52 protein-coding genes and 1 tRNA gene (2 of these 53 cut by a window edge) are annotated in these 57,138 nt (G+C 59.9%); 27 read left to right on the forward strand and 26 right to left on the reverse strand.

The window, feature by feature from the left end; translation table 11 throughout:
- From radA to PY793_RS00570, 4 genes are all read left to right on the forward strand, one after another.
- A protein-coding gene (gene radA, locus PY793_RS00555; RefSeq protein WP_275176193.1) for a DNA repair protein RadA crosses the window boundary here: on the forward strand, positions 1–945 show its 3' portion. Its footprint begins 447 nt before the window's first position; the window shows 945 of its 1,392 coding nt (coding positions 448–1,392); its start codon lies off the left edge, out of view; the stop codon is at positions 943–945.
- A gap of 56 nt (positions 946–1,001) precedes the next feature.
- Positions 1,002–1,075 (forward strand) — tRNA-Gly (locus PY793_RS00560).
- A 569-nt stretch (positions 1,076–1,644) separates the two neighbouring features.
- On the forward strand, positions 1,645–3,132 hold the full coding sequence (locus tag PY793_RS00565) for a hypothetical protein (RefSeq protein ID WP_342803902.1): 1,488 nt from the start codon (positions 1,645–1,647) through the stop codon (positions 3,130–3,132).
- Positions 3,133–3,201: 69 nt separating this feature from the next.
- A complete protein-coding gene (locus PY793_RS00570) occupies positions 3,202–4,572 on the forward strand; it encodes an amino acid permease (RefSeq protein WP_275176195.1) in 1,371 nt (456 codons plus the stop codon).
- 99 nt (positions 4,573–4,671) lie between these two features.
- Here the strand turns inward: PY793_RS00570 and PY793_RS00575 are convergent, their stop codons facing one another.
- The 3 genes from PY793_RS00575 to PY793_RS00585 form a co-directional block, all read right to left on the reverse strand.
- Positions 4,672–5,355 (reverse strand): YoaK family protein, encoded by a 684-nt coding sequence (locus PY793_RS00575; protein ID WP_275176196.1) that lies wholly within the window; start codon positions 5,353–5,355, stop codon positions 4,672–4,674.
- Between the two features lie 209 nt (positions 5,356–5,564).
- On the reverse strand, positions 5,565–9,311 hold the full coding sequence (putA, locus tag PY793_RS00580; protein ID WP_408744650.1) for a bifunctional proline dehydrogenase/L-glutamate gamma-semialdehyde dehydrogenase PutA: 3,747 nt from the start codon (positions 9,309–9,311) through the stop codon (positions 5,565–5,567).
- An 82-nt stretch (positions 9,312–9,393) separates the two neighbouring features.
- Complete coding sequence (locus tag PY793_RS00585; protein ID WP_275176198.1) at positions 9,394–10,098, reverse strand: GntR family transcriptional regulator; 705 nt, start codon at positions 10,096–10,098, stop codon at positions 9,394–9,396.
- Between the two features lie 564 nt (positions 10,099–10,662).
- On the opposite strand from PY793_RS00585, the gene PY793_RS00590 reads away from it, so the two are divergent.
- Together PY793_RS00590 and acs are read left to right on the forward strand one after the other, a co-directional pair.
- On the forward strand, positions 10,663–11,103 hold the full coding sequence (locus PY793_RS00590) for a DUF2501 domain-containing protein (protein ID WP_275176199.1): 441 nt from the start codon (positions 10,663–10,665) through the stop codon (positions 11,101–11,103).
- Positions 11,104–11,312: 209 nt separating this feature from the next.
- On the forward strand, positions 11,313–13,256 hold the full coding sequence (acs, locus tag PY793_RS00595; RefSeq protein WP_408744635.1) for an acetate--CoA ligase: 1,944 nt from the start codon (positions 11,313–11,315) through the stop codon (positions 13,254–13,256).
- 33 nt (positions 13,257–13,289) lie between these two features.
- Here acs and PY793_RS00600 read toward each other — a convergent pair whose 3' ends face one another.
- Positions 13,290–13,553, reverse strand: coding sequence for a DUF1653 domain-containing protein (locus PY793_RS00600; RefSeq protein WP_275176200.1), 264 nt, complete (start codon positions 13,551–13,553; stop codon positions 13,290–13,292).
- 136 nt (positions 13,554–13,689) lie between these two features.
- Between PY793_RS00600 and PY793_RS00605 the strand changes: the two genes are divergently transcribed.
- Together PY793_RS00605 and PY793_RS00610 are read left to right on the forward strand one after the other, a co-directional pair.
- Positions 13,690–14,193 (forward strand): hypothetical protein, encoded by a 504-nt coding sequence (locus tag PY793_RS00605; protein WP_275176664.1) that lies wholly within the window; start codon positions 13,690–13,692, stop codon positions 14,191–14,193.
- Positions 14,194–14,196: 3 nt separating this feature from the next.
- A complete protein-coding gene (locus tag PY793_RS00610) occupies positions 14,197–14,490 on the forward strand; it encodes a hypothetical protein (protein WP_275176201.1) in 294 nt (97 codons plus the stop codon).
- 38 nt (positions 14,491–14,528) lie between these two features.
- On the opposite strand, the gene PY793_RS00615 is transcribed toward PY793_RS00610, so the two are convergent.
- Complete coding sequence (locus tag PY793_RS00615) at positions 14,529–15,491, reverse strand: SAM-dependent methyltransferase (protein WP_275176202.1); 963 nt, start codon at positions 15,489–15,491, stop codon at positions 14,529–14,531.
- Positions 15,488–15,856 (reverse strand): DUF423 domain-containing protein, encoded by a 369-nt coding sequence (locus PY793_RS00620; protein WP_275176203.1) that lies wholly within the window; start codon positions 15,854–15,856, stop codon positions 15,488–15,490. Before PY793_RS00620 ends, PY793_RS00615 begins: the two co-directional genes overlap by 4 nt.
- A 157-nt stretch (positions 15,857–16,013) precedes the next feature.
- On the opposite strand from PY793_RS00620, the gene PY793_RS00625 reads away from it, so the two are divergent.
- The 3 genes from PY793_RS00625 to PY793_RS00635 all read left to right on the forward strand — a co-directional run bounded on the left by PY793_RS00625 (position 16,014) and on the right by PY793_RS00635 (position 18,006).
- Entirely contained in the window at positions 16,014–16,592 is a 579-nt protein-coding gene (locus PY793_RS00625) for a cob(I)yrinic acid a,c-diamide adenosyltransferase (protein ID WP_275176204.1), read from the forward strand.
- Positions 16,593–16,844: 252 nt separating this feature from the next.
- Complete coding sequence (locus PY793_RS00630; RefSeq protein WP_275176205.1) at positions 16,845–17,504, forward strand: hypothetical protein; 660 nt, start codon at positions 16,845–16,847, stop codon at positions 17,502–17,504.
- Between the two features lie 31 nt (positions 17,505–17,535).
- Positions 17,536–18,006 (forward strand): hypothetical protein, encoded by a 471-nt coding sequence (locus tag PY793_RS00635; protein WP_275176206.1) that lies wholly within the window; start codon positions 17,536–17,538, stop codon positions 18,004–18,006.
- A 58-nt stretch (positions 18,007–18,064) separates the two neighbouring features.
- Here PY793_RS00635 and PY793_RS00640 read toward each other — a convergent pair whose 3' ends face one another.
- From PY793_RS00640 to cysQ, 4 genes are all read right to left on the reverse strand, one after another.
- Positions 18,065–19,504, reverse strand: a complete 1,440-nt coding sequence (locus PY793_RS00640; RefSeq protein ID WP_275176207.1) for an FAD-binding oxidoreductase — start codon at positions 19,502–19,504, stop codon at positions 18,065–18,067.
- 62 nt (positions 19,505–19,566) lie between these two features.
- Positions 19,567–20,133: a hypothetical protein gene (locus tag PY793_RS00645; RefSeq protein ID WP_275176208.1), complete on the reverse strand. Its 567-nt coding sequence runs from the start codon at positions 20,131–20,133 to the stop codon at positions 19,567–19,569.
- Positions 20,130–21,131 (reverse strand): L-threonylcarbamoyladenylate synthase, encoded by a 1,002-nt coding sequence (locus PY793_RS00650; RefSeq protein ID WP_275176209.1) that lies wholly within the window; start codon positions 21,129–21,131, stop codon positions 20,130–20,132. Before PY793_RS00650 ends, PY793_RS00645 begins: the two co-directional genes overlap by 4 nt.
- A 107-nt stretch (positions 21,132–21,238) precedes the next feature.
- Positions 21,239–22,009, reverse strand: a complete 771-nt coding sequence (cysQ, locus tag PY793_RS00655) for a 3'(2'),5'-bisphosphate nucleotidase CysQ (RefSeq protein ID WP_275176210.1) — start codon at positions 22,007–22,009, stop codon at positions 21,239–21,241.
- 158 nt (positions 22,010–22,167) lie between these two features.
- Between cysQ and PY793_RS00660 the strand changes: the two genes are divergently transcribed.
- Positions 22,168–23,640: a leucyl aminopeptidase gene (locus PY793_RS00660; RefSeq protein WP_275176211.1), complete on the forward strand. Its 1,473-nt coding sequence runs from the start codon at positions 22,168–22,170 to the stop codon at positions 23,638–23,640.
- A 45-nt stretch (positions 23,641–23,685) separates the two neighbouring features.
- Here the strand turns inward: PY793_RS00660 and PY793_RS00665 are convergent, their stop codons facing one another.
- Entirely contained in the window at positions 23,686–24,132 is a 447-nt protein-coding gene (locus PY793_RS00665; RefSeq protein WP_275176212.1) for a DNA polymerase III subunit chi, read from the reverse strand.
- 98 nt (positions 24,133–24,230) lie between these two features.
- On the opposite strand from PY793_RS00665, the gene PY793_RS00670 reads away from it, so the two are divergent.
- Positions 24,231–25,085, forward strand: coding sequence for an aldo/keto reductase (locus tag PY793_RS00670; protein WP_275176213.1), 855 nt, complete (start codon positions 24,231–24,233; stop codon positions 25,083–25,085).
- 43 nt (positions 25,086–25,128) lie between these two features.
- On the opposite strand, the gene PY793_RS00675 is transcribed toward PY793_RS00670, so the two are convergent.
- The 7 genes from PY793_RS00675 to PY793_RS00705 form a co-directional block, all read right to left on the reverse strand.
- On the reverse strand, positions 25,129–26,247 hold the full coding sequence (locus tag PY793_RS00675) for a S1C family serine protease (RefSeq protein ID WP_275176214.1): 1,119 nt from the start codon (positions 26,245–26,247) through the stop codon (positions 25,129–25,131).
- Positions 26,248–26,333: 86 nt separating this feature from the next.
- The gene (gene hrpB, locus PY793_RS00680) at positions 26,334–28,913 is read right to left on the reverse strand and encodes an ATP-dependent helicase HrpB (RefSeq protein WP_275176215.1); all 2,580 of its coding nucleotides are present in this window, start codon (positions 28,911–28,913) and stop codon (positions 26,334–26,336) included.
- Positions 28,914–29,018: 105 nt separating this feature from the next.
- Positions 29,019–29,972: a hypothetical protein gene (locus PY793_RS00685; RefSeq protein WP_275176216.1), complete on the reverse strand. Its 954-nt coding sequence runs from the start codon at positions 29,970–29,972 to the stop codon at positions 29,019–29,021.
- Positions 29,973–30,058: 86 nt separating this feature from the next.
- A complete protein-coding gene (gene hslO / locus PY793_RS00690) occupies positions 30,059–31,027 on the reverse strand; it encodes an Hsp33 family molecular chaperone HslO (protein ID WP_275176217.1) in 969 nt (322 codons plus the stop codon).
- An 88-nt stretch (positions 31,028–31,115) separates the two neighbouring features.
- Positions 31,116–31,433, reverse strand: a complete 318-nt coding sequence (locus tag PY793_RS00695; RefSeq protein WP_275176218.1) for a hypothetical protein — start codon at positions 31,431–31,433, stop codon at positions 31,116–31,118.
- 4 nt (positions 31,434–31,437) lie between these two features.
- Positions 31,438–32,436: an ornithine carbamoyltransferase gene (argF, locus tag PY793_RS00700; RefSeq protein WP_275176219.1), complete on the reverse strand. Its 999-nt coding sequence runs from the start codon at positions 32,434–32,436 to the stop codon at positions 31,438–31,440.
- Positions 32,433–33,647 (reverse strand): aspartate aminotransferase family protein, encoded by a 1,215-nt coding sequence (locus tag PY793_RS00705; RefSeq protein ID WP_275176220.1) that lies wholly within the window; start codon positions 33,645–33,647, stop codon positions 32,433–32,435. The genes argF and PY793_RS00705 overlap by 4 nt, the downstream gene beginning before the upstream one ends.
- Positions 33,648–33,878: 231 nt before the next feature.
- On the opposite strand from PY793_RS00705, the gene PY793_RS00710 reads away from it, so the two are divergent.
- The 12 genes from PY793_RS00710 to PY793_RS00765 all read left to right on the forward strand — a co-directional run bounded on the left by PY793_RS00710 (position 33,879) and on the right by PY793_RS00765 (position 45,959).
- Positions 33,879–34,541: a regulatory protein RecX gene (locus tag PY793_RS00710; protein WP_408744636.1), complete on the forward strand. Its 663-nt coding sequence runs from the start codon at positions 33,879–33,881 to the stop codon at positions 34,539–34,541.
- Entirely contained in the window at positions 34,511–34,996 is a 486-nt protein-coding gene (locus PY793_RS00715; protein ID WP_408744637.1) for a CHAP domain-containing protein, read from the forward strand. Before PY793_RS00710 ends, PY793_RS00715 begins: the two co-directional genes overlap by 31 nt.
- Before the next feature lie 126 nt (positions 34,997–35,122).
- Entirely contained in the window at positions 35,123–35,374 is a 252-nt protein-coding gene (locus PY793_RS00720; RefSeq protein ID WP_086645262.1) for a twin-arginine translocase TatA/TatE family subunit, read from the forward strand.
- A 27-nt stretch (positions 35,375–35,401) separates the two neighbouring features.
- Positions 35,402–36,025 (forward strand): methylthioribulose 1-phosphate dehydratase, encoded by a 624-nt coding sequence (locus tag PY793_RS00725; RefSeq protein ID WP_275176221.1) that lies wholly within the window; start codon positions 35,402–35,404, stop codon positions 36,023–36,025.
- Positions 36,022–36,567, forward strand: a complete 546-nt coding sequence (locus PY793_RS00730; RefSeq protein ID WP_275176222.1) for a 1,2-dihydroxy-3-keto-5-methylthiopentene dioxygenase — start codon at positions 36,022–36,024, stop codon at positions 36,565–36,567. The genes PY793_RS00725 and PY793_RS00730 overlap by 4 nt, the downstream gene beginning before the upstream one ends.
- 16 nt (positions 36,568–36,583) lie before the next feature.
- Complete coding sequence (mtnC, locus tag PY793_RS00735) at positions 36,584–37,294, forward strand: acireductone synthase (protein ID WP_408744638.1); 711 nt, start codon at positions 36,584–36,586, stop codon at positions 37,292–37,294.
- Between the two features lie 7 nt (positions 37,295–37,301).
- Positions 37,302–38,246 carry a bifunctional riboflavin kinase/FAD synthetase gene (locus PY793_RS00740; protein ID WP_275176223.1) on the forward strand — a complete coding sequence of 315 codons (945 nt, stop codon included), beginning with the start codon at positions 37,302–37,304 and terminating at the stop codon, positions 38,244–38,246.
- 156 nt (positions 38,247–38,402) lie between these two features.
- Positions 38,403–41,321 carry an isoleucine--tRNA ligase gene (ileS, locus tag PY793_RS00745; protein ID WP_275176224.1) on the forward strand — a complete coding sequence of 973 codons (2,919 nt, stop codon included), beginning with the start codon at positions 38,403–38,405 and terminating at the stop codon, positions 41,319–41,321.
- Positions 41,318–41,815: a signal peptidase II gene (gene lspA / locus PY793_RS00750; protein WP_275176225.1), complete on the forward strand. Its 498-nt coding sequence runs from the start codon at positions 41,318–41,320 to the stop codon at positions 41,813–41,815. Before ileS ends, lspA begins: the two co-directional genes overlap by 4 nt.
- Positions 41,816–41,871: 56 nt before the next feature.
- Positions 41,872–42,393 (forward strand): DUF3035 domain-containing protein, encoded by a 522-nt coding sequence (locus PY793_RS00755; RefSeq protein ID WP_275176668.1) that lies wholly within the window; start codon positions 41,872–41,874, stop codon positions 42,391–42,393.
- A gap of 15 nt (positions 42,394–42,408) precedes the next feature.
- On the forward strand, positions 42,409–44,322 hold the full coding sequence (mutL, locus tag PY793_RS00760; protein ID WP_275176226.1) for a DNA mismatch repair endonuclease MutL: 1,914 nt from the start codon (positions 42,409–42,411) through the stop codon (positions 44,320–44,322).
- 116 nt (positions 44,323–44,438) lie between these two features.
- Complete coding sequence (locus tag PY793_RS00765; RefSeq protein WP_275176227.1) at positions 44,439–45,959, forward strand: complex I subunit 4 family protein; 1,521 nt, start codon at positions 44,439–44,441, stop codon at positions 45,957–45,959.
- A 19-nt stretch (positions 45,960–45,978) separates the two neighbouring features.
- On the opposite strand, the gene PY793_RS00770 is transcribed toward PY793_RS00765, so the two are convergent.
- The 3 genes from PY793_RS00770 to PY793_RS00780 form a co-directional block, all read right to left on the reverse strand.
- The gene (locus tag PY793_RS00770; protein ID WP_275176228.1) at positions 45,979–46,878 is read right to left on the reverse strand and encodes an EamA family transporter; all 900 of its coding nucleotides are present in this window, start codon (positions 46,876–46,878) and stop codon (positions 45,979–45,981) included.
- A gap of 11 nt (positions 46,879–46,889) precedes the next feature.
- A complete protein-coding gene (gene parE, locus PY793_RS00775; protein WP_275176229.1) occupies positions 46,890–48,914 on the reverse strand; it encodes a DNA topoisomerase IV subunit B in 2,025 nt (674 codons plus the stop codon).
- Between the two features lie 94 nt (positions 48,915–49,008).
- On the reverse strand, positions 49,009–49,527 hold the full coding sequence (locus tag PY793_RS00780; RefSeq protein WP_275176230.1) for a hypothetical protein: 519 nt from the start codon (positions 49,525–49,527) through the stop codon (positions 49,009–49,011).
- Between the two features lie 391 nt (positions 49,528–49,918).
- Here PY793_RS00780 and PY793_RS00785 point away from each other — a divergent pair, with 391 nt between their 5' ends.
- Positions 49,919–50,458 carry an Ig-like domain-containing protein gene (locus tag PY793_RS00785; protein WP_275176231.1) on the forward strand — a complete coding sequence of 180 codons (540 nt, stop codon included), beginning with the start codon at positions 49,919–49,921 and terminating at the stop codon, positions 50,456–50,458.
- Between the two features lie 86 nt (positions 50,459–50,544).
- On the opposite strand, the gene PY793_RS00790 is transcribed toward PY793_RS00785, so the two are convergent.
- Positions 50,545–50,994 carry an RrF2 family transcriptional regulator gene (locus PY793_RS00790; protein WP_275176232.1) on the reverse strand — a complete coding sequence of 150 codons (450 nt, stop codon included), beginning with the start codon at positions 50,992–50,994 and terminating at the stop codon, positions 50,545–50,547.
- Between the two features lie 153 nt (positions 50,995–51,147).
- On the opposite strand from PY793_RS00790, the gene cysK reads away from it, so the two are divergent.
- On the forward strand, positions 51,148–52,134 hold the full coding sequence (cysK, locus tag PY793_RS00795; protein WP_275176233.1) for a cysteine synthase A: 987 nt from the start codon (positions 51,148–51,150) through the stop codon (positions 52,132–52,134).
- A 92-nt stretch (positions 52,135–52,226) separates the two neighbouring features.
- Here cysK and PY793_RS00800 read toward each other — a convergent pair whose 3' ends face one another.
- The 4 genes from PY793_RS00800 to PY793_RS00815 form a co-directional block, all read right to left on the reverse strand.
- On the reverse strand, positions 52,227–53,456 hold the full coding sequence (locus PY793_RS00800; protein WP_275176235.1) for an OmpA family protein: 1,230 nt from the start codon (positions 53,454–53,456) through the stop codon (positions 52,227–52,229).
- 130 nt (positions 53,457–53,586) lie between these two features.
- Positions 53,587–53,934, reverse strand: coding sequence for a DUF1491 family protein (locus PY793_RS00805; RefSeq protein ID WP_275176236.1), 348 nt, complete (start codon positions 53,932–53,934; stop codon positions 53,587–53,589).
- Positions 53,931–55,691, reverse strand: coding sequence for a S41 family peptidase (locus PY793_RS00810; RefSeq protein WP_275176237.1), 1,761 nt, complete (start codon positions 55,689–55,691; stop codon positions 53,931–53,933). The genes PY793_RS00805 and PY793_RS00810 overlap by 4 nt, the downstream gene beginning before the upstream one ends.
- On the reverse strand, positions 55,681–57,138 hold the 3' portion of the coding sequence (locus PY793_RS00815; RefSeq protein WP_275176238.1) for a ribonuclease R. 597 nt of this gene lie beyond the right edge of the window; 1,458 of the gene's 2,055 nt are visible here — the last part of the coding sequence; its start codon lies beyond the right edge, outside the window — the gene reads right to left on this strand; its stop codon occupies positions 55,681–55,683. Before PY793_RS00815 ends, PY793_RS00810 begins: the two co-directional genes overlap by 11 nt.

Here is a 57,138-nt window from a genome sequence, read left to right on the forward strand (position 1 = left end):
GCGGCCTCCATTAACGTTGCGGATATTGTGGCAACGCTTGAGGCAGAGGCGGACGTCAAGGTGGTGGTGATAGATTCCATCCAGACCATGTGGCTGGAATCGGTGGATAGTGCGCCAGGAACGGTCTCGCAGGTACGGTCCTGTGCGTTTGAGCTGATCAGGGCTGCCAAGCGCCGGGGGTTCAGCCTTATTCTGGTTGGGCATGTGACCAAGGAGGGCGCGCTGGCTGGCCCGCGTGTGCTGGAGCACATGGTGGATGCGGTCATGTATTTTGAAGGTGACCGGGGGCACCAGTTCCGTATTCTGCGCGCTGCCAAAAACCGCTACGGCGCTACGGATGAGATTGGCGTATTCGCCATGACAGACCGTGGATTGGAAGAGGTCAGCAACCCTTCTGCCCTGTTTCTGGCCGAGCGACGGGGCAATATTGCCGGTTCTGCCGTATTTGCGGGGCTGGAGGGGTCGCGCCCCGTTCTGCTGGAAGTGCAGGCGCTGCTCTCCCCCAAAGGGGGGGATGGAGCGCCGCGCCGCGCCGTTGTGGGGTGGGATAGCGGACGTTTGGCCATGCTGCTGGCGGTGCTGGAAACACGCTGCGGGCTCAAGCTGTCCGGTATGGATGTTTACCTTAACGTGGCTGGCGGGCTCAGGGTGGTTGAGCCTGCGGCGGATCTGGCTGTGGCGGCGGCTCTGGTTTCTGCCGCCAGTGGTGCGCCCACAAGCCCCGGTGCCGTGTATTTTGGAGAAGTCGGGTTGTCGGGGGAGGTCAGGCAGGTGTCACAGGCGGATGCGCGGCTCAAGGAAGCCGCCAAACTGGGCTTTACGCAGGCTGTTCTGCCACGCCGCATAGCACGGGGGAGCGCGCGCTCCCGCCCGCCGGAGGGGATGGACCTGCTTGAACTGGGCCATATTTCCGATCTGGTTGGCCCGGATGTGGCGGCGGAATAATTCCGCACGGCATTGCAAGTCGTGTTGGAGCGCGCTATAAGCCGCCCACGCGCTATGCGGATGTAGTTCAATGGTAGAACGGCAGCTTCCCAAGCTGCATACGGGGGTTCGATTCCCCTCATCCGCTCCATGCGTGGTTTCTCCTTGGATTTTTAATAAAAAATTATTTCAGCCTGTCCCATATCTGCCGCCGAGCATGTTGGGCCGAAGTGGCTGTGCGTCTGCATTCTATCCGCAATACGCCGGGGCGACGGGCCATGTTTGATGTATCCGTTAAAATATATTGAACCGGGCTGGTTAACAGGGGTTGAATTGATTGCGATGTATATTATTTCGTTTTCGGTATATTAAGGCTGTTTTTCAGTATGGACCGTAAAAGAAACGAAATAAAATTATACCATTACTTGTATCTGTGTGGATGTGATTTCAAGAATACATAAATACGGATAAGACGTATTTTTTCTTATATCATCTTGAATATATTATAGGATGATGCGATCATTATATATAATTGCTTTGCCCGGATTGTGGGTGTGCGGGTTCTGTAGCTTATTTTCAAGGGGAGTGCTTCTTGGCGTGACTGGTCTGCTGCAAACACCCAAAAATCATGCTGGTCTGTTTTGTTACGATTCCGGCCATGCTGCGGGGGCTGGGCTTTCTGGTGCAGTCAGGTTTGGCGTTTGTTCCCTGCTGCTTTGCATGTTGGGTGAGATCACGCCCGCGCAGGCGGAGCAGACGCTTGTCTCGGTCAGTGGCGTGACCATTCAGAGCGGGCTGGATATTGGGGGATCCGCGTTCCATCTCCCCCATACCAATTTTGGCGGTGGTTCCTATGCGCCTCAGGCATCGGGTGGGTACACCCGCCATGCCAACACGACTTACGGCGAACTGTATGGCAAACCCATGCTTAAAGGGGAATGGAAGACCGACTGGGGGTTTGACATCATAGGCAGTGCCTCAGCCATTGGTGCAACCACTCTGGGGGATGGGGATGCCGAGCAGGTTTCGCAAACATCGGGCACCCCCCGCTCGGTCTATCTGGAAGAAGCCTATGCCGGGGTACGGGTGCCGGTTCGTCTGGCGGGGGGGCATCAGGTCTTTACCGTTCAGGGCGGGCGTCAGGCTTTTGCGGTGGATGACGGATTTTTGATCGGCAAGGGTACCTATAGTTCAGGCGAGCGCGGGGCATGGTGGTACGCGCCACGTTTTGCCTTTTCCGGTCCGGGTGTGGTCAAGCTGGAGGGGGACCCCCTCCGCGCCGATGTGTTCATGCTTGAGAGCAATTCGGATAATGATATTGACCGGGGCTTTGACCGGCCAAAAACCAGTTTTGTCGGGTTTGACGTAACATGGTTTGCCAACAAGGCGGGTGGTCACGGGGCATCGGTTTATGCTGACCGCGCCGCCTATGTGACACTCACTTATTTTCATGTGCGTGATGCCGATATATCCGCCCATTATGATTATTCAACCCGTGCCGACCGGAATGGCATGAATGTGGCCGCCCTGAGCTGGGGGGGGACGGTGTTACCGCTCAAGGCTATGGATATATCCAAAAACTTTACGTTCTATGGCAATTTTGTTTCGGAGCAGAACAGCCATCCGGGTAACGGGTATAAGGGGGTTTCGGCTTACGGGATGTATTTTGAGCCGGGCTATACGTTTTCCATGCTGCCATGGACCCCGCATGTTTTTTACCGTTACACCCGTCTGGGTGGCGGTAAAAATGCCAGGGGGGGCGTCAAGCACAACTACGATACGTTCTTTTTGTATGATGGTAAGCGCTACACCTATGGCGGCTACTGGCCGGGTGAAATTGTGGGCATGTATCTGGCTCCTCTTTCCGACCTGGAAGACCATCAGATTGATCTGACTGTTGTGCCTTCCGTGCATCTGATTCGTCCGGGCGATCAGGTCAAGCTCGGTCTGCATTTTTATGATCTGTCGCTTATCCATGTCTCGGGTATGGGGCTTAAAAATACCGGTCGTCACGTGTCCGATGAGCTTGATGCCTCTGTTGAATACACGCTGGACGAAAACACATCCGCCGCTCTGGCTGGCGGGGCGGCCTTTGCCGGACCGGCAGGGCGGGCCCTGTCAAAAGCCGGGGTACCGGGGAACCAGCCCATGCCCAGAATTGGCCACCACGCCGGGGTGATCGAGGCATATTTTTACAAGCACTTTTAAGGGGCATTTCCCAGTTTATTCCTCTTGAGTTATGAATGCAGCAAGCTAACAAGAATAAAGGACCCCTCCATGGCTGAGCAGAATACCAAGCGCGTCATTAAACCTGCCACCGGGCTACGGAGCCGCCACATCGCCATGATTGCACTGGGTGGGACCATTGGTGCGGGTCTGTTCGTGGGGAGCGGGGCTGCAATTCAGGCGACAGGCCCTGCGGTTCTGCTGGCTTTTGTCATGGTAGGGCTACTGGTCATTCTGGTCATGCGCATGTTGGGCGAGATGGTGGTGGCAGACCCCGGTCGTGGTTCATTTGTGGAATACATCCGTGCCGCACACGGGGACAGGCTCGGGTTTACCTCGGGCTGGCTTTACTGGTTTTTCTGGGTTGTGGTGCTGGGGAGCGAGGCCATAGCCGGAGCAATTTTGATTCAGGACTGGATTCACCTGCCAATATGGATGTTGTCCATCGGGCTGATCTTGCTGCTTAAGCTGGTCAACTTTGCCGCCCCGCGCGTGTTTGGGGAATGCGAGTTCTGGCTTTCTGCGGTTAAGGTGTTCAGTATTCTGGCTTTTGTGGCAGTTGGCGCGCTGTATGTGGCGCATGTTTTTGGCCCCGGCGTACCGGCCTGGCATAATCTTGTGGGGCATGGTGGCCTTATGCCGCACGGCATCGTGGCGGTGCTGTCCATTATTCCTACCATCCTGTTCACCATGATGGGGTCGGAAATTGCAACGGTTGCCGCTGGCGAATCTCCTGAGCCGGACAAAAATGTGGCGCGGGTCACACGGAGCCTTGGCACGCGTGTGACCCTGTTCTATCTGGCCTCAGTCGCCATGATCCTGCTTGTTGTGCCGTGGAGCAGCATTGTGGCCGGGCGTTCCCCCTTTGTCACCGCTATGGACACAATGGGGATTCCGGGCGCGGGCATGATGATGCGCATTGTGGTGCTGAGCGCCATTCTCTCCTGCCTTAACTCCGCCATGTATATTACCTCGCGCGTGCTGACCGAACTTGCGGCACAAGGTGATGCTCCGGCGTTTCTGACCCGTCGCTCGGTCAGCTCCGCACCAAGACTTGCCATTATGGTCAGCAGCATTGCGGGAACTCTGGTGGCGTTTTCCTCCATTCTGGCGCCGCAGACCATTTTTGCCTTTCTGCTTAGCTGTAGTGGTGGGGTGATCCTGCTGATCTACAGCCTGATTGTCACAGCTTACATCACCACCCGTTTTGCAGCCCGCCGCAACGGCACGGAAAAAGGGAATTACACGCTGTTCCTGTTCCCGCTGTGTAATTACGCAACCCTTGCCGGTGTGGTGCTGGTGTTTGTTGCCATGCTGATCAACCCCGAAGAGCGTATGACCGCTCTGGCAACCCTGGGCACATCGGTGGTCTGCTACGGTCTGGCGTCCTATTTTGCCATGCAGAACAAACAGACAATCTGATTTTGGATTATGCTCCGTAAACCAGAAAGCCCCGCTATTATCTGGCGGGGCTTTCTGGTTCTGTCAGTGCCGGGGGTAGGCCCGTAATGCGACAGGTTTTTACGGAATGCTCATCCGGTCCAGATGGAAGGCCAGCGGGTGCTTGCGCAGCAGGAGCAGACCACCCGCTACAACAATGGTGCCACCAGCCAGTGCAATGCCTAAAGAGACACTTCTGCCAGAAACCAGCGTGCCAATGGCCGCTCCCACAAACAGGCTTGAAATAGCAGCCGCACGGCGCAGGGTGCCAGAGCTGCTTCCCCCGGCGGCGGAGCTGTTATGGGCAAGCCCATGCAAGACCATGGTTGCGGCGGGTAAAACCATATCAGGTAGTTTGGCGTGTCGTGTGGCTGATGTCTGCAACCCCATGGCGCAGGAGAGCAACGCCAGAGTTATGTAAATATCGCCTGGAATATTGGTCGACCATATCCACGCGGCAAGGCCGACTATAGCGCCCACGCCAAGCAGAATATCCCCCACAATGGTCCGTATGCTCTGCTGGCGGCGCACAAGCCGCCCCCCGAGCGTGGCACCCAGAAAATAAAAACCGATGGCTTCCAGCCCCGAGAGCACAATGGTCTGGGATGTTGCGATGTTGACCGCCATCAGAATAATGGTTGCGGTCATGTAACCCGCAAAAATCTTGAGATGCAGCAAAGAAATGGCGTCCAGCATGCCCATGGCCATGGTAACAAGTAAAATGGCAATGACCAGTTTGGCATCATGCCCTGCGCGGGTTGTCATTGTATCTCCTGATAACATGAAAAAGGAAAAACGGTGACCCGGCGGTATACGTCGCGGGCTATGGGGCATGTTGTAACACTTCTGGCGGTCACGGAAAAATGATCTTAGGGGGATGGTGCCATGCTCCGCAGCGCGGCACGGGCATAATGGGCTGAACAAAAAAGGCCCGGCGTAACCGCCGGGCCTCAGGCAGAGTGGGGCGGGTTCTGTCAGTTCAGGGTCATCAGGCTGGCGTTACCCCCTGCTGCGGTGGTGTTGATACTGCGGGACTGTTCTTCCAGCACAGCCTCGACCGAGGGCAGGCCGTTTTGGGTGATATAGGCCGACACAACAGGCCCGTTGCCAGTAGCCAGCAGGGCGCGCGTGGCACAGAACGCCGCGTTGTCCGTATCGCTAAGTAGAATGTTGCATTGCAGGGACCTGGCGGATGAGACAGGCCGTACGAACTGCCTGGTGGAGACCGGCAGGGTTGCAAGGGTAGTCAGAACCGTGGCGTCCGCCAGAATGGCAGCGGTGTTCCCGCCCGCCAGGGTGAGGGATATCTGGTCATAAAGCCCTGCTGTGGTCTGGGCCATGCACAGCACCGTGCCGCGCGCGCCCAGCCTGTACAGGTTCAGTTCTCCCACTGGGCCGGGCAGCGTTATCTGGGCGTTGGCCAGAGGCTGGCTGGCAAGGGCATGGGCGCGCCGGGCAGCTTCGCTCTCGCCTTGCGTGCGGAGCCAGTCGGTCCATTCAGTCATGGCCTGCGGGGTAGTGCCGCGCGCAATCTGCGGCAGGGGGGGCACCTGTGCCAGCAGGCGGCGCAGAATAAGTGGCCCGCCCGCTTTTGGCCCTGTGCCCGACAGGCCACGCCCGCCAAAGGGTTGCACACCCACAACGGCGCCGATAGTGTTGCGATTGACGTACAGATTGCCCGCCTCCACCTGTTCCAGAACGTGCTGCACGGTGGAATCAAGCCGGGTATGCAGGCCAAAGGTCAGGCCGTAGCCGGTGGCGTTAATGTCTGCCAGCACAGAAGCAAGCCCGGCGCGTGGGTACCGCAGCACATGCAGGACGGGGCCAAACACTTCCTGTCCGACTTCTCCAATGGACATGACCTCGATCAGTGTTGGCGGCACAAAACTGCCATGGGCACAGTGATCTGGCACAGGCAGGGCATGGACCGAAGTGTGTCTGGCGCGGAAGGCTTCAATATGCGCGGTAATGCCAGCAGCCGCCTCAGCGGTAATGACCGGGCCTATATCTGTTGCCAGAGCACGGGGGTCGCCCAGCCGCAGTTCCTGCATGGCACCGCGCAGCATGGCCAGAACGTGGTCTGCGCAGTCATCCTGCACGCACAGGATGCGCAGGGCGGAGCAGCGTTGGCCTGCACTGTCAAACGCCGAGGCCAGCACATCTGCCACAACCTGTTCGGCCAATGCGGACGAATCCACGATCATGGCGTTCTGTCCGCCGGTTTCGGCCACAAATGGCACGGGCTGGCCGGTGGCTGTGCGCCGGTCGAGTAACTGGCGGTTGATCAGTTGGGCAACAGCGGTGGAACCGGTGAACATGACCCCCATGATCCGGGGGTCGCCTACAAGGGCTGCCCCCACATCGCCCTCCCCGGGCAGGAGCTGAAGGGCAGGGGCGGGTATGCCCGCTTCGTGCAGAAGGGCCACGGCCACGGCGGCGATCAGGGGTGTTTCTTCTGCCGGTTTGGCAATAACGGCGTTACCGGCGGCAAGGGCTGCGGCAATCTGGCCAATAAAAATGGCGAGCGGGAAGTTCCATGGGCTAATGCAGGCTACAACGCCAAGGGGGATATGGGTCGTGTTGTTAAAATCACGCTGGATGGTGGTGGCGTAATAGCGCAGGAAGTCTACTGCCTCGCGGATTTCGGCCACGGCATTGGGGAGTGATTTGCCTGCTTCTCGGCAGATCAGGGCCATAAGGGCGGGGTGGCGGGCTTCCAGCAGGCTGGCGGCCCTGAGCAAGCAGGCCGCCCGGGCGGCGGGGGGTTGGGCTGCCCAGTCCGTAAAGCCTTTTTGTGCGGCGTCCACGGCCTGTTTTACGGTTTCTGGCGTGGCGTAGGTTACGTGGCCCACCAAGTCACGCCGGTCGGCGGGGTTTGTCACCGGGTGCTGCGTACCGCAGGCTGTGACGCCAGGTACCATGGGTGCCGCCTGCCATTGCGGGGGGGCGGCTGCAATGCCATCTGCCAGTGTTTCAAGCGTGCGGTCATCGGCCAGATCAAGCCCCGCGGAGTTCTGGCGTTCTGGGGCAAACAGGTCGAGCGGCTTGCGGATTTCGGAATGGGGGGCTCCAAACGGCGTATAGCGATGGGCCGATGTGATGGGGTTTTCAATCAGGGAGGCAACGGTAATGGCGTTATCTCCGATCTGGTTGACAAAGGAGGAGTTCGCGCCGTTTTCCAGCAGGCGGCGGACCAGATAGGCCAGCAGAGTCTCATGCGTGCCAACTGGTGCGTAAATGCGTGCGGGGCGGTTTAGTTTGTCCGCCCCTACAACCTGACGGTAGAGGGGTTCGCCCATGCCGTGCAGGCATTGGAATTCGTAAGACCCGATCTCGTATTTTTGTCCTGCCAATGTGTAAATGGTGGCAAGGGTGCGTGCATTGTGCGTGGCAAACTGCGGGAAAATCACATCCCGAGCGTTCAGCAGTTTGCGTGCGCAGGCAATGTAGCTGATATCCGTGTGGCATTTGCGAGTGTACACAGGATAGTCTGCCATGCCATCGACCTGCGCTTTTTTAATTTCGCTGTCCCAGTAGGCACCTTTAACTAGGCGGACCATAATCCGCCGGTTTGTGCGCTGTGCAAGATCAATAATGTAATCCAGCACAAGAGGAGCCCGCTTGCCGTAAGCCTGAACCACAAAACCAATGCCGTTCCAGCCTTCCAGCCCCGGTGTGACGCACAGGGCTTCGAGCAGATCGAGGGAAATATCAAGCCGCTCGCTTTCTTCTGCATCAATGTTGATGCCAATGTCATACTGGCGGGCGAGCAGGGTCAGTTCCTGCACAACAGGCAGGAGTTCCTCCATGACCCGCGCATGCTGGGCGCGGACATAGCGGGGGTGCAGGGCGGAAAGTTTGATCGAAATACCAGGGCGTTCGTAAACGTTACTCCCTTTGGCGCTGCGGCCGATCACATGAATGGCGTTAATGTAGTCCTGCCGGTAGCGCTGGGCATCTGCTGCGGTGTAGGCGGCCTCTCCGAGCATGTCATAGGAATAGGCAAAGCCGATTTCTTCAAGCTTTGCGCTGTTCCTGCGTGCCTGCTCAATGGTCTGGCCCAGCACGAACTGTTCGCCCATCATGCGCATGGCCGCGTCTATCGCCTTGCGAATAACAGGGCGTGTGTTCCGCTCCACAAAGCCCATAAGCGCGCCAGAGAGCGTTTTCTCATTATGCTCGGCAACCACGCGGCCTGTCAGGGCCAGCCCCCATGCGGCGGCATTGGCAAAGAGCGGTTTGCCGCGCCCTGCGTGGGAGAGCCAGTCGCTCTCGCCTATCTTGTCCTGAATAAGGGCATCACGTGTTGCCATGTCGGGAATACGCAGCAGGGCTTCGGCCAGACACATCAGCGCCACGCCCTCGGCGGATGAAAGGGCGAATTCCTGCACCAGTGTTTCCACCAGTCCGGGGTTGCGCTGGCTGCGCAGGGTTTCGACCAGTCTGGTGGCCAGTGTGGCCACGGCGTTGTCCTCTGGCGCGCTCAGCGTGGCGGCGGGGGCCAGAGTTTCCATGCATGTCTGCTCGGGGCGGCGGATAGCCTGGGTAATTGCTTTGCGCAGCGGGGTGCGGGAGGAAAAATCGGGAGCAAATGTGTTGGTGGAAGACATGGCGTTGTTCATCCGGATCAACCGCCAAACCGAGCGCCTGCAGGTGCGCAGGTTGGTTTTGGCTTCACAATGATTTTTCGCTCTTACACGATAATATATGATTTGCAACATCATATATTATTTAATCAGGCATGATGCGACGCTAAAATGAACAGGTATTTGTTAAATATGGATTTTATAAGCTGATAAAGACTCAGCCCAGCCTGTGCCCGGCCTGCCTGCGGCGGAAGACATCCACCGAGATTCTGGATGCTTCCAGAATATGGATGCGCGTCAGTCGTGCACACAAATCCGCGTCCCGGTTACGGCAGGCGTCCAGAATAGCCTTGTGTTCGTCATGGGTAATGGTTGTGCGGCCTGCAATGATCAGATGGCCGCGTATGTAGCGGTCCAGTCTGGTGTTCAGGTCTTCTATCATTTCCAGAAGGCGCGGACGCGGGGCTGCGGCATAGATGGAATTATGGAACGCACGGTTAAGAACGCCCGAGCGGATCATGCCCTGTGGACCTTCCACCCCCGCTACAAAAGCTTCGTAGGCGTCTTCCACACGGGCAAAGTCCACGCGGCTCATGTTGCGCACGCCTTCGGCTGCGGCCTGTTCTTCCAGTAATGCGCGAATCTGGGAGTATTCCAGAATATCGGCTTCATCCAGACCGATGACCAGCGCGCCCTTGTTGGGCGTAAACGCCACCAGTCCTTCGGCTTCAAGGTGTTTGAGCGCTTCACGCACGGGGATGATACTCACCCCAAACCCTGCCGCCAGCTCGGACTGGGGCAGGGCGCGGCCTGCTGGTAGCTGGTCTTCCAGTATGGCCTTGCGCAATGCCGTGCAGATACTCTCTGACGCGGTACCATGCGGTGCAATGTCAACACTCTTGAAAAGGCTGGCAGGCAGCATGTCGGTATAAGCTCCCGCTTCAATTTGTTACGGTCTCGTTAAGGTTGTTATAGGATGGATGCCCGAACTGTTCAATCGGTCAGTCCAGCAACAGGTCGCCTGCAGCCTGTATCGGGCGCATGAACCGGGGGGTGAAGATTATATCACCTGATCGTGATTGCCCGTTGGCAGGGCCGCCAAACACCCCTGCCAGATTGGCGCAGAGCAACTGGTAGGGGATGGATTTCCCTGTCCGGGCAGGATTGGGGCACGGGAGCCACCTATGCGGGCTACAGAGGGTGCCGTGCCGGTAAAATTACAGAAGACAAAGATAATATCGTAATGTTTCAAGACCCTATTTTTACATCCTGTGGGTTATCGTACCATTTATGGCCTGTTTGCAGAGGCGTGCAGGGGCCAGTAGCATGGTGGCGCAACAGGGGGCCGCTTCTGTTATGACAGGCACGGTGTTCCCCTGCGGGGAGAGGACTGTGGGCTGCCATGTTTTTTGTGCGCGCGGGGGCTGCTTGATCTTTGCGAGGGTTACGGGGCAATTTGGCGCATATTCCGTTTGGGAGATTCTGAATGAAACTGTTTGCCGTGCGTGCCTTGTCGGCGCTAGCCCTTACCACGTCCGTGCTGGCATCTGTGCCAGTGCTTGCTCATGCCGAGGAAAAGACCCTCACCATGCCGGTCATCCGCGGGGGGGATACCTCTCTCCTCTCAACCGTGGACCCATCGGGTTATGTGGCCTCCATTGACCCGAAGGAAAATGCAGGTCTGCTGAACTACTGCGTCCAGAACGAATACGTGCCGGATTACGACGACGCCTTCCGCACGTTGCTTGAATACAACAAAAAGACCAATGCCGTATCCGATGGCTCGGATGGCAACATGTTTTATGCGATCGGCTCCGCAGGCCAGATCCGTCTGAACAATCATACCTACACCGTGGCAATGGCAACCCTGCCGCTGCGCCAGAAGACCTGCAAGGCCGTTCTGGACCGCGCCAAAGCTGCTCTGTAATAACAGGGTCACGCCCTTGTTCCGCGCTGGTCGGAAGTAAGGTGTGGAATAAAAACGGCATAACAAAAAAGGCTGGTCACTGCTGTGGCTGGCCTTTTTTTATGCCTGTCCGGTCACTTTTTATGCGTCTGGGGGTGTGCGCATGTCTTTCCTCTGAGGGCGTGATATGGTCAAAGACCATCTGGTTCGGGTGCAAAATAAGAACGTAAATGAAAGGACCAGTCCGAGTGGAAGAAAATATTCCCTGCACGACGGAGACAGGCGTCTCTGATCGCTACCTTGATCAAGTGCAGCGTGCGCAACGCGATCCGGAGGCATTCTGGCTGTCGCAGGCGCGCAGACTGGTCTGGCATAAAGCGCCCTCCCATGCCTCCCGCTCCGATTTTAACGGCGATGTACGTATAGACTGGTACGGGGACGGCCAGCTTAATGTGGCTGAAAACTGCCTTGACCGTCACGTTCTGACCCAGCCCGACAAGGCCGCCCTGATCTGGGAGGGGCAGGAAGCCGGGCAAAAACAGGTTCTGACCTACCGCGAACTGCATGCGCAGGTCTGCCGTCTTGCCAATACGCTGCGCAGGCTGGGCGTTGGCAAGGGTGACCGCGTTGCCATTCACCTGCCCATGGTAACAGAGGGCGTGGTTTCCATGCTGGCCTGTGCGCGTATTGGCGCAATCCATGTTGTGCTGTTCGGCGGTTTTTCGGCCGAAGGGCTGGCCGAACGGCTTATGGACAGCGGTGCAGTTGTGGTGATCACCGCAGATGTGGCACGGCGTGGCGCCAAGTCCATTCCCAGCAAGGTGACTATGGACGAGGCCCTGCTGGCCTGTGGTGCGGCCAGCACCGTGCGCCATGTTCTGGTGGTGCCTGTGACGGGTACGGATGTGCCCATGCAGCCCGGCCGGGACCTGTCCTACACTGTGGAAGTGGCTATGGAGATTCCAGATTGCCCGCCGGAGGTCATGGCTGCGTGCGACCCGCTGTTTCTTATGTACACCTCGGGCAGCACGGGGCGGCCCAAAGGGGTTGTGCATGGCACGGGGGGGTATCTGGTCTGGGCGTCCTATACGCATGAGGTGGTTTTTGCCGCCCAGCCGAATGATGTATTCTGGTGCACGGCAGATACAAGCTGGATTACCGGACACACCTATGTTGTTTACGGCCCGCTGTGCAATGGCGCGACAATCCTGATTTATGAGGGCCTGCCCTCATGGCCGCAGCCAGGCCGGTGGTGGGATGTGATCGACCGCAACAATGTGAGTGTCTTTTACACATCTCCCACCGTGGTGCGTGCTGTCATGCGCGAGGATGCGGATGTGGTGCGCAGCCGTTCCCTGTCCAGCCTGCGTGTGCTGGGTACGGTGGGCGAACCGATCAGCCCCGAGGCATGGCAATGGTTCCATGATGAGGTCGGCAAGGCATGCTGCCCCGTGGTGGACACATGGTGGCAGACCGAAACCGGGGGCGTCATGCTGACTGCCAGTGCAGGGCAGGTGCCGGGCCGACCGGGGGCTGCCGGGCTGCCTTTGCCGGGAGTGAAAGCCGTCCTGGTGGATGCGCAGACCCAGGTGGAGGTTACAGGCGCGGGGGATGGTCTTTTGTGCATGGCCCGCTCATGGCCTGGTCAGGCCATGACCCTGTGGCGTGATCACGAGCGCTTCCGCCAGACCTATTTTACCACCTGTCCTGGCCGCTACTTCTCGGGGGATGGTGCGCGGCGTGAGGCGGATGGATACTTCTGGATCACGGGCCGCGTGGATGATGTGGTGAATGTCTCTGGCCACCGGATTGGCACGGCGGAAATTGAAGATGCCGTGGCAACCGATGCCGAAGTGGTGGAAAGTGCTGCCGTTGGTGTCCCTCATGACCTGAAGGGGCAGGGGCTGGTTGTGTTTGTTGTGCCCCGCACGGAAGGGGAGCTGAATCCCGCCGCCGTGCGCCGCGCCATTGCCGATGGGGTTGGCCGTTATGCGGTGCCGGAGCAGATTTACGTTGTGCGTGACCTGCCCAAAACCCGTTCCGGTAAAATTGTCCGTCGCCTGCTGCGTAAGATTGCTGCGCACGACCTGAGTAATCTGGGCGACCTTTCCACCCTGTCTGATCCGGATATTGTGGAAGAAATTATTGCTCAGGTTGCCGGGCAGGCGGGTTAGGCAGCCCGGCCCGTGGCGTGTGTGGGGGTACCCTTATGCGCCACGGGTTTGTTGCGGCTCATCTCCGATAAATGCAAAGCGCGGTGCGCCTCGTACCGTCTGGAGCCACATGTCCAGTGGGCGCACCCAGTAGGTTCCCTGTGAATCGCACCGGTAAGTGACCAGCCATTCCTCCGTCTCGCTGTGGCGACCTACGCATAGCAGCGTGTACAGTCCTCCCTTATAATGGCGGTAGAGGCCGGGCTTTGGGTGCGGGTGCTGTTCTGGCGTGGTATTTTGGCTTGTCTGCTCGGGCATGCTTGGGCTCTACTCCACAAAGGGACTATTCTGGTCTGGTAAAACAAGGAATATGCGCTTGAGGCATCGTGTAGGGTTGTATTGTGTGTTGGCAGGGTTGTCTGCCCTGCCGTGCGGTGTTTTTGGCGCAGCACAGGTGCTGGGCGCAAAGCCTGCCCGGCAAGGGGCATTTACCCACGGCAAAACCACCCCCGTAGCCCTGACCGACCAGCGCGGCAGTGCGCTGGATAGCGCGGCGCGTGTGCTGAACGCGGAAGATCTTGCCGCCGCTGCACGGCATAATGACAAACCGCTTGTACTTGTGGGCTCCGCTCCCCTGTCCGCCAATGGTGCGCATATGGCGCTGTTTGTGCAGGTGCAGGCGGCCAGCCTGTGTGGGTCTGCCGGATGTTCGACTGATGTGTATGTCAAACGCAACGGAGCATGGACCAAGGTGCTGGATTCCGTAAGCGGGCCTATTGAGCTGCTGCCCACAACGCATGGGGGCCTGCGTGATATTCTGGTTGATGGTTCGGACCGCTGGGTGTGGAAGAACAACACCTATGTGGATACGCTGGTGGCGCAGGACGTGCCGGGGCTGAAGGCTTCGGTGGAGGAGCATCAGGCGCATATGGGCCAGCAGCCCGCAGACCGCCTCTAACCTATGGCGCAAGATGAAGGCAGCATCAGGCTGACCGTGATCAAAACAGGAGCCACGATTGGGCTTACGGCCCTTCTGGTTTTTCTGCTGCGCTGGGTACTGGGTGTTCTGCCCCGGTTTGACGCCATGACCGGCGGACATGCAGGGGGTGACATTCTGCGGTTTCTGGCTTCCAACGGTCAGGCACAGGCCCAGAAGACGGTCGCGGTTGTGATGATTGTGCTGTGTTTTGTATTGGCTGTGCTTCTGGTACATGGCGCTGAACGCCTGCTGCGCCGCAGGCGGGCCTGCCGCTAGAAGCAGGCAGCGTTACGGCTCACCCCGCTTCCGGATGATCAGGGTACGGTGGTGGAGAGGGGGGATACGCCTTTGTCGGCTGCCTCCTGTGACCAGAAGAATGTCAGCTCGTGTTTGTTATGCGCCAGATGGGCGAGTGCCCCGCCGGGTATGGCCTCAAAGGCGGCTACGGTTTCGTGGTCTGTTTCGCCCTGAAACTTGACTGTCAGCACAATGTTTTTGGTCTGTCCCGCATCAATCCATGCACGGGTCAGGCGCAGCAGACGCTGGGGGTAGGCAATAATATCGGAAAAAACCCAGTCCGTGGCGGGGAGTTGCTTTGGGTCCAGCCCAAATGCGCTGGCCTGCTGGAAGCTCACGCCCGGCATGGCCTCAACCGATGGCGCAAGGGGGGCACGGTCAAACGCGGTAACCTGTGCGCCAAGACTTGCCAGTGCCCATGTCCATCCACCCGGTGTGGCGCCCAGATCATAACACCGTTCGTCCGCAGTGGGCCAGCGTCCCAGCCGGGTGCAGGCTTCCCAGAGTTTAAGGTAGGCGCGGGAGGGGGGATCTGTCCGGTTTTCCACAAACTCCGGTGCGCCATTTACAAACGGGCTGGTTTTTGCGGCCGAGAACAGCAGGGTAGAGGTGTCCAGCAAGGTCCATGCCCCAAGCGGGCTGGTGGGTGCGGGGGTGGGGAAAACAAGAGGGGCCGCTTTGACCGGGGGCAGTTTTTGTACAATCAGCCCGGAGCGACGGAAGTTGTCTGCCGCATACAGGCTCCAGTTGCGCTGGATGGCGCGGAGCGTGTCTGCCGCATTGCGGATGGAGGTAATGCTGGCGCGTTGCGGGGCTGTCCATATATCCAGAGCCCAGGGGGAATAGAGCGCCTTGTGGGTGGAAAGGGCCAGCATGCCATGCCATTCCACAACCTCCACACCACGGAGCAGCAGGTCTTCTTGCAAAACGTGTTTAAGCCCGTCTGCTGCCAGCCATGCGCCCTGTATGGAGGTACTCATGGACGGCGGACCCAGCCTGCGGCCAGCACCAGCCATGAAAGAATGAGAATACTGCCGCCAACAGGGGCAATATGGCTGCCGTGGTGGCCGGTAAAGGCTGTGTTGTACACACCGGCGCAGAACAGGAACGTGCCCACCAGCACACCGCTCCCTCCCGCAATGAAGATACGGTTGGTGCGTTCGGCCAGCCCAAGCCCCAGAACCAGCAGGGCAATACCCTGCCACATCTGCATATCCATGGCGCTGCGTGCCATGACCCGCCCGCCCTCGGCAAAATATGCATCGGGCAGGTGCGCGGTCAAAGCGCCCATAATAGTTCCTGTGGCAACAAGAAGCGCGCCACAGATCCGCCATAGACGTGTCATGAAAGGTCCGGTCAACATAAGGGGCTGTATAGGCGTGTCTGTGGCAAACGGGAATAGTGCAGCATGGGCTCTTCCTTCTTTTAGTCTTTGCAATGCCGGATAAGGTGGTGCGCATTGATACGAGTCGGGAACAAAGTCAGCGTCAGGAGCATGGGGTATGAGCATACGGATTGATAGAATTGTAACCCGTGGCGGAGATGGCGGGCAGACATCGCTGGGTGACGGGTCGCGCGTTGCCAAGGATGAAGTCCGTATAGAAGTCCTGGGTGCACTGGATGAGATCAATGCCATGGTCGGTCTGGTGCAGGCTCACATTCCTGCGGATGGCAGCGTTGCCGGGCAACTGACAGCGGTGCAGAATCTATTGTTTGATATGGGAGCGGATGTCTGCCTGCCTGAAGATGGCCCCATGGCCGAACGCGCCCATCGTGTGGAAGAGGCCGCCCTGCTGGCGCTTGAGTGCAGGATAGAGGAGCTAAGAGGCCGCCAGTCCCCCCTCAACGGGTTTGTGTTGCCCGGTGGCTCTGTGCCAGCGGCCATGGCGCACATGGCCCGTACACAGATACGCAGGGCCGAACGCCGCATGGTGGCTCTGGCGCGGGTAGAAAAGGTTAACCCGGTTCTGCTGAAAATACTGAACAGATTGTCCGATTACTTTTTTGTGCTGGCCCGCCACTTCAATCATGACGGACAGACGGATGTTGTGTGGCAATCTCCGCCAAAAGGCGAAAAATAGCGGTTTGCTGTACAACCTCTTGGAAAAAAAAGGGGGGTATGTTATGGAGAACCCCAGCAGGCGTTGTCCGTGTGGCAATGTGTAAAATACCCTGCTGCCGGTGCTGCGGCCATATCTCTGTTTTTATTATCCCGTCCGGCCATGGCCATAGATGCTTTGCATCTGTTCTGCCCGGGCGCATAAAAACACAATTGGTTTTCTGGCAGCTTTTAATACAGTTCATAAAATATCTGAAACGTGACATCCGAATTCATGAATACATCATCTTTTCTCTCCGCCTCCGTAGTGGACAGGGATCATGAGGAAGGGCTTGAAGAAGCGTCCATGCGCACTGCGCTTGAACGTATTGGACATTCCGCCCGACCCCGCTCCTCCACTGCCCCGCAACCCCGTCCTGCCGCCGAAAATGCCAATAACAAGCGCCGCCGCTTTGTGCGTGATGGTGAGGTGCAGGTGGAAAAACATTCCCTTGCGCGCACAACGCCGCGCACGGTTGCCGCACCACGGATTGCGGGCGCTTCCCGCGCCGTGCATTTTAATGAAGAAGACAACAGCGAACTTTCCCGTCTGCGTCGTCAGTTGGCGGAAGAAAAGCTGCGGGCGGAAGAAAGTGACCGTCAGCTTGCGGACATGCAGGCCACCCAGCGTGGGCTGACAACACGCATCGGCCATGCTGATGCCCTGATTGCCGAACAGAAGAACAAACTGGCCGAGCGGGACGCCGAGCTGGCTCTTGCCGGGCGCGAAATTCGTGCCGGTCGCCGCCAGATAGAAGAGCGGGAGGCCGAGATAGCCGCCCTGCGTCGACAGCTGGACGCCAAGCCGCGGGGCCGCCCCCGTAAGGAGCCTGAACAGGCTGAAGCTGAAGTGAATGTAGAAGAACCCCAACCCGTCAAATGGTGGAAGGATTAATCCCTGACCTTGCGTCAAGGGGTTACCCGGTATGAAAAACAATACGGCCACATCCATTCTGGCCCTTCTGGTTCTGGACGTGGCTCTGGGGGTGGCATGTATTGTGCTGCCCCCTATTGTTATGGGGTTTGTTGGCCTGCTGCGCGATGTGTTTGGTGTGCTTGTGCTGCCATTCAGCTTTCTGTTCGGGCTGGCAGGCTGGTCGTCTGACCTGTCCTCCCTTTCCAGCGTGCATGATGGCCTGCCGCCGCAGGCTACAAGCCACCCGCTTTATGCGGTTATGGCTGCCATGGCGCTGGGTGTTGGGGGCGTATGCTCCGTTCTGGCCTGCAATACGCCGCAAGGGGCCAGAGTCGAGCGGGCTGTGGCGCCTATACTCACGGGTCTTGCCATGATCATGGTAGGGTTTGACCCCGGCCTGATTGTTCTGCCCGCTTTTATTTTACAAATACTGTGCTTTTGGTACCCAACACTGTCTTTTTCTTCACGGAAGGGGCAATAAAGCCCTTATCGTGCTGAAATGGGCCGAAGGCTCGGGCGACCAGGCCTCCGGTTCCGGGTTATGCTTGGGTGGGGGGTAAAACCTTGCCGGGGTTCATAAGGCCCTGCGGGTCCAGAGCGGCTTTGATCCGACGCATGGTGTGCAGTTCTGCACCTCCACGCCAGGATGGCATCATGTAGGTTTTAAGCTGGCCGACCCCATGTTCGGCCGAAAAAGACCCCCCCAGTTTACGTACGATTTCGGCTACCGTATCCATCATGGCGTGGTCCTGCGCCAGAAATGCTGCCGGGTCTGCGCCTTCGGGCTGCACCAGATTAAAGTGGATGTTGCCATCGCCAATATGGCCAAAGGGCGCGACACGAATACCCGGAATAAGGGCTTCGCAGGCTTTGGTGGCGGTGGTGATGAACTCCGGTATGGCCGCCAGAGGTACGGAGACATCGTTCTTGACAGATGCGCCCGCGCGCTTTTGCGCCTCTGCATGCTCTTCGCGGATCATCCACAGGCTCTGGCGCTGGCTTTCGCTTTCGGCCAGAACGGCGTCTGTTACCAGACCATCTTCCAGAGCATTCCCCAGAATATCTTCCATCAGGCTGCGCAGGCTGTCATCGGCGCGGGGGCTGGCCAGTTCCACCAGCACATAAGCCGGTGCCGGGGTATCCAGCGGCAGGGTGGCACCATCAATCAGGTCATTGACCAGCGCCATGGATGTGCCGGACATGAACTCAAACGCATGAATGGCGGAGGGGTCCTGCCTGCGGAAGGCGGCAAACAGGTTGAGCGCACCCTGTGGGCTTTCAACCGCGCAGAGTGCCGTCTCGCGCGAGCGTGGGGCGGGCTGGAGCTGGATGACGGCCTGCGTAATAATGCCCAGTGTTCCTTCCGAACCAACCAGAAGCTGGCGCAGTGCATACCCTGTGTTGTCCTTGCGGAGTTTGCGCATCAGGTTCAGCACATTGCCGTCAGGCAGCACGGCCTGCAGCCCCAGAGCCAGCTCGCGCGCATTGCCGTAGCGCACCGTGTTGTTGCCGCCAGCATTGGTAGCCAGAATTCCACCAATATCCGCCGACCCTTCGGAGGAGATGGAAAGCGGGAGCAATAACCCCTGCGCACTTGCCGCGTCCTGTGCGGCTTTAAGGGTTACCCCTGCATCCACGGTCATGGTCAGGTCGGCGTGGTCGATATTGTGAATCTGATTCATGCGGGTGGTGGAAATTACAACGGCATGCCCGCTCGAATCCGGGGTGGCTCCGCCTACCATGCTGGTGTTGCCCCCCTGTGGCACCATGGGCACATTGTGTGCGTGGCACAGGGCTACAGCTTTTGCACATTCTGCGGTATTGGCCGGGCGCAGCACTGCGGCACAGTGGCCGTGGTAGAGGGCGCGCCAGTCCACACAGAACGGCTCTGTATCCGCCGGGTTGGTCAGAACACCCGAAGAGCCAAGAAGTTGCACCAGCGCGTCCTGTAAGGACGGAGGGAGGGAGGTTTGTGGCATGGCTCTGGTTTTCCCTGCAAAATCACAAAAAGGCAGAATTGAACGTGCGGTCAGGTGACCTGTTAGTAAAGATAATGGGTATTATCAGCTATGGCATGGGCCGGAGGTGGCGCAGCAGGCCGTAAGGTATGCATAGCCTGCGATCCCGCAACCCCCACCAGCATGCCAACAAGAAGACCAATGGCAATGGTCAGTGGCTTCTGGGCGCGTTTGGCAGCCTGGAGCGTTGCCAGATGGGTCTGGAGTTCCGCGCGGGATTTCTGGGTCAGATAGAGTTCGGATTTGAGCGTTTCGTTCTGGGAGTGGGCAATGCGCAGGTTGCGGTCCAGCCGGGTAATGCTGTCGGCCATTTCCCGCAGTTGCACACGGTACTGGTCCGGCATGTCAGTGGTTTTGGGTTTGCTGGCAGATGCCCGCGTCCCAGTCTGGCGGGTGGCACTTTTGGCCTTGGACGGGTTGACCGCAATGGTCTGGAACAGGTTTTTAAGCGCACCACCAGTTGTGCTGTTCTTGCGTGCCCGGTTGCGTAGGGCCTGCAAGGCCGTGTCTGACTGGCCGGGGTGGTCTTCAAGCACCAGTGCCAGAATGTCCGACAGAATTTTGAGTTCCTTGGGATCAATCTCGGTCATGGTGTCATGTCTTCTGTTCCGTCCTGCGGGCGGGGGGCGGCAGCGCGGTTCAGGCGGTCCTGTATGGCACGGCCCAGACCATGCTGGGGTATGGGTTGTACCGCAATGCGGCGCAACCCAAGGGTCTGCCCCTCGTGGTCCAGAGTACGCAGGCCGGTAAACAGCCTTGCCGCGGCTTCTTCCAGATTTCCTGTGGCACTCAGGTTCCATACCAGCGGAGCAGGGGTGGGGCGGGTTGCACCAAACGCCAGCAGGGCCTCATCGCGCTGGGCCTGCAAGGCATTCAGCCGCACGGGCAGATGGGGCGCATAATGCGAGATCATGCGGCCGGGGGAATGTGGCGCCACGTCATTCGTGGTTTGTGGCAGGCTTATGTGCGGACAGATAGCCACAAGTTCTTCCAGAGTTATGCCACCGGGGCGCAGCAGGGTGGGGGTATGCGGGTCTGTCAGGTCCACCACGGTACTTTCCACCCCTACGGTGCAGGGGCCACTGTCCAGTACGGCATCTATCCGGCCGTCCAGTTCTTCCAGGACATGGGCCGCATCCACGGGGCTGATGCGGCCTGAACGGTTGGCCGAAGGAGCGGCTATGGGGCGGTCCACCAGTTCCAGCAGTGCAAGGGCCGTGGCATTGGCGGGTACGCGCACTGCAAGGCTGGAAAGGCCATCGGCTGCCAGATCGCTGATACTTGCCCCTGGCGCGCGGGGTAGAATAAGCGTGAGTGACCCCGGCCAGAACACCCGCGCCAGCCTGTGCGCCACAGGGTTGGATACCACCTGCGCGAACGCAGCCTGTGCGTTGGCAAAATGGCTGATCAACGGGTTAAAATGCGGGCGGTTTTTGGCTTCAAAAATCCGGGCCACAGCCTGTGGCTGGCTGGCATCCGCCCCAAGGCCGTAAACCGTTTCCGTGCCAAAGGCCACAAGGCCGCCAGCGCGCAGAATACTGGCAGCAGTGGCAATGCCGTTTGGGGTGGCATCCAGACGTCTGGTCATGGTGTTCTCATGGCAACAGGGCGCAATCCGTAGACCGATCAGTGAGGCTGCAATGTTTTGGCAACAGGAGAACCCTCCGTAAAGAGGCTACGGTTGGCCTGCCCTGTTTATAGCGTTCCGGTGCAGACAAAGGGAGGGTTTTTCCAGCCTGTTTTGCCATAAACAAGGGGCGAACCATCCAGCAGCGTAATCTGGCCACCTGCGGCCTCCACAATGGCCTGCGGGGCGGCTGTGTCCCACTCCATGGTGGGGCCAAGGCGGGGGTACAGATCGACCAGCCCTTCCGCCACGCGGGCGAATTTTACGGCTGACCCGATATTGCCCAGATGCGCAATTTTTTTGCCATTCAGGTATTCGGCCAGACGGGTATCATCCGCATGGTGGCGGGATGCCAGAACGCTCAGACCCTCAGCAGGTGCTGTGCGGACATGAATGGCCTGTAGTCCGTTTTTGTCCAGCCGGTGCGCGCCCAGACCCACACCCCCCGTGTAAAGCTGGTGGTAGGCAGGCAGGGCCATGGCCCCCAGCGCGGCATGGCCATTGCGGACAAGGCCGATATTGACAGTAAAATCATCCCGCCCGGCGGCAAATTCACGCGTGCCATCCAGCGGGTCCACCAGCCAGTAGGCCGGGGTGGCATAGGCTTGCAGGCCTGCGGCAACTTCTTCTTCCGCAATCACGGGAATATCGGGTGTGGCCGCACGCAACCCGCGCAGAATATGGGCTTCCGCCGCGTGGTCCGCCTCCGTTACGGGGGAGGAGTCGGTTTTGGTCACGGTCTCAAAACCCCGCGCGCGAATGGTGCGGATGATTTCGGCGGCTTCGTTGGCCAGTCTGGCGGCAAGGGCCAGCAGGTCTGTATCTGCAAAGGTGCTCATAGGCCCTAGCATACGCCAGCTTGGGGCCGCCGTCATGCCCTGTGGTGTGGTGTCGGTGTTTATCGTGCAATCGGGAGTGGAGCGGCTCTGGCTATTGCCAAGACAGGGTGGGAGACTTAGGCAGAAAAGATGTGGTTTTCAGGGAGATCGGTCAAATCATGCTACAGATTTCATTTTGCGCTCAGGGAGTGTCCACGACAGGTGCGCTGGCCATTCTGGTACCCGAGGGGGATATCCGCACAACAGTTTTTCAGACGTTTGATACGGCAACGCAGGGTGCTCTGAGCCGCGCGGCCAGGGCCGAGGGGTTTAAAGGCAAGGATGGCACAAGCTGCGTTGTGCTGGCGCCTTCGGACAGTTTTGAACGCATTGTGCTGGTCGGCATAGGCAAGGCTGACGATGTGGACGCATGGACGGCGGAAAAGGCAGGAGGGCTTGCAGCCTCCCTGCTGGGGCGTGCGCCAGAAGCAGGTGTAGCCGTGGGAGATCTCTCTGGCGCGCTGGCAGCGCATGTGGCTCTGGGTGCCGTGCTGGGTGCCTACCATTTTGACCTGTACCAGACCAGAAAAGAGGACGACAAAAAGCACGTACTGGCTGAACTGTCCGTGCTGGGCGCGCATGTGGGGGCTGCGGAGGAACTCTGGCCGTCCCTTCAGGCTGTTGCCCGCGGCGTTGTGCTGACACGTGACCTGGTGAGCGAACCCGCCAATGTGCTCAATCCGGTCGAGTTTGCCGAGCGCGCCACAACCTTGCGTGCGCATGGGCTGGAGGTAGAGGTGCTTGACGTTGCCGCCATGACCGAACTGGGCTTTGGCGCCCTGCTGGGCGTGGCGCAGGGGAGTGCTAACGCGCCGCGTACAGTGGTCATGCGCTGGAATGGCGGCAAGGAAGGGGATGCCCCCGTAGCCTTTATTGGCAAGGGCGTAACCTTTGACTCGGGGGGTATTTCCATCAAACCCGCCGCAGGCATGGAAGACATGAAGTGGGATATGGCCGGTGCCGCAACGGTAACCGGGCTTATGGCTTCGCTTGCGCTGCGGAAGGCTCCGGTTAATGCCGTGGGTGTTGTGGGGCTGGTGGAAAACATGGTCTCCGGTACGGCCCAGCGTCCGGGGGATGTGGTGCGCAGCGCATCTGGCCAGACAATTGAGGTACTCAATACCGATGCCGAGGGCCGTCTGGTTCTGGCCGATGTGCTATGGTACGCGCGTGACCGGTTTGCCCCCCGCCTGATGGTGGACCTTGCAACCCTGACCGGGGCGATCATTGTAGGCCTTGGCCACGAATACGCGGGCCTGTTCTCCAATGATGATGATCTGGCCGCAGGTCTGGCCGATGCTGGCGCCTTTACCGGCGAAAAGCTGTGGCGCATGCCCTTGGGCAAGGAATATGATGCCCTGCTGAAGTCCGATATTGCGGATATGCAGAACATTAGCGGTGGCAGGGCTGGCGGTTCCATTACCGCAGCACAGTTCCTCAAGCGCTTTGTGGGTGAAACCCCATGGGCGCATCTGGATATTGCCGGGGTGGCGTGGGCCAGCAAGGCCAAAAACGGCCAGCCCAAAGGGGCAACGGGCTTTGGTGTTCGTCTGCTTGACCGCTTTGTGCGGGATGGGTTCGAGCAGGGCTGAGCATCTTCTGCTTCCGCCTGCCCTGTTATACGGGCAGGCGGGTTTTTAGCGTACGCGCTTCCAGCCTTTTTCTTCCTGCCGCCAGTATGCCAGATCATGCCCGGCCTTGTGAGCCTGGCTCCAGCGTGCTCGGGCGGCAGTCACGGCACTTTCGTCATGCCCGTCAAACAGGTCGAATATCCGCTCAAAGCGGGTTGGGTCCGCACAGTGCCGGTTTTGCGTTAAAAACAGAAAACGCGCTTCGTTCGGGCAGTCATCTCCAGTGCTGAGCCATATGGGTTGCAAGTCGGGGCAGGCTATGCCCGCACTGCCATGGGGCAGCCACCGCGGGGTGGCAATCTGCCAGAGCGTTTTGTCCAGTTCATCCAGCGCGGGTTTGTCCGTGCACCACACAACCGCTTTTTGTCCACTGTCCAGCGTGCGGGTCAGCAGCATGGGCAAGGTTTCTGTCAGGTTGGTGCGGGTCAGGTGGTAAAAGCCGATCTGGGTCATATATCCACTATAACAGTCTTGCTGTGGGGCGGAACAGAGCACGGTCCCGCCCTGTTTTATGCTGCCTGATAGCCTGAGGATACAAGGAGAAACCGGTCATGATCCAAACCATAACCCTGCCAGATGGTACAACCCTGCCCGCACTGGGGGCTGGAACATGGAATATGGGGGACAGCCCTGCCCGCAGGGAGGAGGAAATAGCAAGCCTGCGTTACGGGGTGGAACAGGGCATGCAGGTCGTGGATACGGCGGAAATGTATGGTAATGGCCGGTCGGAAACACTGGTGGGTGAAGCCATAGCCCCGTTGCGTGAGCAGGTTTTTCTGGTCAGCAAGGTACTGCCCACCAATGCCTCTGCCAAAGGGGTTGCGCAAAGCTGCCGCCGTTCGCTCAGGCATTTGGGCACGGACAGGCTGGACCTGTACCTCCTGCACTGGCGCGGCAGCGTGCCACTGGCCGAAACTGTGGAGGCATTCCGCACCCTCCAGCGCGAAGGGCTGATCCGCTATTGGGGTGTTTCCAATTTTGATACCGATGATATGCGAGACCTTGAACGCTGCACCCGGCCAGAGGAATGCGTGGCCAATCAGGTGCTGTACAGTCTGGAGCACCGGGGCGTGGAGTATGATCTGTTGCAGGCGGATATGCAGCGCAGGGTTGTGACCATGGCCTATTCCCCCATAGGGCAGGGAGGGGCGTTGCTGGCGCATCCTGCACTGGCGCGGGTGGTGGCGCGGCATGCCACATCACTCGGTGCGGCAACACCTGCTCAGGTGGCGTTGGCGTGGGTGCTGCGCCAGCGGAATGTACTCGCCATTCCCAAGGCTGGCAGTCCTGCGCATATGCGGCTCAATAGAGCGGCGGCGGAACTGGAGCTGGGGCCACAGGACCTGATGGAACTGGACGGCGCGTTTGCTCCTCCAGCAAGCAAGGAGCCTCTGGCCATGATCTGATGGCCATGCCCGGTCGTGCGTTGTGCTGCCGCGATTGCGGGAACTAGTGGAACCCGCCATCCTCTGACAAAGGGCGCAGGCCGACATGTATGGTCAGCGTTTGCGGGCGGGTGTTGCGCAGAATGGCCAAGGCGGCCTCGCTCCCCGGTCTGGCGGCGGCAATGGCGCGGATCATGGCGCGGGCGGTATCTACATGCTCCCCGTTGAGCATGGTAATGATATCGCCCTTGCGCAGCCCGCCATGGGCTGCGGGGCTGTTGCGGTCCACCTCGGTAACCTTGGTGCCGTTATGGGTCAGAACATCATCCAGTGTCGCACCCAGCCAGCCGCGGTCTATGTGCCCGGTCTGGCGCAGGGTCTCCACTATGGGAATGACAATTTCGGACGGAATGGAAAATCCGAGCCCAACCGACCCCCCGGTGGGGGAAACAATGGCGGTGTTGAGTGCAACAACCTGCCCTGCAAGGTTAAAGGTCGGGCCGCCGGAGTTGCCGGGGTTTATGGGCGCATCAAGCTGCAAAAAGTCATCAAACGGGCTGCTCCCTATGTCGCGCCCACGGGCGGAGACGATGCCAGCAGTTACGGATGAGCCCAGACCAAACGGGTTGCCTGCCGCCATAATCCAGTCCCCTACCTGTACCTGTCGGCTATCTCCCCATTCCACATAGGGCAGGGCTTCGGGGCTGGTGATCTTGATAACGGCAATATCCGTCAGCGGGTCCATGCCCACCAGTGTTGCGGTAAATTCCTTACCGCTGACGAGCGATACGGTAATGGTATCCGCATCTTCCACCACATGACCGTTGGTCACAATAAAACCGCTGGGGTCGATTAAAAAGCCGGACCCCGCTTCCAGCAGTTCATCCCCGTGGTGGCGCATGCGCTCGCGGTAACGCCGTTCCAGTGGAGTGCCCCGGACGGAGGATGGCAGTTTATGATGGCTGCCTGCGGCAAAATCGTCCCGTGTGACGGCAATATTGACCACGGCGGGCACCACCTTGCGCACAAGAGGGGCAAAGCTGACCGGGCCAGAGGTGACAAGGGGTGTGGCGGGCGCAAAAGATGGCAGCGTGCCAGCCAACGCTTCTCCGGTAATCAGGAGCGGTGTGCAGCACAGATAGACCACGGCCACACAGGGCAGGCCTTGCAACAGTCTGTTCATACGGTGCGGTGCCTTGGAGCCAAGCATATGAACTTTAGGCCATGTTTGGCGCACTTGCGCAACCATGCTGTCGGCGGGTTTTTGCCTCAGCTTGGGCGCGGGCGCGGTTTTGCCGGGGCAAGAGCCGGGTTTTCAGGCCAGTCGTGGCGGGGGTAACGACCACGCATGTCCCGGCGCATATCCGCCCATCCTCCTTGCCAGAATCCTCCAAGGTCCGCCGTAATGGCCTGTGGCCGCCCGGCGGGGGAAAGCAGAGCCAGCCGCAGCGGCACGCGCCCGCCTGCCAGAAGGGGCGTTTGTTCCGTGCCATAAAAAACCTGTGCACGGGCCGAGGCCACGGGTACGGGCTGTGTGTAATCCACTTCTGCCCGCCCTCCAGGAAAAGGCAGATGGGTTGGCAGTTCCCGTTCCAGCCACTGGTACTGGGCGTATGTCAGCAGGTTGCGCAGCAGGGTGTGTACATCCAGTTCCTTCATGGCGGCAACGGAGTTGCGGCCCTCCATATAGGGGGCCAGCCAGTCCGCTACGTTTTGCGCCAGAGCAGAAGATGAAAAATCGGGCCAGACTGGTTCTTCCTTCTGCCCGCTGTCTATGGCTTCAGGCGTGATGTGCACGGCCCGGGCCAGAGCAACACGCGCCTGCAACTGCTTGACGGTTTCTGCCCAGTTCAGGGCGGTTTCCATGTTGTCGCGCACATGGACCAGCAGAAGGGCCGCGGCTTCCTCCGGTTTTACTTTTTCGGTCCGGTCCTTGAGCACAAGGCAGCCAATGCGTGTGCGTCTGCGGGCCAGAATATTGCCAGATACGGGGTCGAGCGTGGTTTCAACCTGTTCTTGCGTACGGGCCAGCAGGGTGGGGGGCAGGTCGTTCAGGTCCAGCGGTGCCGCCAGCCGTATTTCGGCTGCGGTGCGCAGGTGCAGCCCGGCTACGGCGAGCAGACGGTGGGGGCTTAATCCATCATCACGCCGGAGGCGCGCATTGCTGCCATTGGCCAGTCGGTAGCTGCCCGGCTCGCCCCGACAAAGGGCAATCCGGTCGGGGAACCCGGCGGCCAGCAGGGCAGCGGGGTTCCCCTGTGCGGGCAGGTGCTGGGGGACATTCAGCCGGGAGCGGAAGCGTTTTGCCGCCAGCCTTATGCGGCTCAGGGCGGCGCGGTCTGCGTCGGGGTGGTCTTCGCCTGCAATCAGGTCCAGTCTCAGCCCGATATCGGCTGGCGGTGTTATGGCGGGCCTGCCGTGCGCTGTGTGGCGTGGGCGTAGGGGATCACGCTCTTCCAGCAGGGCTGCAAGGTCGGCTGCCATGGCGGCTTCCTCCGCCGTGCGGGCAGCCAGAAGCATGGCGGCAAGGCGTGGGTGCGTGCCAAGCTGGGCCATGCGTTTGCCAGAGGGGGTAATATGCCCCGCCTGATCCAGCGCGCCCAGATGCTCCAGCAGTTCCCGCGCCGCGGCAACCGCGTTGCCGGGGGGCTGGTCGGGCAGGGGTAACGGTTCGCTTGTGCCGACCGTATCAGCCCACAGGGCTGTGGCCAGAACATAATCAGCCAGATCGGCTTCCAGAATTTCTGGCCGGTCATGCTGGGGCATGGCGCGCTGTGTGCTGGCGCTCCACAGGCAATAGGCCGTACCCGGTGCTTCGCGCCCCGCACGACCGGCCCGCTGGCGTGCCGCAGCTCTGGAAATGCGGAGCGTCTCCAGACGGGAAAGCCCCGCTCCTGCATCAAACCGTGGCGCGCGGCGGTAACCGCAATCCACCACCACACGCACACCCGGTACGGTAAGCGATGTTTCCGCAATGGACGTGGCCAGAATGACGCGGCGTTCTCCGTTATCGGCGGGGCGCAGCACACGGGCCTGTTCTGCCGGGTGCAGCTCCCCATGCAGGGGCAGGACTGTGGCGCTTATGCCGTCCAGTAACTGGGCGGTGCGCCGGATTTCCCCCGTGCCGGGTAAAAAGGCCAGAATATCCCCCGTGGTTTCCGCCAGTGCCTGCCGTATGCCCGCAGCAGTGGTGGGGGCAATATCGCGCAGGGTTGGAATGTCTTTTTTTGCATGATGGACCTCCAGCGCGAACATGCGACCTTCACTGGTAAGCACGGGAGCGTTCATCAGGCTGGCCAGCCGTTCGGTTTCGGCTGTGGCGGACATGGCTACAAGCCGCAGATCAGGCCGCAAGGTGCGTTGCAGATCCACGCAGAAGGCAAGGGCGAGATCGGCCTCCAGAGAACGTTCATGCACTTCGTCTAAAATAACGCAGGCCACATCCTCCAGCATGGGGTCGCCCAGCAGGCGGCGCAGGAACAGTCCTTCGGTCAGCACCTCAATACGGGTACGGGCAGAAACGGCGCTGTCTATGCGGGTACGGTAGCCCACAAACCCGCCTGCATCCTCCCCCATAAGGCTGGCAATGCGCTGGGCGGCCGCGCGTGCGGCCAGCCTGCGGGGTTCGAGCATGATAATCCGCCCGCTCTCGCCCCGCCATGCGCTGGCGGCCAGTACGGGGGGGATGGACGTGGTTTTGCCCGCTCCTGGAGGGGCTACTACAATGGCGCTGGCGGGGCGCAGGGCTGTTGGCTCCACAGCCAGAACTGCGCGGAGCTGGGGGAGAATCTCCTTAACCGGCAGTCCGTTTGCAATGTCGTCAGGGTCGGAAAAAAAGGTCTGGGGCATCGGGCCGCCTTTTATGTTGCTCTGGCGGGCTGGCTGCACGGTTGCCCACATCCCCCATGACCTCTGTGGCGCATGGGGGCAGGCCAGATGCCGGTGGAGCCGGAGTTAGCGTGTTTTCATATTGGCGGGCAGGGTTAAAAAACCCGCTTTGGGGGACAGGGTCTTGGCCTGAGCCGAAGTATCTTCCCCCCCTGCGGGGAAGATGGCGCTGGGTTCACTCTCCTGCGGTGCTGCGGCCTGTACCGGCGCCTGTGTGGGCGTTGGCTTGGTGGGCAGGGGTGTCGGGCTGGAGGAAGCCTCCGTACTGGCGGTGTCCACACCAACATTTGCCGGAGAGGTCCCCGCAGACGGCAGCTCGGTCAGGCTTCTGGTGTCGGACGTTGCACCCGATACAGGGGAGGGAGGGGCAGGGGAAGGGGTCGCAGGGGCTGTGGCATCGGGCGCACCGCTCAGGGACTGGGTCTGGATGGCGTTGTTCATGGGGGTGCCCCCCGCATCCACCAGCCATTTGTTCAGGGAATGGCGGATCTGGTACTCGAATTCGACATTGATGGTCTGCATCATGTCTTTTGTAATCTGGTACAGGTTTGCCGGGCTCTCCACATTCTGCGAAGGATCGGGGTGGAGGGTCTGGGTCGCCTGTGCGGAGGCGGTAGCCACGCGCCTGCCTTCGGGGTTGAGGATGTCCAGATGAATATCCATCTGTCCATCCAGCGTGCCGCCGGGCTGATGCAGGATAAATGCACGGTCAATAACAAAATGGGCGGTGCTGGTGGCTGTTGCATTACCCGTTGCTATCAGCCGGTCTGCTGCCATCTGCCGTAATGTGCGATCTGGCGGGGATGGGGATCTGTAGCCAATATCCCCCGGTTCGGGGTTGGTTACGGAATTGTCCACCACATCCAGTGTGGCCACATTCAGGTGCATCTGACCCAGATAGTCGTAGCTTAACGGTGCAAACCGGGTTGGCTGGGGCTGATCCGCACATCCGGCCAGTGCTGCTGGCAGAATAAAAGCGGCAACCAGATGGGAAAGGCGCATACGGGGGAACAGCATCATGCACAACCTTTTTAACAGCCGACTGTAATAATCCAACGCAGGCTCCGGCGCAGGGCTGCGTCAACCGTGTGTTACGGGCAAGGCGCTCAGCTTGTAGCGGAGGCGATGTCCCTGCGTGGAAAATGAAAATCCTTGTTACAGAATTCGCATGTCATAACGATGGTGTCATTGTTCACGCACATGTGGTCCAGATCATCTTCGGGAAAGTGCTGGAGTACTTCCACCAGCCGTGCGCGCGAGCAGCGGCAGCCAAAGGCTAGAGCGCGGGACTGGCTGACATGCAGACCTTCCTCGTGGAACAGGCGGTGCAAAAGCTGGGGGGCGGGCAGGGTGTCATCGAGCAGTTCGCCCACGCTGAGTGTGGCTGCCAGAATGGTGGCTGTCTCCCATGCGGTGTTGTCGTGGGGTACGCCGTCGGGTGTGTTCAGCCCTGCTTCGGCCGTACCACCGGTACCCGCAATGCGTTCGAGCACGAGCGCGCCAGAGCGCCAGCCCGCATCTGTCATTATGCAGGCCAGCATGATCCAGCACGCGTGCTGCTCGCTGGTGGCAAAGTAATGCGTGGCCATGGCGGACAGGTCATTGCCTGCAATTTCCACAATACCCTGATGGCGCTCCATGTCCGCCCCCTGATCAACCGTCAGGGCAAGGTAGCCATTCCCCAGCAGGTCCCTGTCCGTGGGGGTGGGGTTCCGGGCCAGCAGGGTGTTTAGTGCTTCTTCATCCGAGCGGGCATAAAAGCGCAGGGCACCGTCATGCGTGCAGTCCGCCACCAGCATGGAAACCGGGCCATCGCCCTTGATCTGGAGGGAGAATGATCCCTGAAACTTGAGCGCAGAAGCCAGTGCGGCCACAAGAGCCAGCGCCTTGCCTGCAAGGGCCGTAACCTGATCGGGGTTATCATGGCGGGTCAGCATGGCATCGGCCAGCACGCCAAGGCGGATCAGCCGCCCACGGACCGGACGGCCTGCCAGATAGAAAGGCGTTACACCGCCCGGAACCACCAGACCGGGCACATCGGGGCGATCACGGTCGAGAAAAGCCGGTTTTTCCATAAAAACGTTCTATCCTGCCAAAAATAACATCAAGGTCATGCCCCCTTCCCGCGAGGTGGGGTCTGCGGGAAGAGGAGGCTTGCCGGGCTCAGACCTGAGCGGAAATATCCAGTTCAAGTTTTTCAAGCTGCTGTTCAAGCGTGCGGGTGGCATCTGGCGTCAGACCCAGCGTGTCGGTCAGGGCACGCAGGAACCCCTTGCGGCAGGAATCGTGCTCCATGTCCAGATCCCCTGTGCGTCCACATCCGGCCAGACAGTCCAGATACGATGCGCGAAAAGGCGCCAGTCTGTTCGCGGCAAAGGGAAGGGTGGCCAGAATGGCGTCGAGTGCTGGCTCAACCCAGCCGGGAACGGAGGGTGTTTCTTCCGTTGTTGTGGGTGTTACGGGCTTTTCCGTATCGCTCATCTGTTTATTCCTTGCCAAAGGAGGTCCAGTTAGCTCCTCCCATTGTCCATGCCAGAATGCCCTTCTGGGCGTGCAGGCGGTTTTCGGCCTCGTCAAACACCACGGAATGAGGGCCTTCAAACACGTCCTGCGTAACTTCCTCCCCAATATGGGCAGGCAGGCAGTGCATGAACAGGGCATCGGGGGCGGCCAGAGCCATCAATTTTGCATCCACGCGGTAAGGTTCAAGCCGCGCCATGCGTGAGGCAGCCTCCTCGTGCGAGTCGGACATGCTGATCCATGTGTCCGTTACAATGCAGTCAGCTTTTTCCACCGCAGCGCGAGGGTCTTCCATCCATTCCACATTACCGCCTTCATGCTGTGCCCAGTCCAGCACGGCCTGTGGAGGCTTCATTCTGGCAGGTGTTGCCGCCCGGAGTTTGAACCCAAAGAGCACGGCCCCTTCAATCAGGGAGACCAGAACGTTGTTGCCATCTCCCGTCCAGGCAAACGTGCGGCCGCGTACGGGGCCACGATGTTCCTCAAACGTCATGATATCGGCCAGAATCTGCACAGGGTGGGAGTGCGGGGTCAGCCCGTTAATGACCGGGCTTGTGCTCCAGCGTGCCAGTTCGTGCAGGTTTGTGGTGTTGCCTGTCCGCAGGACAATGGCGTCCACAAAGCGGGAGAGCACACGGGCTGTATCTGCCAGCGTTTCCCCGCGTCCGATCTGCATGTCCTGCGGGCTGAGAACAACGGCATCCCCCCCAAGCTGGCGTATGCCAACTTCAAAGGAGACACGTGTGCGCGTGGAGGGTTTGGAAAGGATAAGTCCCAGTTGCCGCCCCGCCAGAGGCTGGCGGGGATGGAGCGGGAAGCGGCGGTTCTGCTGCATCCGCTTCATGCTGCTGGCAACATCCAGAATCTGGCGCAGGGTTGCGCCGTCCAGGTCCCTGAGGTCGAGAAAATGGCGGAGCCCCGTCTGCACCGGCGTTATGGAAGAGGTGGAAAGAGCCGCACTCATGGGGTTGTCTCCAGAACTGTCTTGTTTTTGTTATCAGGATGGGTGCGCAGCATTGTTACGGCCTGCACCAGCATGGCTACGGCTTTGTGGCAGTCTTCTTCCGTTACGGTCAGGGGCGGCACAAGGCGCAGGACGTTATCTCCCGCCGTGACGCACAGAAGCCCTGTATTCTGGGCTGCGGCCTGCACATCGCCCACCGCAGGAACACAGCGCAGGCCAATCAGCAGGCCAAGGCCACGACGCTGTTCAAACACATCCGGCGCATCGGCCACCAGACTGTCCAGCAGCTCGTCCAGCAGGGCCGCGCGGGCACAGACCTGATCCAAAAATCCGGGGACGAGCAGTACGTCCAGCACGGCGTTGGCAGCGGCACAGGCCAGCGGGTTGCCACCAAAGGTGGTGCCGTGTGTGCCCGCGGTCATGGATTTCGCCACAGTTTCGGTCGCTAGAATGGCCCCGATGGGGAAGCCTCCGCCGAGCCCTTTGGCTGTGCTCATGACATCAGGCGTAATGCCTGCCCACTGGTGGGCAAACAGGCGACCGGTGCGGCCAACGCCACTTTGTACTTCATCAAGGGCAAGCAGCACGCCTGTCTGGTCGCACAGGGCGCGCAGGGCGCGCAGATATTCCACGCTGGCGCGCCTGATGCCGCTTTCCCCCTGAATGGGTTCCAGCATAACCGCTGCGGTGTGCGGGGTTATGGCAGCCTTTACGGCCTCGAGGTCATTAAAGGGGACATGCACAAAGTCAGCGACCGGTGTGCCAAACCCTTCCAGATATTTCGGATTGCCGGTGGCGGAGAGCATGGCGAGTGTACGGCCATGGAATGCGCCATCCATGCAGATGATCTGGGTCCGCTCGGGGTGGCCTGCCAGCATCTGGGCGCGGCGGGCCATCTTGACCATACCTTCGTTGGCTTCCGCACCGGAATTGCAGAAGAACACACTATCGGCAAATGTGTTGGCCACAAGCCGTTCAGCCAGTTTTTCAGCCTGCGGAATGCGGAACAGGTTGGAGACATGCATAACCCGGCCGACCTGCTGGCTTATGGTTTCCACCAGATGCGGGTGCGCATGACCAATGGAGCAGGTGGCAATGCCTGCTGCAAAGTCCAGGAATCGTCGCCCGTCCGATGCATACAGCCAGGAGCCTTCGCCCCGCTCAAAGGCGAGGTCGGCACGCTTATAGGTCGGCATCAGGGGAGGAATCATGGAATCTGGTCTTTACGTTGGTGGTTATCAAACCTGAATGAGGGAATCTGGGACAGCACAAAACAGAAAACGCCCGCTACCGTACAAGGGTGGAGCGGGCGGCCCATTGCGCATGGCGCCATAATGCAGTGTTCATGTTGTAGGTGTCAAACTTCTGTATTGAATACTTTGCATATCAAATCTGCAGTGTGGCAATTTAAGCGCGAGCACGCAGTGGCGCAAAAGCGCAACATGGGCATACTATCTTCCGTAATGGACAATACCGTGCCCTCTTCTTTTACCTGCCCGCCGCCGCAGCGCTCCACCCTGCGGGAAGCTGCTCTGGCGCATCTGGCGCGTTTTGGCACTACCCGGCAGGGGTTGGAGCAGATGCTGCTGCGCCGCGTTGCCCGCTGGGCGCAAAAAGCCCAAAAAGCAGGGGACTGCGCGGAGAGTGTTGCAGAACACGCTGCCGGGCTGCACCCCATAGTTACAGCGGTGGTGGACGATATGGTGCGTCTTGGCGCTGTGGACGATGCGGTGTTTGCCCGCTCGCGCGTGCGCAGGCTCGTGCGGTCGGGGCGCTCCACCCGCGCAGTACAGGCGCATCTGGCAGCAAAAGGTGTGGCGCCGCAGGTGCGGGATGACGCGCTGGATATGGCCGTAGGCACCCTGAGCGCAACCGAGCGGGAGCTCTGTGCCGCACTGGTGCTGGCCCGCAAACGCAGGCTTGGCCCCTTTGCCACCGAACCCGTTACGGGAGAGGAGGATGAGGCCAGCGGCATGGCCCGGCGGTACAGGGCGCTGGGTGTGCTTGCAAGGGCAGGCTTTGCGCGGGATGTGACCCAGCGTGTGCTGGAAATGCAGGGCGAGGAAGCGGATGAGTGGATGGACCGCCTGAGGGCCGAGTCGTGAAGGCGGGCTGGTCATGCCTTGCCCTGCTGCCGCTGCTGGCCGCCTGTGCGGGGGGCGGTAACTGGCATGGGTCCGTGCAGTGTGCGCCTTATGCGCGGGAACATTCGGACATCAACCTGCGCGGGGATGCCGCAACATGGTGGTGGGAGGCGCGGGGGCAGTACGCACGCGCCTCCCGCCCCAGAGAGGGGGATGTGCTGGTGTTCCGCTCTACCCGCAGGTTGCCTTCGGGTCATGTTTCGGTGGTCAGGGAAGTGCGGAGCAGCCGTCTGGTGCTGGTGGATCACGCCAACTGGGAGCCGGGAGAAGTCACGCGTCACGCCCCCGTGCAGGATGTCTCCCCCCGCAATGACTGGACGCGCGTGCGCGTGTGGTGGTCCCCTACGCATGCCTATGGCAAGACGGTTTACCCAACTTACGGATTTATAGAACCATATGCCCCCGGAAATAGCTGAACAGGCCGTTGACGCAGGGTTAAAAAGGAAAAACTTGCATCACGGCGTGTTCGCCCTCATGTACAAGATCAATTACGGCAAGCAGACTGGCCGCACATGCGCGCCATAAGGTTAAGGAAGAGTGGAATGGGCAGCTTGAGCATCTGGCACTGGCTTATTGTTCTGGTGGTCGTGCTGGTGTTGTTTGGTGGTGGTGGCAAGATCAGCACTATCATGGGGGATATGGCCAAGGGCATAAAATCCTTCAAAAAGCACATGGCGGATGACGAGCCGATGGACGATGCGCCCCCCCGCGCGGGCTCCGGCCATATTGCGCCCCCTCCTGCGGCTGCGGCCGAGCGTACCGCTGCGCCAGCAGACAAGACCACCCAGCACTAACCAACGCCGAGGAAGGTCAGCACTATCATGACGGATGACGCCACCACGGATTTTGTCCGCGGCGCGCAGGATATTGTGCATGCGGGGCAGCGGCTGGATGCGCGCGGCTGGGTTCCTGCCACGGCAGGCAACATCAGTTGCAGGCTGCCGGACGGGCGCATCGCCATGACACGCTCTGGCTGTCACAAGGGTTTTTTAACCCGCAATGATGTGATTACCGTGGACCTGGCTGGTCAGCCCCATCAGCCAGATCGCAAACCGAGTGCGGAAACACTTCTGCACTGTCAGGTTTACCGTCTGCTGCCGGATATGGGGGCCGTGCTGCATGGCCATTCCGTTGCGTCCACCGTTCTGTCCATGACTGAACCTTCCGCAGCCCTTGTTGTGGAAGGGTACGAGGTTCAGAAAGTGTTTGAAGGGCAGGACACGCATGACGCGGCGGTGCGCATACCGCTTTTTGCCAATGATCAGGATATTGCCCGTCTGGCGCGTGAAGTAGAGCCGTTTTTTGCCGATATGCCCGCAGGCTACATTATTCGTGGTCATGGTGTGTATGTGTGGGGCAGGAACATGGCCGCAGCTCTTGCCCGGCTGGAAGGGCTGGAATTCCTGCTCGCCTGTGTTCTGGAAAGAAGGAAGCTGGGGACATGAGCAGCCTGAGTGTATTTGAGGATACCCGCCCCGGAGTGCCCCTGTTGCAGACGCAGGATGGAGTGGAAATTGCTGCGGCTCTTGCCCCGTTTGGCATCCGTTTTGAACGTTGGGACGCCGTACAGCCCCCGCCAAAGGATGCGGACGAAGCCACCGTGCTGGCAACCTACCGCCCCTGGCTGGACAGGCTGATGGGGGAAACCGGGGCAGGCTCGGCCGATGTACTGCGTGTGAACGCCCAGACCCCCAACAAGGATGCCCTGCGCAGCAGGTTCCTGTCCGAACATACGCATAGCGAGGACGAGGTACGGTTTTTTGTGCATGGGGGCGGGCATTTCATCATGCATATCAAGGATCGGGTGTATGATGTGGAATGCACGCAGGGAGACCTGATTTCCGTGCCGGAAGGGTATAGACACTGGTTTGATGCAGGCCCGCAGCCCGATATGGTGACCCTGCGCATCTTTACCCATAAGGAAGGCTGGGTGGCCCAGTACACGGGTGCTGATATTGCCCGTCAGTTTCCCTCCTTTCCCAGCTAGGCAAGAGTTCAGGATCATGATGCAGAATACAGGCTTGACCACGCCGCGCGTGGTGCTGCTGGATATTGAAGGCACCACCCTGCCTGTGGCGTTTGTGCATAAAGTCCTCTTCCCTTACGCGCGCAAACATCTGCCTGCGCTGCTTGCACAGCACGATAACCCCGTGGTGGCACAGGCGCTGGCCCAGACGGCGGAACTGGCCCCCGGTGTGCCCGCTGCCGCACAGCTTGAACGCTGGATGGATGCGGACGCCAAGGTAGCCCCCCTTAAAAGCCTGCAGGGGCTATGCTGGGAGCAGGGCTACCGTGAGGGCGAACTGGTGGCCGACCTCTACCCCGATGTTGTGCCAGCCCTGAGGGCATGGAAAGCGGCAGGGCTGACGCTTGCTGTGTATTCCTCCGGCTCTCAGGCTGCGCAGAAGCTGATTTACGGCTACACCGGGCAGGGGGACGTCACGCCCCTGTTCAGTGCCTTCTTTGACCTGGGAATGGGGGGGAAGAGAGAGAGCGCAAGCTATAGCGCCATTGTGCGCAAGGCTGGCTGGGCTTCGGCCGATGTGCTGTTCCTGTCCGATGTAGTGGCCGAGCTGGAAGCCGCCGAACAGGCCGGGTTGCAGGTCTGCCAGATTGCCCGGCCCGAGGATAAAACGGTTCCCGGTGTTCGTCACCGCGTTGCGGCCTCCCTGCGTCAGGCCGCCAGCCTGTTTGGTCTGCCCGAGGGAGCGTAATGGGTCGATGACAATCAGCCTGCACACCAACTGGCGGAATATTCCCGCAGAAGCCCATGGCTGTGCTGCGGCGCTGGGTAATTTTGATGGTGTGCATCTTGGGCATGCCCACCTGCTCCGGTCCGTTTTTGCCGCGCGACCAGACCTGCCGCCTGCCGTTGTAACCTTTGAGCCGCATCCGCGCGAACTCTTCCGCCCGCAGGACCCGCCATTCCGGCTGACCCTGAGCACCGAGCGGCTCGCCGCGCTGCGTGCACTGGGTGTGCGCCATGTGTTCCAGATCGGGTTTGACAAGGTTTTTTCCGAACTGAGTGCGGAACAGTTTGTGGAAGATGTGCTGCACAATGCTCTGCACCTGCGCCATGTTGGCTGCGGTCCGGACTTTGCCTTCGGGCACCGTCGGGGGGGGGATGTCGCGTTTCTGGCCGAACGTACCCACCAGCTGGGTATGGGTTTTACCGCAGTGCAGGCGCTGGCCGATCAGGGGGGGCCTTTTTCCTCCACCCGTATCCGCCGCCTGTTGCAGGATGGCTACCCGGAGGAAGCCGCGGGCGAGCTGGGGCGGCTGTGGTGCATCCGCGGTGTTGTCCAGCACGGGGACAAGCGCGGCAGATTGCTGGGCTTTCCTACCGCCAATATCCCGCTTGGCCGCCACCTTGAGCCCGCACGGGGTGTGTATGCGGTCACAATCCGCCTGCCCGATGGGCGCACACACCGTGGTGTGGCCAACATTGGCCGCCGCCCGACCATAAATGACGGGCAGGAAAGCAGGCTGGAAGCACATCTGTTTGAGTTTGAGGGCGACCTGTATGGGCAGGAACTCTCGGTCTCGCTCCATGCCCTGCTGCGTGAGGAAAAACGTTTTGATGGGCTGGACGCCCTTAAAGCCCAGATTGCGCAGGATGCCGCGCAGGCCCGGCTGGTGCTGGATGCGCAACCCACCCCAAGTTAGGCCCACCGGCATGGTCGGGGGTCATGTCGGGCGTGCAGCCCGGTTTGGCGCTTGACCCTGCGCTTTTCCTTTTTGATAAGACAGTAATGCCCAAGGTGGCGTGGGGGCCAAAAGCCCGCACGGCATGAACCCGAACCGAAGTGACCTCAGCCTCCCATGACCTCATCGAGCAGCGAACCCGACAAGACAACCCTGGCCGACCAGTATCGCAATACGGTGTTTCTGCCACGGACCTCTTTTCCCATGCGTGGCAACCTGCCCCAGCAGGAGCCTAAATGGCTTGAAAAATGGCGTGAAAGCGGGCTGGATGAGCGGCTGAAGCAGCAGGCGGAAGGCCGTCCTGTCTTTACCCTGCATGATGGCCCGCCCTACGCCAACGGGCACCTGCACATTGGTCATGCGCTTAACAAGATCAACAAGGATGTCATCAACCGTGCCCACCGCATGGCGGGTTACGCGGTGCGCTACGTGCCGGGCTGGGACTGCCACGGTCTGCCAATTGAATGGAAAGTGGAGGAAGAGTACCGCAAGGCCAAGCGGGACAAGGATTCCGTTCCGGTGCTGGAGTTCCGTGCCGAATGTCGCAGCTATGCGGGCAACTGGCTGAACATCCAGATGGAGGAGTTCCAGCGTCTGGGGGTCCAGGCTGAATGGCGCAACCGCTACGCCACTATGGATTTTTCTTCCGAGGCGGCCATTGTGGAGGAAATCGGGCGTTTTCTGCTGAATGGCAAGCTGTACCGTGGCCTGCGCCCGGTTATGTGGAGCCCGGTGGAAAAAACTGCGCTGGCTGAAGCCGAAATCGAATATCACGATCACACTTCCACCACCATTCTGGTTGCGTTTCCCGTGGTCAGGGACCCCACGCCCGCGCATGCGCTGGCGGATGTATCCGTGGTTATCTGGACCACCACGCCATGGACCATTCCGGGTAACCGCGCTCTGGCTTATGGGCCGGAGATTACGTACGTGGTCCTGCGTGTGGATGAAACGGGCGAAGGCGCTCTGCTTGAACCCGGCGCCCGTGTGCTGGTAGCCGAAGCCCTTGTAGAGTCCTTCCGCACGGAAGCGCATGTGACGGCGCACCATATTCTCTATACCCTGCCCGGCAGTGCGCTGGCGGGTGCGGTCTGTGCGCATCCGCTGCGTGGCGCAGGCTATGATTTTGATGTGCCGATGCTGGCCGGTGAGTTTGTCACCACCGATGCGGGGACCGGGCTTGTGCATCAGGCGCCCGCGCATGGTGAGGACGACTTCATGCTCTGCCGCGCCAATGGTGTGGATGTGCCCGAAACCGTGCAGGATGATGGCACGTATGCCCCATGGGTACCCGGTTTTGCCGGGGTGCATGTGTTCAAGGCAGCAGATGTGGTCTGTGCGGCGCTGGCAAGTGTGATGGAGCGGGCCAACGCGGCGGGGACTCCCCCCGCAGGGCTGGTCGGGCGCGGGCAGATCGTGCATTCCTACCCCCACTCATGGCGTTCGCGCGCGCCGGTCATCTACCGTGCCACGCCGCAATGGTTCATCCGCATGGACGGGGAAAACGCACTGCGTGAAAACGCACTCAAGGCGTTGGAAAACGTAACCTTTGTGCCCGCACAGGCCCGTAACCGCCTGACTTCCATGATCCGCACCCGCCCGGACTGGTGCATCAGCCGCCAGCGTGCATGGGGCGTGCCCATTGCCGTGTTCGTGGAAAAACGCACAGGCGAGGTGCTGCGTGACCCTGCCGTTATGCAGCGTGTGGTGGATGCCTTCCGCTCCGATGGGGCAGATGCCTGGTACACCTCCGAGCCTGCCCGTTTTCTGGGCGAAGGCCGCAACCCCGATGATTACGAACAGGTGTTCGACATCGTGGATGTCTGGTTTGAAAGTGGGTCGACCCATGCTTTTGTTCTGGGGCGTCCGGGTCTGAGCTTTCCCGCAGACCTGTATCTGGAAGGTTCGGACCAGCACCGTGGCTGGTTCCAGTCCTCCCTGCTCGAAAGTGTGGGTACACGGGGGGTCTCGCCCTACAGGGCGTTGGTAACCAACGGCTTTGTTCTGGACGAACAGGGCCGCAAGATGTCCAAGTCTCTTGGCAACGTGATTGCCCCGCAGGACGTGAATGACAGCATGGGCGCTGATGTGCTGCGCCTGTGGGTCATGAACTCCGACACCAATGACGACCTGCGGATTGGCAAGGAAATTCTTAAACAGCAGGGTGAACTGTACCGCCGCCTGCGCAACACGCTGCGCTGGTTGCTGGGTGGGCTGGACGGGTTTACGGATGCGGAAGTGCTGCCCTATGCCGAACTGCCCGAACTGGAGCGCTGGGTTTTACACCGCCTGAGCGAACTGGGTGGGCTGGTAGCCCGTGCGGTGGAAACGCATGAATGGGTCGGTGTTTACCCTGCCCTGCATGGTTTTTGCACAACTGACCTTTCGGCTTTCTACTTCGATATCCGCAAGGACGCGCTGTACTGCGATGCGCCATCCTCCATCACGCGCCGCGCGGTGCGCACGGTACTGGATGTGCTCCACCGTTGCCTGAGCACATGGCTGGCCCCCGTGCTGGTCTTTACCGCGGAAGAGGCATGGACCGCTCGCTTTGGCGATCAGGCGAGTGTGCACGAGCAGACCTTCCCCGAACTGCCGGTGGAATGGACCGACACGGCACTGGAGGAACGCTGGGCGCGTATTCGCTCCGTGCGCCGGATTATCACGACCGAGATCGAAGGCGCACGCCGTGCGGGCACCATCGGCTCTTCGTTGCAGGCACAGGTTGAGCTGACGTTGTCGGAAGAGGAAGCCAGCATTTTTGCCGGCGTAAACTGGAGTGAACTGGCCATTGTCTCCCATGTGGAGGTCGTCATCGACCCCACATCCTCCTCCGTTTATGTGGAAGGGGATGAAGGGGGGACCCTGCATGGTGCTCCCGTGGTCCGGGTGGCGGAGGGTAAAAAATGCGCCCGTTGCTGGAAGGTTCTGCCAGAAACCGGTTCGAATCCGGCATATCCTGGTGTGTGCCCACGTTGTGCGGATGTGGTGGCCCAGAGCGGCTTTGTCAGCACATCCGCGCAGGAGGGTGCATGAAAAAGCCGTTCATGCTCCGGCCAGCAGGTATTGGCCTGCTTGTGCTGATGCTGGTTCTTTCTGCGGATCAACTGAGCAAGTTCTGGATTTTATACGAGCTGGATCTGCCAGCCCGTGGTTCCGTCAGGGTATTGCCATTCCTTAACTTTACCATGGTCTGGAATCACGCCGTAACATTTGGCATGTTTGGCGGGCTGGGTGGTGCGGGGCGGATTGTGTTTTCCGTTGTGGCAATGGTAGTAGCGTGTTGTCTGCTGGTGTGGATGGCCAGAACCCCCAGCAAGGTGACAGCCGCCTGTGTGGGTGCGGTGACCGGCGGCGCCATCGGTAACGTGATTGACCGTGTGCGTTACGGGGCCGTGGTGGATTTTTTGCATGCCCATGCATTCGGTTGGTCTTGGTATGTATTCAATGTGGCTGACTCCGCTATAGTGTGCGCAGTATGCGTATTGCTGTTGCAGAATTTCCTGTCTGACAGGCAGCAGACATCTTAGGCATTAGGCAGCCCGCGCCAGAGCGCGCGGTTTTCAGGATGAGTGGAAGGCAGATGATAGTGCGCCGTGTTTCGACCCTGATTTCTCCGGTGCTGCTGGTAGGCGGCTGCATGATGCTGAGCGGCTGCTCCGGGCACGAGGCCGCTCAGGCCTTTGGTCTGGAACGTAGCATGCCAGATGAATATACGGTGACAACCCGCTCACCGCTGTCCATGCCCCCTTCGGAGGCGCTGGTTAAGCCCAGCAAAGGGGATGAACGCACGCGGGATGAGAGCGAACGCCTTCAGGCGCTTGAAACCCTCTCTCCTGATGTGGCTCTGCGCGGCACTAACGGGGACACCAGCGAAGGCCAGACCATTCTGGTCAACGAAGCTTCCACCGCAGCAGACGAACCCGATCAGGGCGAGCTTGGTGCTGCCGGGGCAGGTTTTGTGGAGCAGCTGATGTTCTGGAAAGGTGGCAAAGCCGGAGGTGTGGTGAATGCGGATGAAGAAAACCGCAGGCTCAAAACCAATGCCGCCCTTGGCCTGCCGCCTACCAAGGGTGTTACCCCAACCCAGCACTCCAAAAAACAGTAAGGTGCGGGTCTGACCATGTCAGGCCAGCCGGGGCAGGCAGCCACGCCAGAGGTTATGCCTGATCGCCCGCATGTACGGCGGCTGCCTGAAGTTATTGTCAATCGTATTGCCGCAGGCGAGGTGATCGAACGCCCAGCTGCTGCCGTAAAAGAACTGATAGAAAATGCCATAGACGCCGGAGCGCGTCGGCTGGACATCTCGCTTGATGGGGGCGGGGTGGAGCGCATGATTGTTACGGATGACGGGGTTGGCATGTCCTCCGATGATCTGGTTCTTGCGGTTGAGCGGCATTGTACCTCCAAGCTGGGGGACGAGACTCTGGTGCATATCAACACCCTTGGCTTCCGGGGGGAGGCGCTGCCGTCCATCGGGGCTGCTGCGCGGTTGAGCATTACCTCCCGCCTCAGGGGCGAAAGTGGCGCATGGCGTATTCGGGTGGAGGGGGGTAGAACCTACCCGCCCGAACCGGTTGCCGGAGCTTATGGCACCAGCGTTGTGGTCGAAGACCTGTTTTTTGCCACTCCCGCACGCCGCAAATTTCTCAAAAGCGCCCGTGTGGAAGGTCGGCATGTGGAAAGCGTGGTGCGCCGTCTGGCTCTGGCCGTGCCCCAGACGGCCGTCCGCTTTGTGCTTGACGGGCGCGAAGTGCTGGACCTGCCTGCTCAGGATATGGCCACCCGTGCAGCCGCCCTGCTGGACGCGAGCGAGGCTGATGGATTTTTGAACATAGAAGGCGCGCGTGAGGGTATGACGCTGGGCGGTTTTATCTGCCCGCCATCGGTTCATCGGTCCACGGCTAATGGGCAGTTCATGCTGGTTAATGGCCGACCTGTGGTGGACCCGGTGCTTAAAACCGCAGTACGGGTGGCTTACCGCCGGGTTATAGAGCCCGGCCGCCATCCGGTTGTGGCTCTTATGCTCAACGTGCCGCCTGAGCAGGTGGATGTAAACGTACATCCTGCCAAAACCGAACTGCGCTTTGCGGATGAAGCCGCCGTACGCTCACTGGTTATCGGCACGCTCCAGCGTGCGTTGGAGCATGGGGCCGGTGTTGCGGGCGTGCGCCCGGTGCTGTCTTCCGCACCACGGGCAAGCCGGATATGGTATCCGCCAGAGCAGGGGCAGGCAGCTATGCAGCCCGCTCCAGCTTACCCTGCTGCAACGCAAAGCTCTGGTATGGCCGAACCACGCCTGATGTTCGGGGATACTCCTTCGGCCCGTACCCTGCCCACGGCGTTTACTGCGACCCGGACCGGGGCAGGACCAGAGGCCGTGCAGGCCGGTGCTGCGGCAGAAAGAACAGGCGGCGCGGGCATGCCCCCCCCGTTGGACCACCCGCTGGGGGCTGCTGTCGCGCAGGTGCTGGATACGTATATTCTGGCTGTTGCGGCGGATGGGTCTCTGGTGCTGGTTGACCAGCATGCCGCCCATGAACGGCTGACGCATGAACGGCTGCGCGAGCAGTATCTGAGCGGGCATGTGCAAGCCCAGCGCCTGCTTGTGCCCGATGTGGTGGAGCTTCCCCGCGTACAGCAGGACCTGCTGCTGGCCCGCCAGCCCATGCTGGAAAGACTCGGGGTGGAAATAGAAGAGTTTGGTGGCGGGTCCATTCTGGTGCGTGCATTGCCTGCCATGCTGGGTAAAAGTGATGCTGCCAGCCTGCTGCGTGATCTGGCCGATGAGCTGGAGGCTGATGACAACGGCGCTCCTGACGAAATGGCATCTCTTGACGGCAAGCTGGATGCGGTAATTGCGCGCATGGCCTGCCATGGCAGTATTCGGGCGGGCAGGCGGCTGGCGCCGGAGGAAATGAATGCCCTGCTGAGGCAGATGGAGGCAACACCCCGCGCAGGGACGTGCTCGCACGGGCGGCCAACATGGCTTAAGCTCAGTCGCAATGATCTCGAAAAATTGTTTGGTCGTCGTTAGCCACCCACCGTTCCTGAATGGCTGATCGGCGGAACGTGAACAGCCCTATGCTGGCCTCATGTGCTAAAAAGGCGCAGTCTTAAAAAAGTGTCATTAAACCCGGATGGTGTTGAGCCGTGCAGCCAATCCTGCTTTCGCTGATAACCTATCTTCCTCTTGCAGGCGCGGTTGCGGCCTTTCTTTGCCCCGGTCAGGGACCGGAGCGGGACCGCACAGCGCGCTGGCTGGGGTTGTGGACTACGCTCCTCACGTTTGGGCTGAGTGTGCTGATGTGGGTCGGTTTTGATCCCAGCCAGCCCGGCCTGCAATTTGAAACCCGGCTAAACTGGCTGAGCGATTATGGTATTTCGTACCATACCGGGGTGGATGGGATCAGTCTGGTCTTTATCCTGCTCACCGCTTTTCTGACGCCACTGGCGCTTGGGGCGGGCTGGCGGAGCGTGCAAACACAGGGGCGGGACTTTGTTGCCGCCATGCTGCTGCTGGAAACGGCTCTGTTTGGCCTGTTTTCTGCGCAGGATCTGGTGCTGTTCTACGTTTTTTACGAAGCAACGCTTATTCCGGGCTGCCTGATGATTGGTATATGGGGCGGAGCAAAGCGGGTCTGGGCGTCCCTTCAGTTCTTCCTGTTTACCTTTGGTGGTTCGCTGTTCATGCTGGTCGGGCTGATCAGCATGTGGCTGCATGCGGGCACGACGGATATTCCAGCCCTTATGCATGCCGGTTTTTCGCATTCCCTTCAGGGCTGGCTGCTGCTGGCATTTCTGCTGGCTTTTGGCGTCAAGCTTCCTCTTTTCCCGCTTCATGCCTGGCTGCCTGATGCCTATACGGAAGCCCCCACACCGGCTTCAGCCATGCTTTCGGCGGTGTTGTCCAAAACAGGCGCTTACGGGCTGCTACGTTTTGGGGTGCTGATGTTCCCCGATGCCGTGCGCCAGTTTGCACCCTATGTACTTGCTCTTGGCGTGGTGGCTATTCTGTACGCAGCTTTTGTGGCCTTCGCCCAGACGGACATGAAGCGGCTTATCGCCTACTCCTCTTTCTCCCATATGGGCATGATCGCGGTTGGTCTGTTTACCCTTACGGCGGAAGGGATAGACGGCGCCATCTTCCAGATGCTTTCGCATGGTGTGGTTATTGCAGCCCTGTTCTTTTGTGTGGCGGCGGTGGCATGGCGGGCGGAAACGCGCGATATTGATGCTCTGGGCGGTGTTGCCCGGCAGATGCCTGTTCTGGCCCTGCTGGCCATGCTGTTCACCATGGCCAATGTAGGCCTTCCCGGCACGGGGGCTTTTGTGGGCGAACTGTTGGTCCTTATGGGGGCTGTTCACGTTTCCATCTGGGTGGCGCTGCTGGCGGGTGGCACTATGATTCTGGGTGCGGTTTACATGCTCTCGCTGTACCGCCGGGTTCTGTTTGGTAGCGTGCGCGGCACGGTTGGCCTTTTGCGTGACCTGACAGTGGGAGAACTCGCCGTGCTGGTGCCGCTGGCGGTAGTTACGCTGTGGATGGGGGTACACCCAGGTACATTCACCCGGATTTTTGACCCCATGATTATGCAGGCCATGCACGCGAACACGGTTAATGTAGCGTCCTCGAGCCTTCATGACACGGTTTTGCATCTGGCCAGCCGGTAACGGCAGGCCAGAATACGGATTATTCCGGCAGGGTAGGCCCGTCTGGCACTGTGTTGTTGCTCCCTTGTGGCATCAGTACAGTGCCAAGGGACGCCAGAACCACACAAAAAATACCGCATAAACGCAGCGGGGATGGAACCTCGTGCAGCAATACGGCTCCGGCCAGCGCTGCGGAAACAGGTTCCAGACTACACAGGACCCCAAATTCGCGGGCCGAGAGCTTTTGCATGGCACGCATTTCCAGAGTGTAGGGCAGGGCAGAGGAGCATAGGGCGACCACAACGCTCAGCCCCAGCAAAAAGGGTACATGTAGTCCTACCCACAATGCGGGAGCAGTGCAGGGTATAAAAACTGCCGCTCCACCACACAGCATGCCAAGCGAACACGCCTGACCAGATGGTAGTTTGCCAGCAATATTGCGGGCAAAAATAATATAAAGCGCCCAGCAAACAGCAGCGAGCAGGGCAAACAGAATACCCACAGGGTCTGGTCGTACGGCTGATTCGGGGCGGAGCAGAAGGACAAGCCCCAGTACGGTCAGGCTGGTCCACACGACATCGCTCCAGCGGCGGGTATGGATAAAGGACAACACAAGAGGGCCGGTAAATTCCAGCGCTACGGTCGTGCCCAAAGGCAGGTGGCCAAGGGAGAGATAGAAAAAATAGTTCATGGCTGTCAGCGACAGCCCATAAGGCAGCACCAGCAGAAGGACCCTGTGCGACAGGCTATGCCAACTACGGAAGAACAGCATGAGCATAATGGCGGCAAAAAAAGTGCGCAGCCCCACCATGCCCGCTGCCCCAAAAGTGGGGAACAGCATTTTGGCGTAGGAGGAGCCGAATTGCAGGCAGAGCATGCCCCCTACAACCTGTAGCAGAGCAGACAGGCGCTCCCTGACTGAAAAAGGGGGTCTACCCATGCGCTGCCTGGTCAGATGTCCAGCAATTCATCAACCGAGCGGGCATGTTCCTGAATAAAGGCAAACCGGAGTTCGGGTTTGCGGCCCATCAGGCTTTCCACCCGCTCACGGGTGGAAAGCCGGTCTTCCGGTGGGGACACCACGCGCAGCAGGGTACGGCTGCGTGGGTCCATTGTGGTTTCCTTCAGGTCTGCAGGGGGCATTTCCCCCAGTCCTTTAAAGCGGGAGACATCAATCTTGCCCCGTTTTTTAGTCAGGATCGCCATTTTGCGTTCCCGGTCCGCATCATCCATGGCGTATACGCTGTGCGCGCCCTGTGTGAGGCGGTAGAGCGGGGGCTGCGCCAGATACAGGTGCCCGTTGCGAATGAGCTCGGGAAGTTCGCGGTAGAAAAATGTCATGAGGAGGGAGGCAATATGTGCGCCATCCACGTCCGCATCGGTCATGATGATAACGCGGCCATAGCGCAGTCTGGTCAGGTCAAACCGTTCACCCGACCCGCAACCCAGTGCTTCTATCAGGTCACGCAGTTCCTGATTGGCGCGCAGTTTTTCGGTGGTTGCGCTCGCTACGTTCAGAATTTTGCCGCGCAGGGGGAGCACGGCCTGCGTTTCGCGGTTGCGGGCCTGTTTGGCGGACCCGCCCGCCGAATCTCCTTCCACCAGAAAAATTTCGGTGTCCGGAGCATGTTCCTTGGTGCAGTCGGTCAGCTTGCCGGGGAGTCGCAGGCGGCGGGTGGCACTTTTGCGCGGCGTCTCTTTTAATTCGCGGCGGCGCAGGCGCTCTTCTGCGCGGTCAATAGCAAAGCTGAGCAGTGAATCCGCCTGTGGCGGGTTCTGCGCCAGCCAGTGGTCAAAACGGTCACGCAGGGCGGTTTCCAGCAGTTTGCTGGCTTCGGCCGTGGTCAGCTTTTCCTTGGTCTGGCCCTGAAACTGTGGGTCCCGAATAAAAGCCGACAGGCGGGCGGCAATCATGCCCAATATGTCTTCGGCTGTAATGCTGGCCGCTTTTTTTATGGAGCGCTGCTCCCCCCATGCGCGCAGCCCCTTGAGCAGCGCGTTACGGAACCCGGTCTCATGCGTGCCACCTTGTGGAGTCGGAATGGTGTTACAGTAGGAGACCAGGGACGCCGCCCCACTTTCCAAAAAGGCAACGGCCCATTCTACCTTGCCATTGTCTGTTCCGTCCGCCTGCGGGGGTAGGGGGGCTTCCCCCGACCAGAAGGGGGTGAGTAGAGGAGCATCGGCGCCAAGCTCATCGGCCAGACTATCGGCCAGACCACCGGGGAAGTGCAGAACAGCTTCTGCTGGCGTTTCATCCCCCGCCCTGAGCAAGGAGGGGTCGCATGACCAGCGGATGGTGACGCCACGGAACAGGAAAGCCTTGGAGCGGCAGAGTTTGTACAGGCGTGAAGGCACAAAAACATGTGTGCCAAAAATTTCCGGGTCGGGCTGGAACGTAATCTGGGTACCGCGCCGGTTGGGGGCTGCCCCTGCTTTTTGCAGTGCGCTTACAGGTTTGCCCCGTTCGTAGGATTGTTGCCACAAGGTACGGTCGCGCGCGATTTCCACATCCATACGGGCGGAAAGGGCGTTGACCACGGATGAGCCAACACCATGCAACCCGCCGGAAGTGGCGTAAGCCTTGCCCGAAAACTTCCCCCCCGCATGCAGCGTGGTCAGAATAACTTCCAGCGCCGAACGGTCGGGAAAGCGGGGGTGCGGGTCAACCGGAATACCCCGGCCGTTATCGCGCACGGACAGCCAGTTATTGGGGGCCAGATGCACGTCAATGGTGTTGGCGTGGCCTGCTACGGCCTCATCCATCGAGTTATCAAGAATTTCTGCGGCCAGATGGTGCAGGGCACCTTCGTCTGTTCCGCCAATATACATGCCGGGCCTGCGGCGTACGGGCTCCAGCCCTTCAAGCACCTCAATGGCGCTGGCGTCATACGCCTGATTATCCGGCGCGTTGGAGCGGGCGGAGGCGCTGGCGGACTTGCGGGGGGGCGGGGGGGCGGAAAACAGATCGCTCATGCGGGAAGTCTGTCCCGCTTTGGCGTTGATTCGTCAAGCACCAGAGGCAGCCCGGGTGCCAGAACCCCGGTATGCTGCCTGTGGCTGCGGGTCATTATGCGGCCTTGTGTGTGGTCCGGCGGCGCACTGGGGCGCGTGTGGTGGCGGGGGCTGCACATGTTTCAAACGATGCGGGCTGCGTAACATCCTTGGCATCGGAATAATTGGAGAGATCCTCCCCGTTATCCAGAACATTCACTTCATCAAACATGGCCAGACGCTGCTGGCAGAAGATTGTGCCTGACTGTAACCCGCGCTCGGACTGCACGTTGGCCAGCTGGGTAATATAATCGTCATGCTCACGCTGCGCGCTACGGCCGTAGGTGGAGCGGAAGTAGCCGTTCAGCTTGTCTTCCTCGTTCAGCAGAATGGTGCGGAACTTGGCGATAAACGCGTTGTAACGGTCCTGCGCGCTGCACGAGAGGGCGGTTACCATCAGCTCGCTTTTGAGGCCCTGCACATTAAAGGCTTCATGTGCTGGAGAGTGGCCGCACGGACTGGCGGCAAAAGTAACGGAACCATGCAGAACGCCCGCGGCTAGAACACCCGCGGCAAAAAAACGGGAAAGGAACATACGGTAGGACCTCCGACAGATGCTGCACAACGCAATAGCCTATTCAGGCAGGAAAGAAACGGCCTAATTTGTCATACCGTCATTTCCTGCCATGGAAGCTCATGGCAGGATTATGCATACATGGCTGTATACTGCCCTGCCGCGTTAATGCGGTGGTGTGGCAAAACAATGTTTTTACTGCACCTGCCTGTAAACAGAGAGGCAGGAGTGTCAAAAGGTGCGGGTCGTGCCTCTTCCTTCCTGCGGCGGGATGATTTAAAGGCAAGAGCGACTCATGCGGCGTTATGGTCTGCTGTGCAGGTTAGCCCAGCAGGCAAGGCTTATCCCTTTAACCAGAATGGAACGCACTGGGTTTATGGTTGATTTAACAAGAATGAAGCGGAGCTGTGGAGTGCGCTTACGAGGAATTGCCGGGCTGACGCTAACTGCTGGCATGCTTGCCGGCTGCGCGACAACCGTGGGCCCTGTCCATGTCGGATCTCCCAATCCGTTTGGGTATCTCAAAAAATCTGCCGTGTGCAGCACAACCCCTATCAAGAAAGAGGCTGACGGCCAGCTTTCCACCACCATGACGGTCCGCTCCGATGACGGGCTGTGCGAGGTGCTGGTCTCCCAGCCCGATGGCAAGCCTTACCTGTCCTTTGGAGCATCCCCTGCTCCCGAGCACGGCAAGGCGTTCCTGTATACGCTTGATAACGACACGCACGTAACCTACACGCCCACGCAGGGCTACGCGGGGCAGGACCAGTTTACGGTTATCCTTATCCCCGGTCCCGGCCAGCAGCGTACCCGCCTGACGGTTACCGCGCAGGTTGATGCAACGGGTGTGTACATCCCTCATCCCGCCGTGACGGCGCCCGTGCCAGTTGCTGCGGAAAAAAAGGCGGTTACAAAGCGGGCTGCGCGCCCTGCCAAAACCACCAAAAACTGAGCGGACGCTTGCACGTCTGCAAAAAAGGCGGTGCCGCGTAAGCAGCACCGCCTTTTTTATGCGCGGACGAACCTTGCACCCAAAGGTCAGATGGAAAATGTAATGGGTTCGCTCTGCGGGCGTTTAAGACCTGCGTCCTCGGCCTGACGCACCAGTTCATCCAGCGTGGTCTGGCGCATCTCTTTTGTCAGCATGACGTCAAATCCGCTCCAGCAGGGTTCAATAACCTTGTGGAAGAGGGGGCCCTGTGGGCCATCGCCCCCTTCGGGGTCATCGTTGAGAAGCGCTTCAATAATACTGACCAGAGTGACATCACGCCGGGGGCGGCCCAGCCGGTAGCCTCCACGGGGGCCACGGATGCTCTCCAGCAGCCCTGAGCGCGAGAGAGCCTGAAGCAGTGGTTCAATCCCTCGGCGGGCCAGGCCGGAACGTTCGGCAATATCGGCAGCACTGACCGCGTTGGAGCGGCCTGCGTGGAAAGCAACGTCCAGCATGATAAGAACAGCGGTCATTGCTCTGTCACGACGAAGAATCATGCGCAAGGTCCTTTCTGCTTGGCTTATGGTCTGGCGTGTGTGGTGCCAGCCTTGCTGTGTTGGGTGCTTATAGCAGGGGAATGGCTGTTTATCTACGTTGTAAATTCGTATTATAAGACAGTTGAACATATAAACAGTTGAGGTAGGGACCAAATGCCATCAACAACGCACGACAACGAGGGTTACGGCTTTGCAGCGCCCCGTGGGAGAGTTTACGACTCGGTTTTGAATGTGGTGGGTGGAACCCCTCTGGTCGCCCTCCCGCGCATTATGCACGAAGACAAGCTGACAAGCCGGATTCTACTCAAGCTGGAATTTTTTAATCCGCTTGGCTCGGTCAAGGACAGAATCGGCACAGCCATGGTGCTTGATGCCGAACGCAGGGGTAAAATCACACCCGGTCGGACCCTGCTGGTGGAACCTACATCTGGCAATACGGGTATTTCCTTGGCATGTGTGGCTGCGGCGCGGGGTTACAGGTTGATTGTAACCATGCCTGAAGGAGCCTCCATAGAGCGGCGACGCATGGTGCGACTGATGGATGCTCAGGTGGAACTGACCCCCGCGCGCCTTGGCATGGCAGGTGCCATTGCCCGGGCGAACGAAATTCTGGCTGAAACGCCCGATGCCTGGATGCCTGACCAGTTTGATAACTCTGCAAACCCCGCAGTGCATGCCGCTACCACAGCGGAGGAAATCTGGGAGGATACGGCAGGTAAGGTCGATATTGTTGTGGCCGGCGTTGGCACGGGTGGGACCGCAACCGGGATAGCGGAATCGCTCAAACCTCGGCGCAAGGGCATACAGGTTTTTGGTGTGGAACCGGCCGAGAGTGCTGTCCTGAACGGAGATGAACCCGGTCCTCATGGTATTCAGGGTATTGGCGCAGGTTTTTGCCCGGCAACGCTCCACCTTAAATCGCTTGATGGGGTTATGACGGTCTCTGAACGTGAGGCTATCGCGGCTGCCAGACGATGTGCACGTATTGACGGCATTCCCGTTGGTATTTCCTCCGGTGCCGCGCTGCATGCAGCTTTGCATCTGGCCCATAAAAAGGAAAACGCAGGCAAGACTATTGTTGTCATAGCGCCCTCTTTTGCCGAGCGTTACCTCTCTACGTCCCTGTTCTCGGGGTTGTAAGTATCTGTCTGCCCAGATCATGTTGTCCGGGGTATAAAAAAGCCCGCCTCATCTGAGGCGGGCTTTTCCGGGACAGGGGAGAAACCCGCCTGTTAGCGGAAGATAATTTCCACGCGGCGATTCTGGGCTTCCTTGGTGTTGGGGGCTGTCTGCACAAGTGGGTGCGCATCCCCATAACCATGAATATCAATGGTGGAGCCTGCAATGCCATCGCGCATCAACTCGGCTTTAACAACCGTTGCACGGCGGATGGAGAGCTTCATGTTGTATTCTTCGCCTGCCTTCTGTCCCGGATGGGCAGAGGAGTTATCCGTGTAACCCGAGACGGTAATACGGGTCAGGGCAACATGGGTTGCAGCCTGTGCCGCTTCGCTCACAATGGAACGTGCCCTGTCTGTCAGGTTGGATTTATCCCAGTCAAAGAAAATCAGGTAGCTGCGCGCGGCCTGCGGGGCGGGAGCCGGAGTGTTGGCAACGGGCGGAGGGGGCGGGGGTGCGGGGTTAAACTCGTACCGCAGGCCCAGCATCATGGAATGGTTGAAATCCGTTACCGTCTTGTGCGTGCCGTTAAAGGTGGTGCTTCCGCCAATAACGGCTTGTGTACCACCGATATCCCCCGTGGAGGTCACGCCATGGGATTGCGGGCCAAACATGGTCCAGAACCGGTATTCCGCCGTGGCCGACAGGCCAACGACCCACGGAACAGGAAAGGACAGACCAAAAATACCCTGATAGGTGGCATTCCCGTAAGTACCACCCATACGCTGCATGGTGCTACCCGAGGCATTGTGCCCCACGAGCGATGCCGTGGTTGAGGTCCAGCCGTAGCCAACGCCAGCCCCAAAATAAGGGAAGAGCCACGGTTTGCCGATATCAAGGTCAAACAGGGCATTGACCATAACGCCATAGGTCTGGCGGCGGCCATCCCCTTTTGTGGTCACGCTGCTGTTCACAAGACGGTTATAATCCATGCTGCGGTAGTTACCTTCGACCTCAACACGAAAACCGTTGCCAAGACCCCAGCCCACAGAGCCGATTCCAACCGCGCCAGCCTTCCAGCGGTCACGACCGTCAGGGAAGTTGGGCGTGCTTTTGACGCGCTGGTCCTGATTGAGGGTTCCGCCCCCTTCACCGGCAATATACAGGCCTTGAACGGGCTGCGCATACGCTGAAACGGCGGACAGCAGGAGGCCAGCCGCAAGCGGCGCAGAAAGCAGCGTTTGCGCAAGCAGTATACGGCGCGGCTTCATGGTCTTCTCCCTGCTGTGGCAAAGGTTGTGCGATACATCACGTATGGCGTTGGATGGTACGAGGGCACACATGCCTGCCTTCTTTGCTGTAAAGTTGTGTATGACGCAACAGGCAGAAGCCAGAGTTTTCCCAAACTTATGGATTTTATGCGTCATAAATACCGCAGGCGTGTGGGTTAAGCCACAATACCTACCTTTCTTGTCAGATCAGGATTGCTTCAAACGGAGGGCTGAAGTCCACGGTTTCAACTTCCAGCACCCATAGATCCGGGTCATATTTGAGTTGTCGGTCAACATAGGCCTGAATCTGTTCTGCGCCTACGGGTGTTGTGCCCGTGCCACGCAGCCAGGCGGCCTCTCCCGCAGGTGTGCGGGTCTGGGTGAGCACCATGCCCTCTCCGTTACGGCCGAGTAATATCACCAGAATACCACCTGCGTCCGGGTCTCCCCTGCGCAGCAGCATGGCCGAGCGGCCATCCAGCCCGGACTGACGGAGGAGTGCTCTGGCGACAAGGTCGGTGCGCAGACGGGGGGGGATGTCATCCTTCATGGTGTGGCTGAAATCTGGGGGGCGGCGGCCGCATCATCAGGAATGGCGGTTACGGCGGTTTTGTACCATGCCGGGTGGTTGATGAGATCACGCGCAACGCTGATGTCGCGGTCATTGCCCAGTGCGGCGGGGCATGCCTTGCGAATGGCCAGAATATCGGGAACACCGAGCGGGTAACGGGCTGCGCGGGACGCCGTTACAGCGGCCTGATTGGCCAGCTTGCCGCTGGCAAGCGTGTGGAGTGCGTGGTTTGTGTCCGCCTCTCCCAGACTGGTGCATATCTGGGGCATAACGCCCAGCCCCTGCAACGGCCAGTGCAGGGGGGCTATGACCCGGCTCCACGTTACAAACAGCTCGCCTTCGTCGGGGAGCTGCGCCACGGTCTGTACCAGTCCCTTGCCCAGAGTTGCGCTGCCGATCACCACGGCGCGCCGGTGGTCGGCCAGAGCTGCCGCCAGAATTTCCGCTGCGCTGGCGGTGCGTCCATCCACCAGAACGGCAATGGGCAGGCCGTTGGTCATGTCTCCACCCTGCACGGCCCAGATATGGTTGGATTGCGGGTCACGCCCGCTGGTTACGGCGGCTACGCCGTGGTCAAGCAGCAAGGCCGCGGCGGTTACGGCCTGTTGCAGCACACCTCCGCGGTTGCCGCGCAGGTCAATAATCAGGCCACGCAGGTTCTTGTCCTGTGTGGCCTGGTCCAGATACTGGCTCATCTCTTCCGCCGTGTCGGAGGAAAAAGCGGTTACGCGGAGCACCACAATAGGGCCGCTGGCAAAGGCGAATACGGTTTCTGGCGGCACTTTGGAGCGGCGCAGCGTTACCGTATGCGTGCGCCGCCGCCCGGGGGAGAGCAGGCGCAGCACTAGGGCGCTGTCTTCTGGTCCACGAATCCAGTCCGTAACGGCTGCAACGGATTGCCCGGCGGTTAACTGGCCGTTAACGGCTATAATCCGGTCCCCCGTATCAATCTCGGAGGTCCAGGCCGGGCCGTTTGCATTGATGGCGGATACAACAATATGCCGCCCGTTCTGGGCCAGCGTAATGCCTGCATCGGCTTCCCCGCCTGTACGGGTCTCACGGTCGGTACTGGCCGAGGATGGCCCTATGTAGCGGGAATAGGGGTCCAGATGATTGAACAGTTCATCAAAAAAGGCCTGCAACAGATCATCCTGCTCGGCTGAACGTACAGCGGCGGAATGCGCGCGGGCGGCTTCCAGAAAATCGGTGGCCAGTTTGGCCCAGTCATCCACGTTGTCCGCCGGTGGGGCCGGGCGGGAGAGCAGGGGCTGCGGACCAGCAAGGAGCTGGATGTTCGCCCCCCGGGAATCGAAGGTGAGCGCAGGGTCCAGCGCCGTCAGGCAACCCAGCCCCCACAGGGTAAAATCCCGGCTGCTATGGGGGTCAAGCGTACGGGGGCCCAGAAACTCCAGTGCGGTGGCAATAACCGAATGTACGAGCTGCATGTCCACCGCAGGGGGCGGTGGGGAGGCAGGCGCATCGGGCTGGGGTGGTGGAGCCGGTGCCGGGCTGGCGGCCGCTGGCCCTGCGGGCGCCTCCGCAGCCGCAGGCGCGCTGGGAGTTGCGGGCTGGGGCGTTGCCGGTGGTGGGCTGGGCACAGGCCCGCCGCCGCTGCTTTGGGCATGCAGCGTGGCAGGCTGGCACAGCAGCAGAATGGCCAGCACGACACCGGGCAGGAGCAGTTGGTGCTGCACTATGGCCCGGACATAACAGCGGAAGGGAAGTTCAGCGCGCATGAGTATGGGACGCCAGTACGGACACGCCACGCGCCGGGCAGGTTGCCAGCAGAACTGCCACAGGCAGCGCCCCGCTCTGGATAAGGGGCGTGTAGCGGGCGGCAATGCCACCGTACGGCGAGTCGTCATTCATCCTTACGCAATCCGGAAAAGCAGACTTGGGCAGCAAAGACGGAGTTCCTGTTTTCGTCAATCGCACGTAAAGGCCATGCCGTGTTGTTGTGATGACATGGATGTTCACGTTTTGCCCTATATCGGGAACCAGAAAGGCCGCTGCCAGCCGATTCTGGCAGTCCTGAACGCTTTTCCCGGCCCGGCGCTCGGTAAAATTAAGGTGCGATACCAAAGAGTAATCCTGCTCCCATGGTGGCGCGCAGGCCACAGATGGAGTTGTTTTTGCGGGGGTGTTCTGCTCCACACACCATGCACTGAGAACCCGGTGCGCCAGCAGGTCGGCATAGCGCCGGATGGGGCTGGTAAAGTGGGTGTAGAACGGCAGGTCAAGGCCATTATGGCGGCCAGCTATGGCGCTATAACGCGCTGTGGGGCGTGGCTGTGTGGCCGTGGGGGCGGGGTGCACCCGAAACGGGACGGCAAGCTGGTTTTCGTGCGCAATCCGGGCGGCAAGCGTGTTTGCCGCGATCATGAAGCTGGCGACCAGATCATGGGTTGCAAGGCGTTCGCGCGGTAAAAAGGCAGCAGGCTGCCCGTCGGGGCGGAAGGTGATGGTCCAGGCATCCTCCTCCAGACGCATGGCGTTGCGTTTGGTTGCAGCCTTATCGAGCGTGATGCTCGCGGCCATAAGGGTTTGCAGCAATGTCGCGGGCAGGGTGTGTATGGGGTGTGCGGGAGGCAGAATTTTGCCGTCCAGCGCATCCTGCGCATCGCGGTAGCTCAGCCGTGCTGCACTACGCAGGATGCCGCGCCTGATCGTTCCATCCTGCATATGGCCGTCATGGGTTATAAGAATATCGGCAAACAGGCAGAGCCGGTCCTGCCCGGGCAGGAGCGAGCACGCATTGGCCGACAGGTCCAGTGGCAGCATGGGTATGGTTTGGCCGGGCAGATAAATGGAGGTGCCCCGTGTGCGCGCCTCTTCATCCAGTGCCGAACCGGCAGGCACGTAGTGGCAGACATCGGCAATGGCGATTACAAGATGGAAACCCGTATCGGTCGGTTCTGCCCATATGGCGTCGTCATAATCCTGTGCGGTTTCATCATCGAGCGTAATCAGAGGGAGGGCGCGCAGGTCGTGGCGGCCTGCGGGGGCGGGCTGGTTGTGCAGGGCTGCAGCCTGTTCGGCCATGCGCGCGCCTTCCTGCTCCGCTGCGGCGGAAAACCGGGTGGGAATGGCATGTGTCAGCAGGCTGAGTGCGCTGGCCATGCCTGCGGTCTCTGCCCGGCCGTGGGGGATGGGGGTGTCTACGCCCAATGTACCATCTGGCAT

Source organism: Acetobacter fabarum (assembly GCF_029069195.1).
Lineage (GTDB): Bacteria > Pseudomonadota > Alphaproteobacteria > Acetobacterales > Acetobacteraceae > Acetobacter > Acetobacter fabarum_A.

Bases quoted from the DNA above. Each gene is read 5' to 3' on its own strand.
- PY793_RS00730 (WP_275176222.1), top strand. From the start codon at position 36,022: ATGAGCAGCCTGAGTGTATTTGAGGATACCCGCCCCGGAGTGCCCCTG.
- PY793_RS00710 (WP_408744636.1), top strand. From the start codon at position 33,879: ATGGGCATACTATCTTCCGTAATGGACAATACCGTGCCCTCTTCTTTT.
- PY793_RS00635 (WP_275176206.1), top strand. From the start codon at position 17,536: ATGAAAAACAATACGGCCACATCCATTCTGGCCCTTCTGGTTCTGGAC.
- hslO (WP_275176217.1), bottom strand. From the start codon at position 31,027: ATGGAAAAACCGGCTTTTCTCGACCGTGATCGCCCCGATGTGCCCGGT.
- PY793_RS00725 (WP_275176221.1), top strand. From the start codon at position 35,402: ATGACGGATGACGCCACCACGGATTTTGTCCGCGGCGCGCAGGATATT.
- PY793_RS00640 (WP_275176207.1), bottom strand. From the start codon at position 19,504: ATGCCACAAACCTCCCTCCCTCCGTCCTTACAGGACGCGCTGGTGCAA.
- lspA (WP_275176225.1), top strand. From the start codon at position 41,318: ATGAAAAAGCCGTTCATGCTCCGGCCAGCAGGTATTGGCCTGCTTGTG.
- PY793_RS00600 (WP_275176200.1), bottom strand. From the start codon at position 13,553: ATGCCCGAGCAGACAAGCCAAAATACCACGCCAGAACAGCACCCGCAC.
- argF (WP_275176219.1), bottom strand. From the start codon at position 32,436: ATGAGTGCGGCTCTTTCCACCTCTTCCATAACGCCGGTGCAGACGGGG.
- PY793_RS00805 (WP_275176236.1), bottom strand. From the start codon at position 53,934: ATGAAGGATGACATCCCCCCCCGTCTGCGCACCGACCTTGTCGCCAGA.
- PY793_RS00650 (WP_275176209.1), bottom strand. From the start codon at position 21,131: ATGACCAGACGTCTGGATGCCACCCCAAACGGCATTGCCACTGCTGCC.
- parE (WP_275176229.1), bottom strand. From the start codon at position 48,914: ATGAGCGATCTGTTTTCCGCCCCCCCGCCCCCCCGCAAGTCCGCCAGC.
- acs (WP_408744635.1), top strand. From the start codon at position 11,313: ATGAAAGGACCAGTCCGAGTGGAAGAAAATATTCCCTGCACGACGGAG.
- PY793_RS00565 (WP_342803902.1), top strand. From the start codon at position 1,645: ATGTTGGGTGAGATCACGCCCGCGCAGGCGGAGCAGACGCTTGTCTCG.
- PY793_RS00695 (WP_275176218.1), bottom strand. From the start codon at position 31,433: ATGAGCGATACGGAAAAGCCCGTAACACCCACAACAACGGAAGAAACA.
- PY793_RS00675 (WP_275176214.1), bottom strand. From the start codon at position 26,247: ATGAACAGACTGTTGCAAGGCCTGCCCTGTGTGGCCGTGGTCTATCTG.
- PY793_RS00660 (WP_275176211.1), top strand. From the start codon at position 22,168: ATGCTACAGATTTCATTTTGCGCTCAGGGAGTGTCCACGACAGGTGCG.
- PY793_RS00780 (WP_275176230.1), bottom strand. From the start codon at position 49,527: ATGTTCCTTTCCCGTTTTTTTGCCGCGGGTGTTCTAGCCGCGGGCGTT.
- PY793_RS00575 (WP_275176196.1), bottom strand. From the start codon at position 5,355: ATGACAACCCGCGCAGGGCATGATGCCAAACTGGTCATTGCCATTTTA.
- ileS (WP_275176224.1), top strand. From the start codon at position 38,403: ATGACCTCATCGAGCAGCGAACCCGACAAGACAACCCTGGCCGACCAG.
- hrpB (WP_275176215.1), bottom strand. From the start codon at position 28,913: ATGCCCCAGACCTTTTTTTCCGACCCTGACGACATTGCAAACGGACTG.
- PY793_RS00645 (WP_275176208.1), bottom strand. From the start codon at position 20,133: ATGACCGAGATTGATCCCAAGGAACTCAAAATTCTGTCGGACATTCTG.
- putA (WP_408744650.1), bottom strand. From the start codon at position 9,311: ATGTTGCAAATCATATATTATCGTGTAAGAGCGAAAAATCATTGTGAA.
- PY793_RS00770 (WP_275176228.1), bottom strand. From the start codon at position 46,878: ATGGGTAGACCCCCTTTTTCAGTCAGGGAGCGCCTGTCTGCTCTGCTA.
- PY793_RS00585 (WP_275176198.1), bottom strand. From the start codon at position 10,098: ATGCTGCCTGCCAGCCTTTTCAAGAGTGTTGACATTGCACCGCATGGT.
- cysK (WP_275176233.1), top strand. From the start codon at position 51,148: ATGCCATCAACAACGCACGACAACGAGGGTTACGGCTTTGCAGCGCCC.
- PY793_RS00625 (WP_275176204.1), top strand. From the start codon at position 16,014: ATGAGCATACGGATTGATAGAATTGTAACCCGTGGCGGAGATGGCGGG.
- PY793_RS00610 (WP_275176201.1), top strand. From the start codon at position 14,197: ATGGCGCAAGATGAAGGCAGCATCAGGCTGACCGTGATCAAAACAGGA.
- PY793_RS00800 (WP_275176235.1), bottom strand. From the start codon at position 53,456: ATGTGTGCCCTCGTACCATCCAACGCCATACGTGATGTATCGCACAAC.
- PY793_RS00670 (WP_275176213.1), top strand. From the start codon at position 24,231: ATGATCCAAACCATAACCCTGCCAGATGGTACAACCCTGCCCGCACTG.
- PY793_RS00705 (WP_275176220.1), bottom strand. From the start codon at position 33,647: ATGATTCCTCCCCTGATGCCGACCTATAAGCGTGCCGACCTCGCCTTT.
- PY793_RS00810 (WP_275176237.1), bottom strand. From the start codon at position 55,691: ATGCGCGCTGAACTTCCCTTCCGCTGTTATGTCCGGGCCATAGTGCAG.
- PY793_RS00590 (WP_275176199.1), top strand. From the start codon at position 10,663: ATGAAACTGTTTGCCGTGCGTGCCTTGTCGGCGCTAGCCCTTACCACG.
- PY793_RS00740 (WP_275176223.1), top strand. From the start codon at position 37,302: ATGACAATCAGCCTGCACACCAACTGGCGGAATATTCCCGCAGAAGCC.
- mtnC (WP_408744638.1), top strand. From the start codon at position 36,584: ATGATGCAGAATACAGGCTTGACCACGCCGCGCGTGGTGCTGCTGGAT.
- PY793_RS00720 (WP_086645262.1), top strand. From the start codon at position 35,123: ATGGGCAGCTTGAGCATCTGGCACTGGCTTATTGTTCTGGTGGTCGTG.
- PY793_RS00570 (WP_275176195.1), top strand. From the start codon at position 3,202: ATGGCTGAGCAGAATACCAAGCGCGTCATTAAACCTGCCACCGGGCTA.
- PY793_RS00685 (WP_275176216.1), bottom strand. From the start codon at position 29,972: ATGATGCTGTTCCCCCGTATGCGCCTTTCCCATCTGGTTGCCGCTTTT.
- PY793_RS00620 (WP_275176203.1), bottom strand. From the start codon at position 15,856: ATGACACGTCTATGGCGGATCTGTGGCGCGCTTCTTGTTGCCACAGGA.
- mutL (WP_275176226.1), top strand. From the start codon at position 42,409: ATGTCAGGCCAGCCGGGGCAGGCAGCCACGCCAGAGGTTATGCCTGAT.
- PY793_RS00615 (WP_275176202.1), bottom strand. From the start codon at position 15,491: ATGAGTACCTCCATACAGGGCGCATGGCTGGCAGCAGACGGGCTTAAA.
- PY793_RS00790 (WP_275176232.1), bottom strand. From the start codon at position 50,994: ATGATTCTTCGTCGTGACAGAGCAATGACCGCTGTTCTTATCATGCTG.
- PY793_RS00630 (WP_275176205.1), top strand. From the start codon at position 16,845: ATGAATACATCATCTTTTCTCTCCGCCTCCGTAGTGGACAGGGATCAT.
- PY793_RS00665 (WP_275176212.1), bottom strand. From the start codon at position 24,132: ATGACCCAGATCGGCTTTTACCACCTGACCCGCACCAACCTGACAGAA.
- cysQ (WP_275176210.1), bottom strand. From the start codon at position 22,009: ATGAGCACCTTTGCAGATACAGACCTGCTGGCCCTTGCCGCCAGACTG.